This is a genomic window from Alteromonas aestuariivivens (genome assembly GCF_003367475.1).
GTDB lineage: Bacteria > Pseudomonadota > Gammaproteobacteria > Enterobacterales > Alteromonadaceae > Alteromonas > Alteromonas aestuariivivens.
Map to the genome: position 1 here is coordinate 288,358 of NZ_QRHA01000004.1, position 57,671 is coordinate 346,028.

General features: G+C 51.7%; 50 protein-coding genes and 1 pseudogene. 23 read left to right on the forward strand and 28 right to left on the reverse strand.

Annotated elements, in window-relative coordinates; genetic code table 11:
* The first annotated feature begins 129 nt into the window (after nucleotides 1-129).
* The 8 genes from DXV75_RS07350 to DXV75_RS07385 all read left to right on the forward strand — a co-directional run bounded on the left by DXV75_RS07350 (nucleotide 130) and on the right by DXV75_RS07385 (nucleotide 12,690).
* Nucleotides 130-1,704, forward strand: a complete 1,575-nt coding sequence (locus DXV75_RS07350; RefSeq protein ID WP_115592748.1) for a tryptophan halogenase family protein — start codon at nucleotides 130-132, stop codon at nucleotides 1,702-1,704.
* A gap of 12 nt (nucleotides 1,705-1,716) precedes the next feature.
* A complete protein-coding gene (locus DXV75_RS07355) occupies nucleotides 1,717-2,430 on the forward strand; it encodes a SapC family protein (RefSeq protein WP_115592749.1) in 714 nt (237 codons plus the stop codon).
* A 13-nt stretch (nucleotides 2,431-2,443) separates the two neighbouring features.
* Nucleotides 2,444-3,445 carry a cupin-like domain-containing protein gene (locus DXV75_RS07360; protein WP_115592750.1) on the forward strand — a complete coding sequence of 334 codons (1,002 nt, stop codon included), beginning with the start codon at nucleotides 2,444-2,446 and terminating at the stop codon, nucleotides 3,443-3,445.
* Nucleotides 3,446-3,468: 23 nt separating this feature from the next.
* Nucleotides 3,469-4,944, forward strand: coding sequence for a tryptophan halogenase family protein (locus DXV75_RS07365; protein ID WP_115592751.1), 1,476 nt, complete (start codon nucleotides 3,469-3,471; stop codon nucleotides 4,942-4,944).
* Nucleotides 4,945-5,100: 156 nt separating this feature from the next.
* The gene (locus DXV75_RS07370) at nucleotides 5,101-8,637 is read left to right on the forward strand and encodes a PKD domain-containing protein (RefSeq protein WP_115592752.1); all 3,537 of its coding nucleotides are present in this window, start codon (nucleotides 5,101-5,103) and stop codon (nucleotides 8,635-8,637) included.
* A 308-nt stretch (nucleotides 8,638-8,945) separates the two neighbouring features.
* Nucleotides 8,946-10,289 (forward strand): GH1 family beta-glucosidase, encoded by a 1,344-nt coding sequence (locus tag DXV75_RS07375; protein ID WP_115592753.1) that lies wholly within the window; start codon nucleotides 8,946-8,948, stop codon nucleotides 10,287-10,289.
* 17 nt (nucleotides 10,290-10,306) lie between these two features.
* Nucleotides 10,307-11,635 carry a glycoside-pentoside-hexuronide (GPH):cation symporter gene (locus tag DXV75_RS07380; RefSeq protein ID WP_115592754.1) on the forward strand — a complete coding sequence of 443 codons (1,329 nt, stop codon included), beginning with the start codon at nucleotides 10,307-10,309 and terminating at the stop codon, nucleotides 11,633-11,635.
* A 56-nt stretch (nucleotides 11,636-11,691) separates the two neighbouring features.
* A complete protein-coding gene (locus DXV75_RS07385) occupies nucleotides 11,692-12,690 on the forward strand; it encodes a LacI family DNA-binding transcriptional regulator (RefSeq protein WP_115592812.1) in 999 nt (332 codons plus the stop codon).
* Between the two features lie 49 nt (nucleotides 12,691-12,739).
* Here DXV75_RS07385 and DXV75_RS07390 read toward each other — a convergent pair whose 3' ends face one another.
* From DXV75_RS07390 to DXV75_RS07400, 3 genes are all read right to left on the reverse strand, one after another.
* Nucleotides 12,740-14,071, reverse strand: a complete 1,332-nt coding sequence (locus tag DXV75_RS07390; protein ID WP_115592755.1) for an ABC transporter permease — start codon at nucleotides 14,069-14,071, stop codon at nucleotides 12,740-12,742.
* Nucleotides 14,068-14,808 (reverse strand): ABC transporter ATP-binding protein, encoded by a 741-nt coding sequence (locus tag DXV75_RS07395; protein WP_115592756.1) that lies wholly within the window; start codon nucleotides 14,806-14,808, stop codon nucleotides 14,068-14,070. The genes DXV75_RS07390 and DXV75_RS07395 overlap by 4 nt, the downstream gene beginning before the upstream one ends.
* A 122-nt stretch (nucleotides 14,809-14,930) precedes the next feature.
* Nucleotides 14,931-15,218: a YebG family protein gene (locus DXV75_RS07400; RefSeq protein WP_115592757.1), complete on the reverse strand. Its 288-nt coding sequence runs from the start codon at nucleotides 15,216-15,218 to the stop codon at nucleotides 14,931-14,933.
* A 129-nt stretch (nucleotides 15,219-15,347) separates the two neighbouring features.
* On the opposite strand from DXV75_RS07400, the gene DXV75_RS07405 reads away from it, so the two are divergent.
* A complete protein-coding gene (locus DXV75_RS07405; RefSeq protein ID WP_115592758.1) occupies nucleotides 15,348-15,791 on the forward strand; it encodes a DUF3859 domain-containing protein in 444 nt (147 codons plus the stop codon).
* A gap of 4 nt (nucleotides 15,792-15,795) precedes the next feature.
* Here DXV75_RS07405 and DXV75_RS07410 read toward each other — a convergent pair whose 3' ends face one another.
* The 3 genes from DXV75_RS07410 to DXV75_RS07420 form a co-directional block, all read right to left on the reverse strand.
* The gene (locus DXV75_RS07410; RefSeq protein WP_115592759.1) at nucleotides 15,796-16,800 is read right to left on the reverse strand and encodes a LacI family DNA-binding transcriptional regulator; all 1,005 of its coding nucleotides are present in this window, start codon (nucleotides 16,798-16,800) and stop codon (nucleotides 15,796-15,798) included.
* A 61-nt stretch (nucleotides 16,801-16,861) separates the two neighbouring features.
* On the reverse strand, nucleotides 16,862-18,391 hold the full coding sequence (locus tag DXV75_RS07415; protein WP_115592813.1) for an MFS transporter: 1,530 nt from the start codon (nucleotides 18,389-18,391) through the stop codon (nucleotides 16,862-16,864).
* Between the two features lie 121 nt (nucleotides 18,392-18,512).
* The gene (locus tag DXV75_RS07420; protein WP_115592760.1) at nucleotides 18,513-19,850 is read right to left on the reverse strand and encodes a GH1 family beta-glucosidase; all 1,338 of its coding nucleotides are present in this window, start codon (nucleotides 19,848-19,850) and stop codon (nucleotides 18,513-18,515) included.
* 327 nt (nucleotides 19,851-20,177) lie between these two features.
* On the opposite strand from DXV75_RS07420, the gene DXV75_RS07425 reads away from it, so the two are divergent.
* Together DXV75_RS07425 and DXV75_RS07430 are read left to right on the forward strand one after the other, a co-directional pair.
* Nucleotides 20,178-20,807, forward strand: a complete 630-nt coding sequence (locus tag DXV75_RS07425; RefSeq protein ID WP_147291808.1) for a hypothetical protein — start codon at nucleotides 20,178-20,180, stop codon at nucleotides 20,805-20,807.
* Nucleotides 20,804-21,541 (forward strand): SapC family protein, encoded by a 738-nt coding sequence (locus DXV75_RS07430; protein ID WP_115592762.1) that lies wholly within the window; start codon nucleotides 20,804-20,806, stop codon nucleotides 21,539-21,541. The genes DXV75_RS07425 and DXV75_RS07430 overlap by 4 nt, the downstream gene beginning before the upstream one ends.
* Before the next feature lie 13 nt (nucleotides 21,542-21,554).
* Here the strand turns inward: DXV75_RS07430 and DXV75_RS07435 are convergent, their stop codons facing one another.
* Nucleotides 21,555-22,052, reverse strand: a complete 498-nt coding sequence (locus DXV75_RS07435) for an Lrp/AsnC family transcriptional regulator (RefSeq protein ID WP_115592763.1) — start codon at nucleotides 22,050-22,052, stop codon at nucleotides 21,555-21,557.
* Between the two features lie 154 nt (nucleotides 22,053-22,206).
* On the opposite strand from DXV75_RS07435, the gene DXV75_RS07440 reads away from it, so the two are divergent.
* The 3 genes from DXV75_RS07440 to DXV75_RS07450 are packed head-to-tail and all read left to right on the forward strand — an operon-like array spanning nucleotide 22,207 to nucleotide 26,160.
* Nucleotides 22,207-23,493, forward strand: coding sequence for a purine-cytosine permease family protein (locus tag DXV75_RS07440; protein ID WP_115592764.1), 1,287 nt, complete (start codon nucleotides 22,207-22,209; stop codon nucleotides 23,491-23,493).
* 10 nt (nucleotides 23,494-23,503) lie between these two features.
* Nucleotides 23,504-25,078 carry a hydantoinase/oxoprolinase N-terminal domain-containing protein gene (locus DXV75_RS07445; protein ID WP_115592765.1) on the forward strand — a complete coding sequence of 525 codons (1,575 nt, stop codon included), beginning with the start codon at nucleotides 23,504-23,506 and terminating at the stop codon, nucleotides 25,076-25,078.
* The gene (locus tag DXV75_RS07450; protein ID WP_115592766.1) at nucleotides 25,075-26,160 is read left to right on the forward strand and encodes an S-methyl thiohydantoin desulfurase family protein; all 1,086 of its coding nucleotides are present in this window, start codon (nucleotides 25,075-25,077) and stop codon (nucleotides 26,158-26,160) included. Before DXV75_RS07445 ends, DXV75_RS07450 begins: the two co-directional genes overlap by 4 nt.
* A gap of 18 nt (nucleotides 26,161-26,178) precedes the next feature.
* Here DXV75_RS07450 and DXV75_RS07455 read toward each other — a convergent pair whose 3' ends face one another.
* From DXV75_RS07455 to DXV75_RS07465, 3 genes are read right to left on the reverse strand one after another with little or no spacing between them, the layout of a single operon-like run.
* The gene (locus DXV75_RS07455) at nucleotides 26,179-27,153 is read right to left on the reverse strand and encodes a nucleoside hydrolase (protein WP_115592767.1); all 975 of its coding nucleotides are present in this window, start codon (nucleotides 27,151-27,153) and stop codon (nucleotides 26,179-26,181) included.
* 34 nt (nucleotides 27,154-27,187) lie between these two features.
* Nucleotides 27,188-27,913, reverse strand: a complete 726-nt coding sequence (locus DXV75_RS07460) for a sulfotransferase-like domain-containing protein (protein ID WP_115592768.1) — start codon at nucleotides 27,911-27,913, stop codon at nucleotides 27,188-27,190.
* Nucleotides 27,913-28,890, reverse strand: a complete 978-nt coding sequence (locus DXV75_RS07465; RefSeq protein WP_245953143.1) for a D-amino acid aminotransferase — start codon at nucleotides 28,888-28,890, stop codon at nucleotides 27,913-27,915. Before DXV75_RS07465 ends, DXV75_RS07460 begins: the two co-directional genes overlap by 1 nt.
* A gap of 59 nt (nucleotides 28,891-28,949) precedes the next feature.
* Here DXV75_RS07465 and DXV75_RS07470 point away from each other — a divergent pair, with 59 nt between their 5' ends.
* From DXV75_RS07470 to DXV75_RS07480, 3 genes are read left to right on the forward strand one after another with little or no spacing between them, the layout of a single operon-like run.
* Nucleotides 28,950-30,653, forward strand: a complete 1,704-nt coding sequence (locus DXV75_RS07470) for an amidohydrolase (protein ID WP_115592769.1) — start codon at nucleotides 28,950-28,952, stop codon at nucleotides 30,651-30,653.
* 22 nt (nucleotides 30,654-30,675) lie between these two features.
* Entirely contained in the window at nucleotides 30,676-31,293 is a 618-nt protein-coding gene (locus tag DXV75_RS07475; RefSeq protein WP_115592770.1) for an FMN-binding negative transcriptional regulator, read from the forward strand.
* Nucleotides 31,290-31,982, forward strand: coding sequence for an aspartate/glutamate racemase family protein (locus DXV75_RS07480; RefSeq protein WP_115592771.1), 693 nt, complete (start codon nucleotides 31,290-31,292; stop codon nucleotides 31,980-31,982). Before DXV75_RS07475 ends, DXV75_RS07480 begins: the two co-directional genes overlap by 4 nt.
* Before the next feature lie 106 nt (nucleotides 31,983-32,088).
* Here DXV75_RS07480 and DXV75_RS07485 read toward each other — a convergent pair.
* The 4 genes and pseudogenes from DXV75_RS07485 to DXV75_RS07495 all read right to left on the reverse strand — a co-directional run.
* Nucleotides 32,089-32,739, reverse strand: a pseudogene (locus DXV75_RS07485) (MipA/OmpV family protein); the annotation flags it as partial.
* A 12-nt stretch (nucleotides 32,740-32,751) separates the two neighbouring features.
* Nucleotides 32,752-32,913: a hypothetical protein gene (locus tag DXV75_RS17220; RefSeq protein ID WP_245953145.1), complete on the reverse strand. Its 162-nt coding sequence runs from the start codon at nucleotides 32,911-32,913 to the stop codon at nucleotides 32,752-32,754.
* Between the two features lie 365 nt (nucleotides 32,914-33,278).
* Entirely contained in the window at nucleotides 33,279-33,587 is a 309-nt protein-coding gene (locus DXV75_RS07490) for a hypothetical protein (RefSeq protein WP_115592772.1), read from the reverse strand.
* The gene (locus DXV75_RS07495; protein WP_115592773.1) at nucleotides 33,587-34,135 is read right to left on the reverse strand and encodes a YaeQ family protein; all 549 of its coding nucleotides are present in this window, start codon (nucleotides 34,133-34,135) and stop codon (nucleotides 33,587-33,589) included. Before DXV75_RS07495 ends, DXV75_RS07490 begins: the two co-directional genes overlap by 1 nt.
* Nucleotides 34,136-34,580: 445 nt before the next feature.
* On the opposite strand from DXV75_RS07495, the gene DXV75_RS07505 reads away from it, so the two are divergent.
* Complete coding sequence (locus DXV75_RS07505) at nucleotides 34,581-36,140, forward strand: methyl-accepting chemotaxis protein (RefSeq protein ID WP_115592775.1); 1,560 nt, start codon at nucleotides 34,581-34,583, stop codon at nucleotides 36,138-36,140.
* A 22-nt stretch (nucleotides 36,141-36,162) separates the two neighbouring features.
* Here DXV75_RS07505 and DXV75_RS07510 read toward each other — a convergent pair whose 3' ends face one another.
* Complete coding sequence (locus tag DXV75_RS07510; RefSeq protein ID WP_115592776.1) at nucleotides 36,163-37,425, reverse strand: hypothetical protein; 1,263 nt, start codon at nucleotides 37,423-37,425, stop codon at nucleotides 36,163-36,165.
* A 264-nt stretch (nucleotides 37,426-37,689) separates the two neighbouring features.
* On the opposite strand from DXV75_RS07510, the gene ylqF reads away from it, so the two are divergent.
* The gene (gene ylqF, locus DXV75_RS07515; protein ID WP_115592815.1) at nucleotides 37,690-38,694 is read left to right on the forward strand and encodes a ribosome biogenesis GTPase YlqF; all 1,005 of its coding nucleotides are present in this window, start codon (nucleotides 37,690-37,692) and stop codon (nucleotides 38,692-38,694) included.
* 49 nt (nucleotides 38,695-38,743) lie between these two features.
* Here ylqF and DXV75_RS07520 read toward each other — a convergent pair whose 3' ends face one another.
* A complete protein-coding gene (locus tag DXV75_RS07520; RefSeq protein ID WP_115592777.1) occupies nucleotides 38,744-40,378 on the reverse strand; it encodes an NAD(P)/FAD-dependent oxidoreductase in 1,635 nt (544 codons plus the stop codon).
* A gap of 175 nt (nucleotides 40,379-40,553) precedes the next feature.
* Here DXV75_RS07520 and fdxA point away from each other — a divergent pair, with 175 nt between their 5' ends.
* Nucleotides 40,554-40,877, forward strand: a complete 324-nt coding sequence (gene fdxA / locus DXV75_RS07525; protein WP_115592778.1) for a ferredoxin FdxA — start codon at nucleotides 40,554-40,556, stop codon at nucleotides 40,875-40,877.
* Between the two features lie 15 nt (nucleotides 40,878-40,892).
* On the opposite strand, the gene rlmE is transcribed toward fdxA, so the two are convergent.
* A complete protein-coding gene (rlmE, locus tag DXV75_RS07530) occupies nucleotides 40,893-41,513 on the reverse strand; it encodes a 23S rRNA (uridine(2552)-2'-O)-methyltransferase RlmE (protein WP_115592816.1) in 621 nt (206 codons plus the stop codon).
* Between the two features lie 183 nt (nucleotides 41,514-41,696).
* Here rlmE and DXV75_RS07535 point away from each other — a divergent pair, with 183 nt between their 5' ends.
* Both DXV75_RS07535 and DXV75_RS07540 read left to right on the forward strand, forming a co-directional pair.
* Entirely contained in the window at nucleotides 41,697-42,440 is a 744-nt protein-coding gene (locus DXV75_RS07535; protein WP_115592817.1) for a TrmH family RNA methyltransferase, read from the forward strand.
* Between the two features lie 254 nt (nucleotides 42,441-42,694).
* The gene (locus DXV75_RS07540; RefSeq protein WP_115592779.1) at nucleotides 42,695-44,380 is read left to right on the forward strand and encodes an integrin alpha; all 1,686 of its coding nucleotides are present in this window, start codon (nucleotides 42,695-42,697) and stop codon (nucleotides 44,378-44,380) included.
* 116 nt (nucleotides 44,381-44,496) lie between these two features.
* Here DXV75_RS07540 and DXV75_RS07545 read toward each other — a convergent pair whose 3' ends face one another.
* The 8 genes from DXV75_RS07545 to glmU form a co-directional block, all read right to left on the reverse strand.
* A complete protein-coding gene (locus tag DXV75_RS07545; RefSeq protein ID WP_245953146.1) occupies nucleotides 44,497-45,678 on the reverse strand; it encodes a DUF1501 domain-containing protein in 1,182 nt (393 codons plus the stop codon).
* A 2-nt stretch (nucleotides 45,679-45,680) separates the two neighbouring features.
* Nucleotides 45,681-47,045, reverse strand: coding sequence for a DUF1800 domain-containing protein (locus DXV75_RS07550; RefSeq protein WP_181898377.1), 1,365 nt, complete (start codon nucleotides 47,043-47,045; stop codon nucleotides 45,681-45,683).
* A 181-nt stretch (nucleotides 47,046-47,226) separates the two neighbouring features.
* Nucleotides 47,227-47,418: a helix-turn-helix transcriptional regulator gene (locus tag DXV75_RS07555; RefSeq protein ID WP_115592781.1), complete on the reverse strand. Its 192-nt coding sequence runs from the start codon at nucleotides 47,416-47,418 to the stop codon at nucleotides 47,227-47,229.
* Entirely contained in the window at nucleotides 47,415-47,795 is a 381-nt protein-coding gene (locus DXV75_RS07560; RefSeq protein WP_115592782.1) for a hypothetical protein, read from the reverse strand. The genes DXV75_RS07555 and DXV75_RS07560 overlap by 4 nt, the downstream gene beginning before the upstream one ends.
* A 187-nt stretch (nucleotides 47,796-47,982) precedes the next feature.
* Complete coding sequence (gene glmS, locus DXV75_RS07565; protein WP_115592783.1) at nucleotides 47,983-49,815, reverse strand: glutamine--fructose-6-phosphate transaminase (isomerizing); 1,833 nt, start codon at nucleotides 49,813-49,815, stop codon at nucleotides 47,983-47,985.
* A 2-nt stretch (nucleotides 49,816-49,817) separates the two neighbouring features.
* Nucleotides 49,818-50,588, reverse strand: a complete 771-nt coding sequence (locus DXV75_RS07570) for a DeoR/GlpR family DNA-binding transcription regulator (RefSeq protein ID WP_115592784.1) — start codon at nucleotides 50,586-50,588, stop codon at nucleotides 49,818-49,820.
* Nucleotides 50,589-50,663: 75 nt separating this feature from the next.
* Nucleotides 50,664-51,692, reverse strand: a complete 1,029-nt coding sequence (locus tag DXV75_RS07575) for a Gfo/Idh/MocA family oxidoreductase (protein WP_115592785.1) — start codon at nucleotides 51,690-51,692, stop codon at nucleotides 50,664-50,666.
* A 124-nt stretch (nucleotides 51,693-51,816) separates the two neighbouring features.
* On the reverse strand, nucleotides 51,817-53,178 hold the full coding sequence (gene glmU / locus DXV75_RS07580) for a bifunctional UDP-N-acetylglucosamine diphosphorylase/glucosamine-1-phosphate N-acetyltransferase GlmU (RefSeq protein ID WP_115592786.1): 1,362 nt from the start codon (nucleotides 53,176-53,178) through the stop codon (nucleotides 51,817-51,819).
* Nucleotides 53,179-53,388: 210 nt separating this feature from the next.
* Between glmU and DXV75_RS07585 the strand changes: the two genes are divergently transcribed.
* Nucleotides 53,389-54,810, forward strand: a complete 1,422-nt coding sequence (locus DXV75_RS07585) for a sensor domain-containing diguanylate cyclase (protein WP_115592819.1) — start codon at nucleotides 53,389-53,391, stop codon at nucleotides 54,808-54,810.
* Between the two features lie 23 nt (nucleotides 54,811-54,833).
* On the opposite strand, the gene DXV75_RS07590 is transcribed toward DXV75_RS07585, so the two are convergent.
* The 3 genes from DXV75_RS07590 to DXV75_RS07600 are packed head-to-tail and all read right to left on the reverse strand — an operon-like array spanning nucleotide 54,834 to nucleotide 57,603.
* Nucleotides 54,834-55,721 (reverse strand): DMT family transporter, encoded by an 888-nt coding sequence (locus DXV75_RS07590; protein ID WP_115592787.1) that lies wholly within the window; start codon nucleotides 55,719-55,721, stop codon nucleotides 54,834-54,836.
* On the reverse strand, nucleotides 55,722-56,207 hold the full coding sequence (locus DXV75_RS07595; protein WP_115592788.1) for a methylated-DNA--[protein]-cysteine S-methyltransferase: 486 nt from the start codon (nucleotides 56,205-56,207) through the stop codon (nucleotides 55,722-55,724).
* Nucleotides 56,179-57,603, reverse strand: a complete 1,425-nt coding sequence (locus DXV75_RS07600) for a DNA-3-methyladenine glycosylase 2 family protein (protein ID WP_115592789.1) — start codon at nucleotides 57,601-57,603, stop codon at nucleotides 56,179-56,181. Before DXV75_RS07600 ends, DXV75_RS07595 begins: the two co-directional genes overlap by 29 nt.
* Nucleotides 57,604-57,671 lie beyond the last annotated feature (68 nt).

Below are 57,671 nucleotides of genomic sequence, written 5' to 3' on the forward strand. Positions count from 1 at the left end.
TGGTGTTCGCCGCTGCCATGACCGGCAGCGGCGCTTTTTCCTTTGACACTATGAAATGCAAGCCATTTACACTAAATTAACAAAATCGAACCACACCGTAATCTCGCGCCTGAGTCTGGAGAAAACATAATGTCTGTAACTGCCGCTCAATCGGTTCGCTCTATCGTCATCCTCGGCGGAGGTGCCGCCGGGTGGCTCACTGCGGGTATTCTGGCGGCAGAGCACAACCTGCCTGATAACCCGAACCTTACGATTACCGTTGTGGAGTCTCCTGATATCAGCATACTGGGAGTAGGCGAGGGCACCTGGCCTACCATGCGCGACACGCTCAGAAAACTCGGGCTGAATGAAAAAACCTTTTTGAAGCGTTGTGATGCCAGCTTCAAGCAGGGCACTTGCTTCAACGGCTGGGTAAATGGTCAGCCCGGTGACCGGTACTATCACCCCTTCAGTTTGCCTGCCGGTTTTTTCGATACGGACCTGTTTGCCTGGTGGCAATTACACCGGCCTGCGCAGCCTTTCGCGGCGCTATTCAGCACCCAAACCCAATTATGCGAACAGCACAAAGCGCCGAAACAACCCCAAACACCCGATTTTGCCGCCGTGGCCAATTATGGCTACCACCTCGATGCAAATAAATTTGCCGAAATGTTGCGCGAGCATTGCCTGACCCAGCTGGGTGTCGGGCACATTCTGGACCACTGTGATGAGGTGCTCACGGACAACGAAGGCTACATTACTGCTTTATCAGGAAGACAACAGGGCCAAATTGCAGCGGATCTATTTGTGGACTGCAGCGGCTTTGCAGCCCGCCTTATCGGCCAGCACTATGGTGAAATACTGACACCCGTTGGCCACACTCTGATGAATGACACCGCCGTTGCTGTACAGGCTCCCTACAAGGATGAGCACACGCCCATTGCCTCGGCAACCCATTCCACCGCCGATGAAGCTGGCTGGATATGGGACATTGGTTTGCAGCACCGAAAAGGGGTAGGGTACGTTTTCAGCAGTGCATTCTGTAGCGAGCAAGAGGCTAAACAACGGCTACTTAATTACCTTGCCAACGATTCAAGCACCTCGCGTGTAAGCGAAGAACAAATCCGTACCATTCAGTTCACGCCCGGGTATCGAAAGCATCTCTGGGTTAAAAACTGCGTGGCAATTGGTACCTCCGCAGGATTCATAGAGCCGCTGGAGGCCTCTGCACTGGTCATGATCGAACTTTCAGCCACCATGCTAGCCAGACAACTTCCGTTAACCCAGCCTGCGATGCACGGTGCAGCGAGGCATTTCAACACGGTATTTTCCCAGCGCTGGCAGCGTATTGTAGACTTTTTAAAACTGCACTATGTCCTCAGCCAGCGGCGCGATACGCCTTACTGGCGGGCCATGACAGACCAGGCAGCGTGTTCGGAGCAGCTTGCCGACTGGCTGCAGCAGTGGGCTACCCGATCTCCGTCGCTAAGCGATTTCATGTTCAGTGAAGAAATTTTCCCCCATGCCAGCTATCTGTACATATTGTGCGGCATGGGGTTTCCGTCCGATATCGATCCCATGCGGTATACACCTTACAAAATGGCGGATGTCAGCAAAATTATCGAAAAAAATCAGCAGCTGACACGTCAGCACCTGCAGGGTCTGCCGGCCAACCGTGAGTTGCTGCAGTCGACCTTCGGGCTCATTGTCAATCACGCCAGTTAATCAGGAGTCAGAATGGCCAAACATGCTTTACTCAATAATGTCGAGCACAAGGATCTGAAAATCGCCACGCACCACAGTGAATCGTTTGGCGACAACATGATGTGTGTGCCCCTGTTTCCCGTTGAAGTACGTCATGCCCAGGCGCATTACCCGATACTGTTTGTGCGCGACGGAGAAGGTCAGTTTCAGATGGTAGCCCTGCTGGGTTTTGAACAGCACGAAAATCTATTTTTGCGCGACCAGCAATGGCAGGCTGCGTATAAGCCCCTGCTAATTGAGAAAGGCCCCTTTTTGATTGGCCGCAACCCTCAGGCAGGCAATGCTACACTGTCCATCCACATAGATTTGGATGATCCCCGGGTGAATACGGAACAGGGAGAAGCCCTTTTCCTGCCCCATGGTGGAAACAGTGACTACATTGAAAACATTGCCAATGTACTCAGTACCATACATCAGAGCCAAAGCGAACTGCGCCAGTTCATCAGCGTGCTGGAGCGACTGGAGCTGATTGAGTCCTTCGTGGTGGACATTGAGCTTGACGGCCAGGGTACCCATCGCCTGTCTGGATTTTTCACCCTCAACGAAGACAAAATCAAGGCACTGGACGCCGAGACGCTCGGGCGCCTGCATCAGGATGGCTACCTGGAACTGGTGTATATGATTGTAGCTTCGATGTCACAACTGCGGGCGCTGGTTGAACGCAAGAAGGCCCGTATGGCGGTTTGAGCTGAACGAGAGTATGCCTCAGTTTCCTGAAATCAAACCGGATACACCAGCTGGGTTAACCCAGCTTCTGGAATCCTGGACAACGCCCACCTTCCTTCCGCAACTTGTGGGTGAGTGGCCGCTGGTCAAAGCCGCTCGCCAGTCCGATCAGGCGTTGGTTGACTATTTGCTGGGGTTTGATAAGGGCATCAGCGTGGACTGCCTGAGATTACCGCATGCCGAACAGGGCCGGGTGTTTTACAATTCAACCTTCGATGGCTTCAATTTTGAACGCCAAAGGCTGCCGTTTCAAACGGCCTTGCAGCAATTGCTGACCTTAAGGCAGACACCCGAACCCGAATCCCTGTATGTAGGCAGCACAAGCGTAGAGCGCTGTTTGCCGGGAATGCTTCAGCAAAACCCCATGCCACTGGATGCCCTGAATCCGCTTGCCACTCTATGGATTGGCAATAAAAGCCGGATTGCGGCGCATTATGATATGCCCGACAACCTGATCTGCGTGACCGCAGGCAAACGTAAAGTCACCTTGTTTCCACCGGATCAGGTCGAAAACCTGTACGTTGGTCCGTTGCATTTCACCCCAGCCGGGCAGGCCATCAGCCTGGTTGATTTGGCCAACCCTGACTTCGAGCAGTTTCCCCGATTCAGACTGGCTCTGGAAGCCGCCATGGTTTTCGAGCTGACGCCGGGTGACGCCTTGTATATCCCCTCTATGTGGTGGCATCACATTGAAGGGCAGGAGAGCATCAACATGCTGGTCAATTACTGGTGGCAGTCTCAAACCCCGGTAACAGGGAGAGCGGAAAACGCCCTTTATCATACCCTGCTGGCCTTGGGCGGGCTGCCGGATGAACAAAGGCAGGCCTGGAAAGCCCTTTTTGATCACTATGTTTTCGGGCAGGACCCGGAGCGTTTTGCACACATACCACCATCGCAGCGCGGCCCGTTGGAGGCCCCCGATGAAGCAACGTTAAGACAATTTAAAGCCATGCTTGCCAACAGTCTGCGACAGTAATGGCAACAGGTCAGGAGCAACACATGCAAGAACAGCACAAACAAAAAGTGGTGATTGCGGGAGGTGGTACCGCTGGCTGGATGGCCGCCGCCGCACTGGCCAGAACCATCGGCAAAACCCTGGACATCACGTTAATTGAGAGCAGTGATATTGGCACCGTTGGGGTTGGCGAGGCAACCATTCCCACGCTGGTGTTTTTTCACAAACTGCTCAAGGTCAGTGAACAGGAGTTCATGGCCGCCACCCACGCCACTTTCAAGCTCGGTATTCAATTTGAAAACTGGCGCGATGTGGGTGAGGACTATCTGCATGCATTCGGAGTTACCGGCAAAGACTGCTGGGCCGCAGGGTTTCAGCACTTTTGGCTCAAAGGGCTTGAAAAGGGTTTTAGCCAGGGTTTTGGCGATTACTGTCTGGAACGGGTGGCCGCCGAAGCCGGGAAATTCGCCCACCTGCCCAACAATGGCCTGAACTACGCCTACCACATTGACGCCAGCAAATACGCCCAATTTCTCAGGCAACTTTCAGAAAAAGAAGGCGTGAAGCGCATTGACGCCAAAATCCAGCACGTAAACACCCGTGCGAAAGACGGCTTCATTGACCACCTGGTGCTGGACAACGGTGAAAAGATAGCCGGCGATATGTTTCTCGATTGCACCGGGTTTCGCGGCCTGCTGATAGAGCAGGCCCTGCACACCGGCTATGAAGACTGGTCTCACTGGTTACCCTGCGACAGTGCGGTGGCGGTACAAACCGAAGCCACCGGCAGCCCGGCCCCTTTTACCCGCAGCATAGCCCACGAATCCGGCTGGCAATGGCGCATACCATTGCAGCACCGGGTCGGAAACGGCCTGGTGTACTGCAGCCGCTACCTCAAAGATGAAGACGCTGTCACCCGCCTGCTCGACAGAATTGATGGGCAACCACTCAATGACCCCAAGGTGATTCACTTCAGAACCGGGCGCCGGCTTAAACAGTGGAACAAAAACTGTGTGGCACTCGGCCTCGCCAGTGGCTTTCTCGAACCTCTTGAATCCACCAGCATACATTTAATTCAGCAGGGAATTGTGCGCCTGCTGAGAATGTTCCCCGGCCGTGAAATTCAGCAGACCGATATCGACGAGTACAATCGCCAGAGTGATTTTGACATTGAACACATTCGCGACTTCATCATTTTGCATTACCACGTGACACAACGGGATGATTCCCCCTTCTGGCGCCACTGCCGCCAGATGCAGGTACCGAAATCACTGGCACACCGAATCGAACTGTTCCGCCAAACCGGCCGGGTATTCCGCGAAGGCAGCGAACTGTTCGACGATTCCTGGCAGCAGGTGATGATTGGCCAGGGGTTGATGCCCAAAACCTACCACCCGATCGTGGATGCCATGTCAGACCAGGAACTGCAACAGTTCCTCAGCCAGATCCTGAACAACATCCGGCGTACCGTAGAGCGACTCCCCAGCCACGAGCAATACCTGAGGCAATATTGCAGTTGACGTAAACACTTGAGAGTTATTTTACTAAGATCAGGTTTATTCTCACCCCTAAAAAATAACGACAATATTAGGTATGCGATTCTTTAGCTTGACGATCAACTCAATGGTGGCAAGATAAACCTCCGCAAGGATGTCTAGTAGTGGTGTGGTGTAAAAATGAGCATTTGGGTAAAGCAGTTATTTTTAGTGATAGTAGCCCTGTTTGCAGTTTCCTGTGGCGGTGGTAATGTTGGTGAAAGTAGCCTAGGTAATACGGACAAGGACAAGGAAAATTCTGAAGATTTACCAACTTCATATCTTTTCAAACTCTATAATGGGAAAAAGAATCAAGCTACTGTAAGTCACACCAATTCACACGATATGGCCTTTCATATCACTACAATATCTGATTTGGCAGTGGCATTGGTGTACAGCAATGAATTACCCTACGCACGCTTTGACTCGGTACTCGAAAGTGATCAGCCCATCCCTAGTGAAGATTGTGAATCTGGTGAGATAGTCACTGGAGAAGTAACTGAAGACACAATTTCATTTGAGTTCGTTCAGTGCACATCAGGCAACTATGCACTCAATGGAAAGGGCTCATTAAAAGCTCTGAATTTCAACGATATAGGAGAAATTTCCGTTGGCGTACTCCAGTTTGATGATTTAACTGTAAGTAATAGCCGGAATAATTATCGGTTTAAAGGAGATATCCTAATTGCATTTGGGCCTGAAACCGTAAACGAAGCCAACTTTGAAGCTCTGATTGAAAATATAGACACAGGGGAGCAGTACTACATTGACTTCCTCAAATTGGAATTAGGATTACCATCGCAAAACGGAGAATTTAGCGCGACAGGGAAAATTTTCCTTTCTCAGTACGGATACGTGCTACTCGACACTGTCCAAAAAGCAACCGAAGCTAAAAATTTAACCATTTCTGTATCGGGTTCCAACACGCTTGTCGTAGAAAATTCTCATGAAAATAAACTAGGAATTGCATTATTTTCAAACACATCATCAATAACCAGTGCCCGCACATATGTACCCTATACAGCAATAATAAATAAAGAGTATCTGAATCAAAAAAACACCGCCCCAACCGCACATGTATTAAATTCAAATAACCTCATAGACAAAAATCAAGAATTAACTCTTGATGCTTCTCAGAGCAAAGACACCGATGGCGACATACTCCATTTCGACTGGAAGGTACTCTCTCAGCCTGAAGGGGCAAAAGTAACTTTTTCTAATCACGGCTTTGTTAACAGCAGCACATATTTCGACACCGCTGGAGATTACCGCCTAAGTTTGACTGTCAGTGACGGGGAATTGACTTCAGTTCCAGTTTATGCGGATGTCCACGTCCGCCAAAATCCACCAAAAGCGCATTTTAAGGAAGGATCCCAGCAAATTGAATTTGGAACCCCAATGGAAAATGTGGTGACAATTGAGAGCCCTGTTGATGATGGCCCCTTTGAGATTAGTATTAACAGTGGCCCCGTGAGCATGATGATAAACGAAGTTGGCCTACTTTCCTGGAATGGCAAAGTTCCAAGATTCGGATACGATATGGACATTAACTACAGTGTGAAAGTCAAAAACCGAGATCACGAAATAATTGTAAAAAACACATTAACGCTGATTGATTCTAAAACGGATGCGCTGTTTAACATTGATACATTACCCAATGAGGTTATTGGAGTTTTTGATTGGAATGATGATCAGGAGTTAGATCTTTTGGTAAGGCGCGGAGACAAATTTCACATTTTGTCTTCACAAACTCAAGAAGTGCTCTGGGAACAAAATCTGCCTAACTCAACAATCAGCCATGGAGTTTATAAAAATAATACTGAAACACTCTATTTTATTGACAGATCTAAGTTAGACGTTTATTCCATTAAAAAAAATCAATCAGAATTTACCCATATCGCAACTCTGGACGAATGGAAGCGGGATAGCTTTGGAACTTTCATGTTTGAAATTGACCATCAACCCAAGCACGGAGTTTTCAATATTTTCACTGACAAATTTAAATATGATGCGATAAATAAAATCCGTACTCCATACCCTGATTCTGCCATTAAGTTTGGTGACTTTAACGAAGATGGCACACCAGATATAGTTAGTTTTTCCGGTATTTACAATGGCGACACAATGGAACCACTAGATACAATGGAGCTAATATCAGAGGCAAATATATTAAACTCTAGAGATTTAAACATATTCAATGCTGATCAATATTCTGATGATGAAATTATATTCATTGATTTTAACTACGCTACGGATAATCCAGGTTATAGGATAAGAATATTGGACTTAACTCCAAATGGATTAACTCAAGTCCACATTCAGCCAATTAATATATCCAGTGATACATTTTCATATGTAATCAGCGAGGATGGTTCTGATTTATATATACTTGAAAACCAGAACCAAATCTCTATTTACAAAAGATATGGAAATCAAAATTTCCAATATATCTCCACACAAGAGATCGAAGACTTCAATTATATTAAACCTGTTAGCACTTCTTACTCGAAGAGTTCGTGTTGGTTGGTTCGCAGCTTTGATCAAAAGCTAATTTTAGAATGTAGAAGCTACTTAGTTGATCAGCCGGATCAATATGTTACTAACTATTCACTACTCGACTTAACCCTCGATAAATTGGTTTTGGACACTATTATTGATACAACTGACTATTCTACGAGTGATTTAGGGAGCCCTTTAAGAATCTCAGAGAACCAATTCGCATTTGGGCAAAAAAATGGGGTGATGGAAATTTACGAGGATAATTCAATCACGAAGAAATCAGCCCATCCATTAGCAATTGCAGAAGGCATTGAATTTTACAATATAAGCTACGAAGCAGGGGTTTATTATAGTTGGGAAGAGAGAAATAGACGCTTAATAAAAACCGCTATCGATAGTGGAGTAACTATAGAAAATAACCAACTCGGTGATTTCGAATACAAGTTTTTTGATATCGGAAACGATAGTTATGTTTTATTGCTTTCGGGAAAGACAGTAACTATCCTTATTAAAGAGAACTTACAGGAAGTATCGAGTTTTACTTTTTATAATCTGGACTACAGGCCTGATCTCCTTCAAGTAGCCACTTTCGCACAAGGCCAAGAAAACTTTGTTGTTTTCTGGATTGGAGTAAATCTTGTTTTTTTGAAGCAGGATGGTAACCAATTTATTTTGTTTAGAAACAAGGAACTACCAAACGCAGAAAAGCTTGCTGATAGGCACGATTATGAAGGTTTAATGGGAGTACTTAGTAACGATAAGGAAACCAAAGTTCATTTGCTACAAGAAAGCACAAGTAGTAATCCCAGCACCTTTGATTGGGTTGGCTATGACTTTAATGCAGACTCTTTTCAAACCTCACATACAGATACTAGGTTCGACGTAGCCCATACCTATTGTGTATCAACTGATGAAATGCAATCCAGACTGGTGGCATATATGGTCACTAAAGAGATAGCTATTGAGAAAGTTGAAGAGACTGGTTGGACTCCTGAGCAGGCTAAAGTTGTAGCGATAGATATGAGTAGTGGTGAACTAGTTTGGGCCTCAAAGCAACTGAAGTATGATAGGAGGTTTGGTTCTTCAAGGGGATCTGTGGGGTGCAATCAATTGCCCGAGGAGTTACAACTGGTGTTCTCAACTAGCAGAAACTTATATAAAACAGGTCAGGGCAATTGATGGAAAAATCTGTGGGGAATGGTCAGGATCCAAATAGAGAAATATCGCTTTAAAATTCTGGACAAGAGCTGACATCAAACTTGCCCATCTTCAATTATGGGCCTTTTTAATCACAATTATTTGTCCAATACTTCCTGTTAACTCACATCCATCCTTAAACCCATCAGCACATAACTAAAAATAACCCCACTGAGGTGCATTTTAAAATGAAAGCGCTTACAATCATGAATAATTGGAGGTCTGCACACTGGGGCAGAGCCAATCCGTTACCTTCTGCCTTTGCACCAAACCATTGAGGATACGGCCTTGTGACAAAACTGTTTACTCTGCCACAAACCCTGTTTGCTGACCCGGATTTCACCATTGGTGTAGCCACCTCATCCTTTCAGATTGAGGGCGGTGCTGACACACGGGAACCTTGCATCTGGGACAGCTTTTGCCAGCAGCCAGGAAAAATACTCGACGGCAGCAACGGCTTGGTTGCCTGCGACCATGTTCACCGCTGGGCAGAAGATATTGAAATGATTGCTTCACTGAATGTGGATGCCTATCGTTTTTCCATTTCCTGGCCACGAATCATCAAAGCCGATGGTAGCGTCAATCAGCAGGGCCTGGATTTCTATCTCAACATACTCGTGGCACTTAAGGCTCGCGGCATCAAGGCCTATGTAACACTTTATCACTGGGATTTGCCTCAATACCTGGAGGATGAGGGCGGCTGGCTAAACCGCCAGACAGCGTACGCATTTGCATACTTTGCCGAAGTGGTTGTAAGAGCGTTTGGCGATTTGGTGTATTCCTGGGCAACCCTCAACGAACCTTTTTGCAGTGCCTATCTCGGGTATGAAGTTGGCATCCATGCGCCAGGCAAAGTGGGCAAACAGTTCGGTAAAAAGGCCATTCACCACCTTTTACTCGCCCACGGGCTGGGCATGCAGAAGCTTAGGGAATTTGCACCCCAGGCACAGTCAGGGATCGTACTCAATTTTACGCCTTTCTATCCGGCTTCCAATTCATCCAAAGATCTGGCCGCGACCCAATTGGCGCACGATCATTTCAACGACTGGTACATCCGCCCCCTGCTCAAAGGCGAATACCCTGCCCTGATTGACTTACTGCCTGAGAACCACAGGCCACATATTGAAGACGGTGACATGGATATCATCGCCCAGAGCATTGACTTCCTGGGGGTGAACTACTACACCCGGGCCATTGTGACAGACGACGGCAGCGACGACCCACTCCAGCTCCCTCCTGCGCCCGATTGCGAAACCACCGCTATGGGTTGGGAAGTGTTCCCCCAGGGGCTAACGGACCTGTTGCTCCAACTGCATCGCGATTATGCGCTTCCTCCCATTATCATTACTGAAAACGGGCTGGCCAGTGATGATGAAATGCATAATGGTGAAGCGGTCGACACCCAGCGCATTCGGTATTTGCAAACCCATATGGATGCGGTAGCCAGCGCTGCACAGCAAGGCGTTAAAATAACCGGCTATTTTGTCTGGAGCCTGATGGACAACTTTGAATGGGCATTAGGCTATGCGAAACGCTTTGGTATCGTGTATGTTGATTACAGCACACAGCAGCGAACATTAAAGTCCAGTGCCAAGGCACTGGCTGAGATGTTAGCCAATCGAAAACCATTGTAACGACAGCGGGTAGCAGGATGCTGAGCAAATCTGAAAAAGTTGCATACGGGCTGGGCGATACCGCCAGTAATTTTATCTTTCAGACCGTAATGCTGTTTCTGACCTTTTACTACACCGACATCGTCGGGCTGGCTCCCGCTGCCGTTGGCAGCATGTTCCTGATTGTCAGAGTGTTTGATGCGGTCACCGACCCGCTGATGGGCGCACTGGCCGATCGCACCCGCACCCGTTGGGGTTCTTACCGGCCTTATCTGCTCTGGCTGGCGCTGCCTTTCGCGATTTGCAGCGTATTGGCGTTCACCTCACCAGAGCTTACTGAGCAGGGCCGCTACCTGTATGCATTTGCGACCTACGCCCTGCTTATGCTGATGTACACCGCCATAAACATACCCTACTCCGCACTGGGCGGCGTAATGAGTAACGACCCCAACGAAAGGGTGTCAATTCAGTCCTATCGCTTTGTATTTGCCATGTTTGGTGGCTTATTGGTCACCTCTTTTACACTGCCGCTGGTTGACTGGTTTGGAAACGGCAACCAGGCATTAGGCTATCAGCGCACTATGATGGCCATGAGTCTGGTCGGCATGATACTGTTTTTGCTCTGTTTTGCCGGTACCCGCGAACGCCTCAAGCCTGCCAGCGACATCAGCCTGGGCCTGAAAGGGCAACTCAAATCTCTGTGGGACAATGACCAGTGCAGAGTTTTATGCGCAGTCGCTGTGGTTCTGCTCACCGGAATGGTACTGCGCAATACGCTGGCGATTTATTACGTTAAATATGTTCTGCAGCGCCCGGACGATGTCACCCTGTTTGTAACTACCGGCATGGTTGGCAATATTATTGGTTGCGCACTCGCCGCCCCCATAGCCCGCCGATTGTGCAAAGTCAGGGTATACACATCACTGCAAGTGATCAGCGCAGCGATCTGTTTGACCAATTATCTGCTTCCCGCCGATGCCTGGTTTGCATCACTGGCACTGCATTTCCTGTGGGGGTTGTTTCTGCAGATGGCCACTCCACTGCTGTGGGCGAAAATTGCCGATGTTGTGGATTACGGAGAAGCAAAAACCGGCGTGCGTATGGCCGGCGTCACCTATTCAACGGTGGTATTTTTCATCAAGGTCGGGCTGGCTCTGGGCGGTGCCACGGCAGGCTGGCTGTTAGCCTTTTACGGTTACGAGGCTAACACCTACAGCGCCAATGTCGCCAAAGGCATCACGCTGTCTTTCTGTGTATACCCTGCTGTCGCATCAATAATCGTTGCCCTTCTGATGCACTGGTATAGACTAGACGGTCGCACTTTACAGACGATTCAGAAACAGTTGGCCTCGCTCAGGCAGAGCTAGGGCCATTGCACCGGATGTTTGAAAAAGCCACCGATGTGCAAAAGGAAAACAGCAATATGGTCACAATCAAGCAAGTCAGTGAGCGGGCAGGGGTCTCTTCCGCAACCGTATCGCGGGTCATCAATAATGCTGACAGCGTCAAAGAAAACACCCGAAAACTTGTAATGGATGCCATGGCCGACCTCGGCTATCGGCACAATGTACTGGCCGCATCCCTGGCATCCAACAAAACCAACACCGTGGGGTACGTGGTTCCTGAGTTGCATGGCTCTTTTTTCGGCAGCATGATGGCTGGCTCCGAACAGGTATTGCGTAAAGCGAACAAACACATGTTCGTTGCCACCGGTCACTCAGACGAATCGACTGAAAAGAAGGAAATTGAAGCGCTGCTGAGCAGACGCTGCGACGCGCTTATCCTGCACGTAGAAGCGGTAAGCGACGACTACCTGATTAACCTTGCCAGACAGGATGTCCCCCTGGTAGTAGTAAACCGTTATATTGAGGAAATCGGTGAACATTGCATCAGCCTCGATAATATTCGTGGCGGTTATCTGGCTACCCGCCACCTGATTGAACTCGGCCATACCTCCATCGCATACGTGGCAGGAGCCATGTTCAAAGCGGACAGTGTCAACCGGCTGGAAGGGCATAAACAGGCACTTGCTGAAGCTGGACTACAGTACAACGAATCGCTGACCGTTGAAGGTAACTTCCAGGCCAAATCGGGTGAAGATGCCATCCGGGAACTGGCCCGTCGCGACTGCTACTATACTGCGGTTGCCTGCGCCAACGATGAGATGGCCTGCGGTGCCATCAATGCACTCGCTACCATGGGCAGAAGCGTTCCCAGAGACGTCTCGGTAATTGGTTACGATAATATTGATTTTGCCAGCTATCTGACTCCAGGGCTAACCACCATTAATTACCCGGTACGCGACATTGGCACCATGGCGGCCCGATGGATCCTAAACCACGCTTACGGCGATCACAAAATGACCATGTCCCATGTGCTGGAGCCACATCTGGTGGTTAGAGGAACCACCAAACGCAACTGAATGGGTTGCTGTGGTTACAGGGAGCGACAACCCACCGACAAAATCAGCACTAGCGTTGTGTAAGCCCGCTGTGCAATGCCTGGCGATACGCGGCTAAAGCCGGGATAAGACTGCATAGCCAGGTCGCCGCCATAACAATGGTGACAACACTCAGCACCGGTGTCTGGAACAATGATGCGGTAACAAACAGGCCATATTCCTGGCTTAGAAAGTCTTCACCCAATTTCATCATCAGGGTTACAACCAGCATGGCAAGCATGCAGCCCAATGCACTCACCAGTAACGCCTCCGCCTGAATAAGCCACAAAATCACTCCCGGGCCAGCACCTATGGTTCTGAGAATCGCAATCTCCTGGCGTCGCTCCCGCATGGAAGCCAGTAGCATGGTCACCAGCCCCAACAACGATGCAACCAATATCAACCCGGATATCACCAACAGAAGTCGCTCGAAATTCCCCATCAGTTGCCACAGCTCCGCCAAGGCCACACCGGGCAAAATCGCCAGCAAGGCTTCCGGCTGGTACTGGTTTATCTGGTGCTGCAGTTGGAGTGCAGCGACACGGTTGTTCAAACCCAACATTACGGCTGTAACCTGCTTGGGCGAAGCTTCCGGCTCCCATTCTATACCTGTGGCTTCTGCTTCAGCATGGGCCCGGTCGCCGTCATCGTCGTGATGTTCGTGATCATGTTCCGCTGCAGTTTTGGCTTGGCTATCTGAAGGCTTACGCATACTTAAACTGGGTACTGGGGCATCGTGGGCCTGTTCCAGCCCCTGCAGAGTGACGTAAATTGCCTGATCGACCGGAGTACCGGTCTTGGCTAGTATGCCGCTTACCACAAACGGATGGCTGCGGTGCTGATGAAAGCTTACTGAAGCCAACCCATGCGAAAGAAACAAGGTATCTCCCAGGGTATAACCCAGTCGCTGAGCGGCATCTGCCCCAAGAACAGCAGCAAACGGCTGATCAAATCCCTGCCCCTTGTGCCATTCCAGCGACTGCCGGTTGCCGTACTGGAAATAACGAAAATAGTCGTTGGTGGTGCCAACCACCCGAATACCCTCGTGGGTATCACCCAGAGACAGAGGTATTGCCCATTTTACGTTCGGGTTTTGCAGCAGTACTTCAACACTTTGCCAGCTTATTCCGCCTGCAGGGTTTCCTAACCGAAACACTGTGGAAAGCAACAGATTTAACTGCCCGGTCGGCGCACCTGCAATCAAATCAACTCCGGAGACTGTGCGGGTAAAGCTGTCTTTCACCTGGTTGCGAATCAACTCAACAGACAACAGCATGCTGACACTGATAATAATCGAGAGCAGTGTCAACGCTACTGACCCCCGGCGATTGATGAGGCTGGAAATTGCTATGTGTCCAATCACATTAATCCCTCGGAAGCACGGTTGATGGACTGTATGGATGACCTGTGGGAGAAGTACTCCGCCAGTGCAATGTCATGACTGACAAATACCAGAGTGCAGTCACGTGCAGAACTGAGCAACAGCTGCATAAAGGTATCTTTGGCGGCCGCATCCAGAGCCGACGTAGGTTCATCAACAATCAGAATTTCCGGGCGGTTGATCATCGCCCGGGCAATGGCAACCCGCTGTTGTTGCCCTACGCTCAGTGTATCCGCCCGTTGATTCTGTAATTTGGAAGGCAAGCGCAGCTGCTCAAACAATTCCAAAATGTGGGGTTTTACCGAACTATCGAGCTTACCGGCAAAATGCGCCGCCGCTTCTATATTTTTGCTTACCGAAAGATACGGGATTAAATTGAACTGCTGAAACACTACTCCGATGTGCCGTGCGCGTATTCTGTCTCTGCGTGCAGACGACAGAGAGGAAAACTCCTGACCAAGAATGCGGATAGTACCTGATGAAGGTTGCAGAGTTCCTGCAATCAGGTTTAGCAATGTGCTTTTTCCTGTTCCGGAAGGCCCGTCAATAAAAAGCTGCTGCCCCTTCGCCACACGCCAGCAGGGCACATCAACCACCGTTGATGAATCTGCCGGATACTGAAATGATACATCACTCAATTCAATTGCAGAGTGAGGTAATTCATGACCTTCAGCTTTTTGGGTTATCGGGCTGGTGTATTCAGAAACGGAGTCGGGCATCTATGGTTTGGTCTTGCTCTGCAAACTTATTGTGACTGTTATAACAGTTCCCAAACGGTTCTTTCAATGCTGCCCGACCACATTGACAGCCTGTTGAACGGTTTACCCCACCTGCCCGGTGGTTATCCGTTTGCCTGCAGCCGCACAACTTCAGCGGCGTCTTCTTCCAGTACGCTATCCAGTGCAGCTCCTTTCAACAACTTCTGAATCACATCCTTGTTCTTCGCCAGCAATATGGAAAGTTCTTCCGCTTGGTCAGCCTCGAGCTTAATACCCTTGGCCTGAATGTAACCAGCAAGGTTGTCCGCCGCCTCCAGCATTTTGTCGTATTGATCAGCCGCTTTCTTATCTGTGGTCACTAATTTTTCCACCCCATTATGCGTTACAACGTACTGTGTAATAATTGCCATATTTGTGCTCTTATCTGGTGAATGTGGTTATAACGTAGCAAAGAATACTGTATAAATAAACAGGTATTTTTAACTTTGGTGAAATAGCCGCATTTCCGGTTGCTACTGCCAGGCAGAAAAGGGGGGAAGATGGCAAAACATAAACCCATCGTCGAGTTGGTCAGCTATGGTATCTATACAAAATGGGATGCAGACAACAAGTCCCTGCCCAAAATCCGGGAGTTTACTACCCAAATACCGGCTCAGCTGGACATTGAATTCGGGTTTGTGGTCAACATCAAGCGGGCCAAAAATGCACGTATGCGCTACTGCATTTATCACCCCGGCATCCCCGATGAGTCAGGCCAGCCCATGGCGCCGTTCGACGGGCTCGAGTACGTACGCAGCAACGACTGGGATTTCTATCTGGGTGATACCCTGTGGGAGCCACTGAACAATAAACTTGGCAACTGGCGAATGACCCTGGAACTTGACGGTAACGTCGTTGCCGACAAAACGTTCTGCGTTGAAGCTGAGCTACCTTACGAAGGCGCCCAGTTTTGGGCCCGCAGAAAATTCAGGGCCCCGTTTTAGGCCACTATTTCTGTACCCATGGGATCGCGGAATCCCGTTCGACCAGTTCGGGAATAAAGGTGTTCTGCACCACAACCTTTTGCCGATAGACCCGCTGCAATACCGCGCTGGCTGCCATCTCCCCCATCTGATAAATGGGGTTTTTGATGGTAGTCAGCTTGGGAAACAGGTGATGGGCAAACAGCACGTTGTCAAAGCCTATGATGGAAAGATCCTCAGGCAGAGAAAGCCCCGCCTCCCGGGCCGCACTGATGGCACCGGACGCCATCCAGTCATTGGCACAAACCAGCGCCGTAAAATTCGCGGTTTTCCTGCTTAACCACTTAAATCCGTTGACTCCCTCTACCTCGGTGTAATCCCCCTCATACACCAGCGAGGCCTTAAACGGCAACCCCACTTCCTTGAGTGCCCGCTTATGGCCTTCCAACCGCTTAACCGCATCCTGCTTGTTTCCCGGGCCGGCAATACAGGCAATTTGTGTGTGACCGAGATCAATCAGATGCCGGGTAGCAAGGTAGCCGCCCATCTCGTTGTCCAGTGTAATGCAGTGGCTTTCCAGCCCTTCCACAACCCGGTTAACCAGTGCGATGGGTATACGATCCTGGTTTATCTGCCTCAGTTGATCATCACTCAGTGCTTCTACGTGCATGATCAGTGCATCACAGTTTCGACTGATCAAAAACTCCAGGCCGTCCAGTTCCTGCTCCGGGTTGTTATGGCCAACCGTAATGATCACGTGCTTGTTGGCCGCGCGAAGTGTGGCCTCGACGGCCTGCATCATCTCACCAAAAAACGGAGTATCCAGCTCCGAAATCAGTAACCCCACACTGTCTGAACGGCTCGAAGCCAGAGAGCGAGCCACCGAGTTTGGCCGGTAGTTCAACTTGCGCATGGCCTGTTCAACTTTCTCCCGCAGTTCCGGATTCACTGTTTTTCGGCCATTGATGACACGGGATACCGTGGAAAGTGAAACACCCGCCAGTTCTGCAACCTGATAAATGGTAGCCATAAATAACCTCTTCGTCACTGAACCGCCGGGCTGGGACGTCCAGTCTGCATATATCCTGTGTTTACAACGCCACGTTTTGACGTCGACGTGTAATTAATTCTTCGGTCATACGAATTTGTTGCTGCTCCGATATTGGGTACAACATCATCAGTCCGGCCCCCAAAAAGCCAAATATTGCCGGAATAAAACTCATCAGCAGTATCATTCCCGGCTTAGCCTGAGCCACCGAAGCCGGGTCCAGACCGTTGTACCCATAGTAAGCCAGCACCATAAGCACCAAAGCCCCTGCAAAACCGCTGCCTGCCTTCTGCACAAATGTTCCCGCAGAATAAACCAGGCCGGTAGCCCGCCGGCCGTTTTTCCATTCGGAATAGTCCGCCGCGTCCCCCAGCATGGAAAAGAACAAAGTTGGCATCATGGCAGCGAACCACTCTGCTGCGCAGCCAAGTACAAACACAGCAGCAAGATTATCGGCTGGCACCCAGTAAAATCCGCAGGTTAGCACACTCGACATAACCAGCGACAACACAAACAGACCGCGACGGCCAAACCGATCGGCCAAATACCGGGTACAGAGTGCGCCAAACACCGACACTACCAGCAAAGCAATAAAATATTCACCGGCGAGCACGGCATCGCCAACCAGGTATTTAAAGTAGTAAGCGACAACACCGTATTTTATGCCGTTGAACATCATGGTCAGAAACCCCATTGCCAGCAGGATCAACCAGGGCTTGTTGGTAATGAGATCAACCACATCCTGCTTGGTTTTTGAAAGTTCACTGCTGGGAGTATGGAGCCACTTTCGTACATAGCCGTAACCCATCAGGCATATAAGCCCCAATATCAAAGCGGTATAAACATTGCGATAATAAATGAAAGCCGAAATTGCGGTTAACGGCAGCAGTATGTAGGGTAACTGGCGCAGTAAATCCCGCAGCGCATGGCCCCGGCTATTTTGGGCTACCGGCACAATGCGCTCTTTGGTACTGAACACCGTAATAAGCATAAAAACCATCAGTAGTGCAGCGAACAGCATCATACTGTTCTGATACCCTTTGGCCGAATCACCCTGGCCGAAGTAAGCCACCAGTGAAGGTAAAAAACCCATTACCAGTAATCCGCCCAAAAAAGCACCTGCAAACCGGAATCCGGACAGACTGGTGCGCTCCCGGTCATTCTCCGTCATCACTCCCATAAGGGCAGAGTAAGGCACATTGTTTGCCGTGTAGGCCAGAATCAAACCTATGTAAGTCACGTAAGCGTACACAAGGTTACCGGTTGGCCCTAGCCTGGGGGTAGAAAAACACAACACCATAAACAGCGCGAGAAATGGGGTGGAAAACAGGATCCAGGGCCTGAACCTGCCCCAGCGAGTAGTGGTTCGATCGGCGATCATGCCCATGATGATGTCTGTCACACCATCCGAAAGACGAACAATCAGAAACAGTAACGCCGTCGCCGAAGCCGCAAGGCCCACCGTGTCCGTGTAGAAAACTGCAAGATAGGCCAGGGCACCACGCCAAACCAGGTTGGCCGCAGCATCTCCCATGGCGTACCCCAGCTTCTCGCGTATCGGTAATGTATTCACTGCAGTGGCTTCCTTTTCAAACTCTACCGGGTACGCGACGTCCATCGTGCGATAGCAGAGCTGGCCAGTGTCAGGCAGCCAACTCCGGGCGGTTTGGATGAAACCACCGGATACACGTAAACTACACGCGACTGCTAAGCAGGGCCTGGTAGGCTTTGCCACTGTGTTTGATGATTCTTTGCTGGGACGCGTAATCTACGTACACCAGCCCAAAACGTTTTGAAAAGCCTTCGGCCCACTCAAAATTGTCCAACAAACTCCAGGCAAAATAGCCTTGTACATCCACGCCTTGCGCCATTGCTGCCTCAAGTGCGAGCAGATGTTGTTCAAAGTAAGCGGTTCTTTGGCTGTCGTCAATTTCTCCTTGCTCAAAACATTCTTCCACCGCTGCACCATTTTCGGTGATGTACACAGGAGGAAGACGATAGCGCAGGTTCAGCGTGAGCAATAAATCCGTCAGTGCCTCAGGGTAAATCTCCCAGCCAATGTCGGTTTGCGGAAAGCGGTGTTCATGTTCGGTGTAAAATTCGCCCGGCGACAAGGGCGCAGAGTAAGTCAGCCGTGTATAAAAGTTGATACCGAGAAAGTCCAGCGGCTGACAAATAATATCCATATCTCCTGCCAGAACATCCGGTCGCTCCGACGGGGGCAGTTGTCGGTAAATTTCCGGATAGCAGCCTTCCATAACCGGCATCAGATACCATTGATTGATGTATTGATCTGCCTTTTCAGCAGCTTCAATATCATCCTGGCTTTCAGTAGCAGAATAACAGGGGGTGAAATTCAGCACGATCCCATTGAGGGTATCGGGGCTTAGTCGCTGCAACGTCTGCATACCCAGCCCATGGGCCAGCAGGATATGATGTGCAGCCTGGCGACCGTTACGACGCCCGGTTTTTCCCGGCGCATGCACACCCAGTTCATACCCCAGATGCGCACTGCAAAAAGGTTCGTTAAACGTGGCGTAGGAATAGACCTTGCCTCTAAATGCAAGGCAAACGGCTTCCACATAACGCTGATACTGATAGGCTGTCTCACGATTCAGCCAGCCCCCGGCATCCTCAAGGTGCTGAGGCAAGTCCCAGTGATACAGGGTAACGAAAGGTTTTATGCCCAATTGATTCAGAGCATTAAGCAGTCTCACATAGAATGCCATGCCCTGTTCGTTAATTTCACCATTCTGATGCATGACCCGAGGCCAGGAAACCGAAAACCGGTAAGCGTCCACCCTAAGGGTGGTAAGCAGAGTTAAATCCTGCTGCCACAATCGCACGTGGTCGCAGGCGATATCGCCATTACTGCCATCGGAAATGTTGCCCGGTTGACGACAAAACGTATCCCAGATACAGGGCAAACGAGTATCGGCACTACCCTCTATCTGAAACGAGGCAGTTGCAACGCCATACAAAAAGCGCTTTTTTCTCAACGGTGATTCGGGGCCTAGTTCAATCTGTTTCATAGCTTAAGTTCTGCTGTTCCCTCAATTCGGCGAATGCCCCGGAGCCAAACGCATCAATCAACGGTACCTCCGTGGAACATTGTTTATAGCATGCGCACCTTTAATATAGAAAGCGCTTTCCATTTATGAATTATCACTTCATGGGCAAAAAATTAAATTTGCTGAATATTTCACCATAAAAATCAAGAAAACCATGCTTAATACTCCAAAACCGGTTATAAAAAACCCAGATGTAAAAAAAATGTGAGCAAATTTATTGACCAATCCGATTTATTGGAATACATTTTTGAGAAAGCGGTTTCTCAAAACACTGCCAAAAGGATCGGTATGCGCACCAACCATTTACATACTGAAAGGATGCAAGGTGAACAGGCTCGTTACAGCCCGGAACCGGTCTATCTGCACACTGAAGTAAACAAAAAAGTCCATTATACACGGCGCCAGCACGAAGGTTTTGATAGCTGGGTCGACCAGAACTGGTTGCCAAGTCTGCGTGCCATTAATGACGATACGCTTATGAAGGAACAGGAACTGTTCACCAGCCCCGCTCTCGAACAGGCGCTCAACTGGCAATGTGAATCCCTGGTGGCTGAGCAGGCCCACACCAATCCGGGTAATCTGTTTTCAAGCTGGCGCAAGCCCGGCTGTTCCCCAGACAATCCATCAGACAGTCGACCAGAAGGGTTCGAGGTTGTTAAAAGCGATTCAGGGGTTCATCTCATTTGCCGCAATACTGATCGGTTGAAAGGTACACCTTCACACACCCAAAAGTGCGCAATGGTGCCTCCGCATCCCGTTACGCTTGCGTTGTATGGCAACAATCCGCATTGTCTGCCCGAGCTTAATCTGGAACCGGATACAAGCCCGTTCATCGTGCTGCCTGAAATTCCCACAAATCCGCAGCCTGAGTACAGGCGCAGTAAACGCCGTGCGCAACTGAGTGAAATGACGGTATGAGCCAGATTGAAACACTGAGCCCCTTAACCCACAGAACGATGGGCGTAAGAACCGAATACTACCCTCAGCTTGGGTACAACGCGGGCGCGGTTATGGTATTGCCCAATGAATTGAATCAGATTCAAAAAGATTACCCAATTGTGTTTCGCAAACATCACGAAACCCATCGCCTGTTTCCTGTGGCGTTGCTGGGGTTTGAAGAACAGGAAAACCTGTTTATTGACGAATACGGTAAATGGGATGCTCCATACATTCCTATGGTGATGCGCAAAGGGCCATTTTTAATAGGCTTTCGTGCCAATGACTCCACTTGCAAACCCGTTGTACTTATCGACAAAGACGACCCGAGAGTGCTCCGCGACGGTGCCACCCGCCTGTTTATCGGCAGTGGCAGACCCAGCGAATATCTTGAAGAAATAAGTGAATTGCTGGTAAATGTGCACCTGGGTGCCGAGATGCTTGCGCCCATGATGACAGCTTTCGAACAATCCGGTTTACTGGAGCCACTGCAGTTTGAAATAGAATTCATTGACGGGAGGCAAATCGTTTTCAGTGGTGCTTTTACGATATCGGAAGCACGGTTGCGCCTGCTGTCACCCGCTGTGCTAGAGGAACTGGCCCGCCACGATTACCTCTCTAAAGCGGTTTGTGTTGCCAATTCCACCAGCAACCTCAGTAAACTGGTGGATCGCAAGAATAACCGCCTGCTCAGTCAGTCCAATCGAAGCCGCTGAACCCTGACTGGCCTTAATCAATCCATTTTAGCTTTTCAATAGGGTAGCCCAGGTACCATTTGGTGCGTTCAAGAATGGGCCTCACCTCTACCCGGGTAATACCCAATTCCTCACGGGCGGCCAGTTCATCACAGGTATTGCGCAACGTGGCAATATCGGGAAAGCAGCTGAAAGAGACGTAATCGCTGCCACCGCTGACTCTTAAGCAGTCCATAAACTCCGGGATGTCCTGAATGGCGGATTCAAAAGCCTGCTTGAACCTGCCCGTATTGCTTTGCAGATAAAACTCCACATAGGCCAGCACATGTTCGCAAATGCGATCCAGATCCATCTCGGTATGAAAATTAAAAAAGTAACCGGCTTCCTGCAGCGCCTTCTTACGCTGAAAGCAGGCACTGGGTGACAGTCCAACACGGTCTGCCAGTTCCTGATTTGAGATATCCGCCTGCTTATGGATGATGGCCAGGATCTTCTTGTTAAAGTCATCCAGCCTGAGGGTTTTCTTGGTCACAGCGTCACCGTTAACGGATTTGAGCGAAAGGAAATTTTGATCAGGGACTCTAAACAAAAAGCGCCTTTTTGAAAAGCATGGCAGTTCAGTGAGATATTTCTGACGAGTTTACTTACACTGGAGCCATTCATTATTTTGATACCAGAGCCGTTCATTGGAATCTTCTCATCACAATTCATCCACCCCGGTTGAACCATCCCAACTGGTGTCCTGGCCCAGAGTGGCGGCGGTTTCCGCCATGGTCAGCTTTTCTATTCCCACCTTTGTAACCGGCATTGAACTGTACAATGACATGTCCTTGTATGAAGGCTTAATGGCTGTGATTGTGGGCGCCATTCTGCTCACCGTGGTGGGCGGCCTGGTAGGTACAATAGGCGCAGCTACCCGGCTGAATTCCTATCAGCTGGCGCAAACCGTGTTCGGCCACCGTGGTGCTTCCGTGCTCAATCTGGCCTTTGCATTGTCACTGATTGGCTGGTTCGGGGTTAATCTGGACCTGTTCTCAGCCTCTGTTAACAAGGTGGCACTGGCCACACTGGGGCAGGAATTCGCTCCTGTTCTGATAGAAGCCATTGCCGGCACCGGTATGACCATTACTACGCTGTACGGTTTCAGCGCCATCAATCGGCTGGCCGCTTATCTGGTCCCCGTCATGATTGCTATCACCGCCTGGATAGCGTTCGCCTCTTCACAACAACTCAGCATTTCTGAGTGGCTGTCGGTCAGCAAATCCGCCCATCTGTCGTTCAGTGATGGCGTCAGTGTGATTGTCGGCGTCATCATTATCGGCGCCATCATTATGCCGGACATTACCCGCTTCAGCCGCCAACTCAGCGGCGGTGTGCACACAGCATTCTGGTCTTATGGGGTGGTACAAACGCTGGTACTCCTGATTGCCGCTTTCAGTGCTGCGGCCTTTGCTACCGATGACATTCTCGAAGTTCTGCTCGCTCTGGGCATTGGCTCTGCGGTGCTGGCTGTGGTCATCGCCGGAAGTTGGATCCTCAATGCGCTGAATATTTACAGTGCCCAACTGGCGATTTCGGAGAGTTTTTCACTACGTTCTGAGCGTACCGTCACGCTCGTGCTGGGTGTACTCGGCATGGTGGCAGCGTTTGTCAATGTGCTCGATTACTTCATTACTTTTCTTTCGGTACTGACCGCCATATTCATTCCGGTTGGCGGCATTATCGCCTGTGATTACTACCTTATAAATAAAAGTAAGTATTCACATACCGAAATTAAAAAACAGATTCATTGGCCCGCCCTGGTGGCCTGGCTGGCGGGCGCAGGTCTTGCGGTGGCGACCCAGTTTTTTGCCCTGCCCAGTGTCACCCAGGTGGCAGCGCTGGACGCCATGTTGCTGACCGCCGCAGTGTATTTTTTGCTGTGCCGAGCAAGTGCACGCCACCAGGCAGCCGCTCTTCAAGTTAAACCCTAGGAAGTATCACATGCGAATTGGAATTGATGTTGGGGGAACCCACACTGACGCCGTTTTGCTGGATGGCGATTGTATTCTTGCCACCCATAAGTCTCTTACCACTGCCGATGTCGAATCCGGCATCATGGCTGCGTTGTCGGCGTTACTGCAAACCTCAAAGGTCGATAAGAGCCAAATCCAGTCGATTATGATCGGTACAACCCAGTTCACCAATGCCGTGGTGGAGCGCAAAGAACTGGCTGAAGTGGCGATCATTCGGATAGCCTTACCCTCAGGCAATGGCTTTCCACCCCTGTCAGACTGGCCCGACGACATTGCCGATGCAGTGGGGCGGCACATCTATCTGTGCCACGGTGGCTATCTGTACGACGGTCATCCGCTGGCGCCACTGAACGACAGCGAAATAGATGACATCATTACCGATATTCGCGCCAAAGGCCTGACCAATGTTGCCATTGCGTCTGCTTTTTCGTCTATGAACCCTGAGCCCGAACATTATGTGGCGGCCAAACTGCAAGCCGCCATTCCCGGCGTGAATCTGACCCTTTCCCACCGAATTGGCAGCCTGGGGTTACTGGAACGGGAGAACGCCGCCATTCTCAACACCGCATTACTGCCCTTCGCTCAACGGGTGGTGGAAGCATTTCATTCGGCGCTCAGAGAGCATGGCTTTGGTTGCCCCATGTTCATCAGCCAGAATGACGGCACACTGATGAGCGCTGATTTCGTCAAACAATACCCGGCTTTAACGTTCGCCTCAGGGCCAACCAATTCGCTGCGCGGTGCTTACAAGCTAACCGGATTACAGGATGCCATCGTGGTTGACATTGGCGGCACCACCTCAGACATCGGCGTGCTGCAAAACGGTTTCCCCCGCGAATCCAACCTGGTGGTATCCGTGGGCGGAGTACGCACCAATTTCCGCATGCCAGATATTCAGGCGGTCGGCCTGGGTGGCGGCAGCCTGGTCAGCGAAGACGGCAACAGGGTTGGCCCACAGTCTGTCGGCCACCGTTTGGTGCAGGAAGGGCTGGTATTTGGTGGTAGCACCCTGACCGCTACCGACATTGTTGTGGCCGCCGGGCTAGCCGGGGTCGGCGACCCCACTCTGGTTTCGCACCTGAGCCCTGCTCTGATTGAAAACGCAAGAGCCTCCATGCAGACATTGATTGATCAGAACATCGACATGATGAAACCGAATGCCGAACCGGTACCGGTCATTCTGGTTGGCGGTGGTGCCATCCTCATCCAGGACGGCTTGCAAGCGGCGTCTACCCTGGTTCGGCCGGAACATGCCGGCGTGGCTAACGCCATCGGCGCAGCCATTGCCCAGGTTGGCGGCGAGGCAGAAGCCCTCAAATCCTATAGCAGCAATGGCCGACAGCAAGCCATCGATGACGTCACCGGCGAAGCCAGACAAAGGGCAATAGCGGCCGGTGCCGATGCCGCCACCATTCGGGTGGCCGACATTGAAGAGACCGAAGTACCTTACATGGAACAGGGCGTCTACCGGTTAAGAGTGAAAGTTATCGGCGAAGTGGCCACCCTGCCGGGCAGCCAATCGCTTAGGGAGCAACGTGCATGAACAAGATCTATGAACACCAACTGGAAGACCTGAGTTTGGGTTCGGTATTTTTGGCCACTGGCGGTGGCGGTGACCCTTACCTGCCGATGCTTCTGACCCGCCAGGTACTCAAGGAGTTTGGCCCGGTTACGCTCATTAAGGTGGACGACATAGACGATAACGCCCACGTTGTGCCAGTAGGCGCCGTCGGAGCTCCCACGGTGAGCCTGGAGCTTTTGCCTTCCATTGAAGAAGCTTCCGCCACACTGGCCGCCTACGAACAGGCGACCGGAAACCAGGTGGATGTAGTCGCTTCTTTTGAAGTCGGCGGGGGTAATTCTTTGCTGCCCATTATGGCAGCAGCAGCCAAGGGTGTGCCGGTCATTGACGGCGATGGGATGGGCCGGGCGCTACCGGAAGCGCAAATGATGACTTACGCCATTGCCGGTGCCAAACCCACCCCGGCGGTAGCACGGGACTACGCCGGCAACACGGCGAGGTTTGATACCGCAGACACCAGCACCTATGAGCGCCACATTCGCAGCTTTGCGATGGCAGCCGGAGGCATGATCACGGCGGCTGAACACCCCATGACTGGTGCATTCATCAAAAAGGCCATCATTCCCGGTACCCTGAGCTTTGCCATCAGGCTCGGAGAAACCCTGCGCAAACACCGTGGCAATGCAGAAAACCTGCTACCTCATTTGCAGGATACCTTTGCCAATTCGGTTTACGGCACCTGCCGCCTGCTGTACACCGGCAAAGTCACCGACAAGGCCACCAGCATTATTGGCGGGTACGATGTGGGTAGCGTCACCATCAATGCGTTTGATCATCAACAGGTGGCCATGCAGATCGCAATCAAAAACGAATATCTGATCGCCCGCATTGGCGATGAGGTTGTGGCCACGGTGCCGGATTTGATTGTGCTGTGTGATTACGAAACCGGTACGCCCATCAACGCAGAAAGACTGAAATACGGCCAGCGCGTGGCTGTGTTTGCCGTGGGTTGCCCGCAGTTTTACCGCAGCGAGGCGGCCCTGAAGGCCGTTTCACCGCGGGCATTTGGTTTTGATTTGGATTATCTGCCGCTGCAAGCCTGATCAATCGGCGGGTGACGGTCAGTGGGGCTGAGACAACAACCGCTCGGTCATCCACTCGTAGAAACCCGCCTTATCCTGCCACTGCATGGCCACCTGGATCACCGAACCCGCCGGATCACGCCGGGTAAAACCCTCATCATCCACGGAAATGGCCATGGTCTCGGTGGGCAGCAGCGGATGCTCGGGCAACGCCAGATACACCGCAACCGAATCGTACAGAATCGATGTGTGCCTGTCGGTGTAATCCACTTTGGTGAAAGTCACCAAATCGGCCCAAATTTCAAAATTGGTAAAAATGGCCTGCAACTGGGCATCTTCACTGGCTTTCAGGCGGGCAAACAAGGGGCCTTCGATCACAATGTCACCGCAGGTATCCAACGGAGTTATGGTAAAGCCCTGCCAGGGTGCCTGCAGAGCGGCCCGAAAGGCCGGCACATTATTTTGCACGTTGTATTCGGCCGAAGGTGCATCGTCGTAGCCCTTGTCAATGCTGCCATGCATACCCACCAGTTTGACCTTGCCCGCAATATCCGGTGCGCGCTCAAGGGCAGCCTGAATGTTATGCATTGGCCCGGCGACAATAATGGTGACGGTTTCAGCAGAAGAGCGCACGACGTCAATCAGTTTGCCAACCCCATCTTCAGCGATCTCGCCCGGATAATCAGCCAACTGATACCCTTCCACCCAGGGCTTTTGGAATTCCGCACTGCCCTCACTGGCAATACCAATGCCTACTGGTACGTCGCTTCGCCCTGCCAGCTCCAAAAACTTGGCCGCCACTTTGGCTCGGTAAACCGGCTCTTCCGTCGCGGTGGTCACCAGTTTCAAGTCCAGCTCCGGACTTTTCAGGATCAGGGAAAGCGCCCAGGTGTCGTCGATGTCGCTGCCAATATCGGTATCGAAAATTACCGGCACCGCGGCCTGGGATGCAAAGGCAAACATACCCAGTATGAACGCGACCTTACGCCAGCCTAAAGAAAATAAGCAAAACATGATAAATACACTCTCAACTCAATCAGTGGGGAAATCAGAAAGCCAGCTTGTGCTGCGCCAAAGCCTCATAGTGAGGCAGGGCTTGCTGACAAACCCGGGCCAGCGCCGGGGGCAATTCAGGTAAAGGCTTCGGCTGTGTGGCAGCGAGCCCGGTACTGGCCCACACCCGGTTGTACCAGTGTGGTGCCCAGACTCCATCAGCGGCGTTGCCGCCTGCCGGCCAGCTCAGCATGCTCGCATCAAACGGCAGCCCAATGGCCTGACACAGAGCGCGCAACCCGCGCTCCGGGGCTGCCAGAATGTCGTCGCTGTCAATCACTACCGGTGCTTTACCATGCAGAGCACGCACACGCTCAAACAGCCGGGTTTGCTGTGTTACACCAATATCTTCGAGGCTGGGATTCTGGCGTTTTTCGTCATAGCTGGCCAGCACCCGCGCCGGGTGGCGCAACAAAAACACATTGGTTAATTGTTCCAGCCAGCCCAAGGGGAAATCGGCCATCATATGATGGGCCATCTGCTTTTGGTAAAACACCGGTTTATCCTGTGGAACAGGCCCGATGCAGGTGTCGATAACCGCTTGTGGGTCGCTGGGCTGCGAAGCCATGATCGCTTCCTGCATGGGGTGCACTTCCTGGCTGGCGGCCAGAAACGCAGCGTAAAACGGCTCGTCGATAACAGCGCAGTCCGGGCGTGCGGCAAACGCGTACATCATTGCCGTTGACAGGTTTCTGGGCCCCGACCACATGGCGATACGCATCAGCTTCCCTCCTTAACCAGCTGATAATAGGCCTCGCGAATACGGCGGGTCACCGGCCCCGGGTATTCTTCGCCAATCTGGCGGCCATCAATGTGCGACACCGGGGTCTGTGCGCCGAATGTCCCGGTCAGAAACGCTTCATCGGCACCGTAAGTATCCACCAGCGAATAATTACGCTGATGCACCGGAATGCGCAGGCGCTCACAAACCTGGATCACTTTCTGGCGGGTAATGCCATTCATGCAGTAGTCGCCGGTTGAGGTCCACACTTCCCCTTTGCGAACAATAAAAAAATTGCAGGCGTTGGTAGTATTCACAAAACCGTTCACGTCCAGCATCAGGGCCTCGTCTGCACCGGCCTTTTCTGCCGCTATGCAGGCCAGAATGCAGTTGAGTTTGGAATGACTGTTGAGTTTTGGGTCCTGGGTCATGGGCAGGCCACGTAAATGGGGTACGGTAGCCAGTTTGATTGGCCGGGCAATCGCAGGCTTTGAATGCTCGCAAATGATCACCAGGGTCGGGCCTGACACCGACAGCGCCGGATGCTGAAACGGCTTTTTCTTCACCCCCCGGGTGAACATCAGCCTGGCGTGTACATCGGTGTGCATGTCGTTGGCAACACGGGTGGCTTCCAGTGCGGCAACCACCTGCTCCCGGGTCATGCCCAGATCCATATCAACGGCTTTGGAGGCCTCGAACAAGCGGTCCATGTGCTCATCGAGAAAGGCCCATTTACCGTTGTACAGCCGCAGCCCTTCCCAGATGCCGTCTCCGAGCATAAAGCCACTGTCGTACACCGAAACTTTAGCCTCATGGCGCGGCACAATCTCGCCGTTCACATAAATGAGAATATGCTCATTGCGGCTATCTTCGGCGGCGGTGTGGGTAGATACCTCTTCCATCATTGCTCTGTTTTCTCTTAATTTTTTGACCATTCTGGCAGGACCGGAAGCGGCAGGCAACAAGGCATTTTTCATCTCAGCTGCTATAACTTACTCCACGAAGACTCAATAACGTTGCGACCAACAGGGGCCCTATGGACAGATTAAACCTCTCTCACATATTTATTTTCTTAATCATTGCAGTCGCCCTCACTGCCTGTTCCTCCCATACAGCCGACAGGGTGTTTTACAATGGCCCTATTTTGACCATGGACGATTCTCAGCCACAGGCCGAAGCCATTGCCATTAAAGACGGTATCATTATTGCCGTTGGTACTGAGGCCAGTGTGATGAAAACCGCCGGCTCGCAAACCCAACGCGTGGATTTGCAGGGCAAACCCTTGTTACCCGGCTTCGTAGACTCCCACGGCCATGCGTGGATGATTGGCCTGCAGGCCATGTCGGCGAACTTGTTGCCGGCACCGGACGGGGGCGGTAATAACATGCCATCACTGCTGCGATTGCTGTCGCAATGGGCCGCCTCAGAACCTGAACTACTAAAACAGACAGGCTGGATAGTCGGTTTCGGGTATGACAATTCCCAATTGGACGAGCAGCGCCATCCAACACGTCATGACCTAGATGACGTGAGTACCGAACTTCCGGTGATCATCATTCACCAGTCCGGCCACCTTGGTGTCGGCAACTCCAGGGCGCTTGAGCTGGCTGGCATCAACGCTCAGACTCCCAACCCTAAAGGTGGCGTATTTCAGCGCGAACCCGATGGCCAAACTCCCAGCGGAGTCGCTGAAGAGTATGCATTTTTTCAGTTACTGGCTGCCTTCAACCAATCTCTCAACGACACCACTGCCGATTTGTTTGCTGAACAGGGGGCCCGCTTACTGGCATCCTACGGTTACACCACCGGTCAGGAAGGCAGAGCGGCCCAATCCACCCTGAACTCGATTCAGCGGGTAGCCGATGCGGGCAAACTGCCAATTGATCTGGTGGCTTACCCGGATATTCTTGAGGTCGACGACATTGCGCCCAACCAGGAGTATCGCAACCGGTTTCGAATTGGCGGAGCCAAACTGACCATTGATGGATCCCCTCAGGGCAAAACCGCCTGGCTTACCAAACCCTATTACCGAGTGCCGGAAGGCCTGCCTGATGATTACGCCGGCTACCCTGCTATCACAGAGCAACAGGCATTGGACGCCGTTGAAAAGGCCTTTGCCAACCACTGGCAAATTCTCGTGCATGCCAATGGCGATGCGGCAATGGATTTGATGATTAAAGCGGTTGCCGCAGCCCGCAAACGCCACCCGGAAACAAACAATCGCCCGGTACTGATTCATGGCCAGACCCTGCGCCACGACCAGGTTGGCTGGCTCAAATCGCTGGCGATATTCCCGTCGCTGTTTCCCATGCACACCTTTTACTGGGGCGATTATCACCGCGATTCGGTGCTGGGCCCGGAGCGGGCAGAAAATATTTCCCCAACCGGCTGGGTGCTCGAACAGGGCATGATATTCGGCACCCACCACGATGCGCCTGTTGCCCTCCCAGATTCAATGAGAGTACTGTCAGCAACGGTCACACGCCGCTCCCGAAGCGGTGCCATCATTGGCGAACAACATAAGGTTCCGGTTATCACAGCACTGAAAGCTATGACCCTGTGGCCCGCCTGGCAACATTTTGAAGAGACCCGCAAAGGCTCTTTGGAGGTCGGCAAGCTTGCCGATCTGGTGGTATTGTCTGACAACCCGCTAACCGCTGAGCAGGAGCAACTGGCGAATCTGAAAGTTTTGCAAACCTTCAAAGAAGGTGAGTTAATCTATCAACGGGACAAGCCCTGACCACAGAACACACGGACGTGCCATGTATATACCTGAACACACTAAAATTGAGCCCCTCGCCAGGCTTCACGAGTTTATGCAGTCCTTTAGCTTCGCGACGCTGGTTTCTCCTGGTCTGACAGCCACCCACCTGCCCTTATTACTGAAGCCGGAAGAAGGTAAGCATGGCATACTTTACGGGCATTTTGCCCGGGCCAACCCCCACTGGAAGCACATTGAGGGCCAGAGCACGCTGGTAATATTTAACGGCCCACACAGTTATATTTCACCTTCCTGGTACCACAAGCACCCGGCGGTACCTACCTGGAACTACGCCGCTGTTCACGCCTACGGAACGGTTTCATTGCTGAATGATGAGGAAACCGCAGCAATGCTTGAGCACAGCATGAGTCACTACGATCCGGAGCTGCTTCACCAACCGGAGATCGTCAGTCAACAGCTGCGGGAGCGGCTGCTAGCGGCTATAGTGGGTTTTTCCATCACGCTTACCCATGTGGAAGGCGTGCAAAAACTTGGGCAGCATCGCAGCCAGCGCGATCAACAAAGCGTATTTGAGGCATTAGGTCAGTCAAAAAACCCGATGGACCGGGCACTCGCTGAATACATGGAGCAACAATCATTAGGAACCGGAAAGCTTTGAAAACCATCGGCATTATTGGCGGTATGAGCTGGGAAAGCACCCAAACCTATTACCGAATGATCAATCAGGGCATCAAAGCCGCGCTAGGCGGCAGTCACAGTGCGCAGATTGCAATGGTCAGTGTTGATTTTGCGCCAATTGAACAACTGCAGCATGTGGGTGACTGGGCTGGCACCGCACAGATATTGATTGAGGCAGCCAGACAGGTTGAGGCAGCCGGTGCTGACTGTCTGCTCATTGCCACCAACACCATGCATAAGGTTGCAGAGGAGGTGCAGGCGGCGGTTGATATTCCGTTACTGCACATTGCGGACGCCACCGGCAAAGCCATCAAAGCGCTTGATGCCGAATCGGTTGGTCTGCTCGGTACCGCTTTCACTATGGAACAACCGTTTTACAAAGATCACCTCAGCCAGGACTACGGCCTTCGCGTTTTAATTCCCAAAGAGGCCGACCGCGCTCTGGTACACCAGATTATTTACCAGCAACTGTGCCAGGGGCGCATTGAAGACCACTCCCGCCAGACATACCTGCGCATTATTGACCACATGGCGGAACAGGGTGCTGAAGCAGTAATTTTGGGCTGTACCGAGATTGGCTTATTGGTGCAGCAGCATCACACACAGGTAAAACTGCTCGACACCAGCGCTCTGCATGCACAAATGGCCATCGAATTTGCACTGGCGTAAGCCGATGTTTGCAGGCGAAGTGTGAATCATAATTATGCCGAATGGGGAGCGGGTTGAGCCTGACCTGCCTGATGCTTCAAGCAGGATAGCTCGATTAGAATTGAGGTTAGAAGATGTAAATAAACCCGATACCTACTTCGCTTTCGTAATTACTACGGGCAATTGGACTTTTCCTAACGTCACTGCTGAAGTATTCAAAAAGCGCTTTTCCATAGATCTGCCAATTATCATTTAAATTGTGCCGGTAACGATAATCAATGCCAAACGAACGCAATCCACCACTCAAAGAGGTCATTTCCAAGCCTGATGCTGCCGATTGCATTGCGTCGATTCCAAAGCCTTTGTTTGCGTAGTCACTGTCATGAAAAACGGCGACGAGATTAACTTCAGAGCCCGAGCCATCTGTTTGGGTCCCAAAGCGCCGGCCCACTCCAAACAAACCTAAATTTCCATCTTCACTCGCCACGACACGGCTAACAAGCCAATAACGCCAATCGGGAGTAAATGAACGACGGGCCTGAAACACCAACTCGAAACCTTCTTCCTGGTCTCCTAACCCATCCAATCGGCTATCATCTGAGTCACTTTCTTCACGCCCCTCATCAAAGCCTAACAATACCTCCAACAGCCACATGTTATTTGGGAGGCCGCGCCAGCCAAGCGCTTCTCCAGCAAAATAGAAGATATTGTCACCTTTGCGCCATTGCACTGCTCCAGCGGGCTGAAGTTCAAGCCCGAATTCGTCTGAACCTTCATACGCCGTTTCATATTAAACGCCCTCTCCCAGCCCAAAACTCCAGCCATCGTTACCCTTAGTGAAGTCATCCAGTGAAGGCAAAGGAACCAATGCTTTTTTATCATCTAGAGCTACTGCTGAAGGCGATGCCAGTCCGTAAATACAGAACAGCCAAAAAGGTAAAATCTTCTTCATATATTTCATCCTCTCGATATTCGTTCTGGTGTCTGCTTGGCAGATCCAATTTTTGTTGAGAGATTAACCAGCAATGGCAGTATGCTCGCACTGTTGCCGCAGATAAGTTTAGCAGTAGGGCCTGTGACACGCTCAAGGGCATCTATCAGTTGCAGTTTACGAATGAAGATTAAAACGAGATCAGTGTCTGCTGTTCGCGCATTGAAGACTTGGGCCAGGTTTGAAGGAAAGTGGCAGAAGGGCCCCAACTGACTGAATTTTTAAACAAGAATAAGGCTTATTGGGCAAACCCTCCAACCGCTGACATAAACGGCATGTGACTCAAGAATCCGCGGCCACCCGGTCAGGAATGCAACAAGCACCGTTCAACCTTCAGGTCCCTCAAGAGTAAACACTAAATGCCTGCGCATATCTTTTAACACAACACCTTTTTTGAGCAATGCGGCACTTAACCGTTTTTGCCATTTCTTTATTTCGGGTTTGGCAGCGGACAACGTTGCTTCATTTTCAAATTGAAAACGCAACAACAGTGAGCCAGGGAATTGGTGATATTGCACGTCGAACCAGCATTGCACCATGCCGTGAAGTTCTTCTCGACCCTGTTCTTCAATTTGATTGCAGACACCAAACACCAACGCTTGCTGCTTAAGCTGCACGGCAGAGAGCTTCTTCATTACTGGCGCTTTTCTATTGCAACTTCAACACTTTCGGCAATATCCGCACCTTCAATGGTTAGCCACATTTGCCCATCCTGAATAGTTACCTGAATTTGCATGGAACGCTGAACGGCATTGGCCAACTTGGTGGCCAGTCCCTCAGGCAACGTAAACACCGACAGATTTTTTTTGGATTGTAACTTGGTTTGCTCCTTTCTCCACCACGCATCAAAGCTGTTGTCGGCGTAGGAATAAATCATCATCTCCTGGCTTTGGTTGCAGCCCTTTTTGATACGTTGCTCAGAAGGTTGGCCCAGTTCAATCCAAAGTTCAATTTCATCACTGAAGCTTTTTTGCCACAGGTCTGGCACGTCATCATCCGACAAGCCTTTCGTGAACTGCAATCGCTCATGTGCATTCGCGATAAATGCAATAATGCGCAGCATCATGCGTTCATCGTTTTCAGAAGGATGACGAGCTATCGTCAGATTGTGGTCGTTGTAGTAGTTGCGGTCCATATCGGTAATCGATATGTCAGCTTTAAAAATGGTCGCTTTGAGTGCCATGGTGATCCTGGGTAATAGACGATGCCGTATGACATTTGGCATTTGCAAAAGCTCGTCTAGCTGCATTGAAGACTATATTATCAGTTATTGTTGCCCTCCGTCCGCGACAGTCATCAAAATGCGGCGTGTAATCATCCCGATTGAATACTTCTGCCAACTTTTCAAATTCAAAACTCTCTGCAAAACCACAACCGCCTTACAACTTATTTACACTTTCTTCCATTTAGCCTGCGGGATATACTTTTGGCGCTGGCTGCCTGGCTACAGTTACCATGTGCAGCCTGAAAACTCTCACGGTAACGGGCCCATTTCAGCCAAGCCTATGAGTTAAAAAATAAAAATCTGCTGCACGGCAGACACTGAGGACAAATAACAACAAAATTATTCAAGTGTGCTGTATTTTTAACCGATAGCTAAAAAGTGCGCACCCCGTGGAGGAATTGTCATGACCATTACCGCTTTAAAACCGCCGCCGTACACAGGCACTCTGCAATCTTCATCTCAGCCCAGGGTGGTATCCGGAACCGCATCGGAAGACGTTGTGTTGTCCAGCGATGCCAGCATGGGGATCCATAACTTATTGCCAAGTTCCGAGCGCTTTTTCGGGCTGTCTGCTAAAGATCGTAACCTGCCCTCTGTTCTTTCTCTGATTGATTCCTGCATCCCTGGGGCAGTGGTCAATGAGATAAAAACCGTCGTGGCAACAGAAACCCCCTGGCGGGGCATCATTGCGTTTCGCACCCCCAGGGGCACTCAATGGAAAGACACCTTCGTGCGCCCCGTATACCGCCAGAACAAGGTAGTGGGAACCCAATGGCTGCTGAGCACACCCGAGCACGAACTGATTGAAAAAGCCCAGCGTGTTTATGCCAGCAACACATCGTCCTCATCCATTATGCCATGGGTTGCCGGTGTCGCTGTGCTGGCCACCCTGGCCTGCATGGCGTGGCTCACCTCAGATATCGCTGCGGTAGTACTTGGGGCGCTAGCCATAACTGTGGGGTATTGGTCGGGCAACCACCTGTCCGTAAAAAAGAACAAACTACTGGGCAGACTGGATGCCGAGCATTTTCCGTTGCAGCGCAAAGTGTTTGCAGATTCGCCTGCCACCGAACTGCTGGACTACGAAGTTGCCTTGAAACAAGGGGCGCTGAACGCCGCCATGTCGAGGGTTAACGCAGGTACAGATGACCTTTCAGAAGCCCTCAATGCCACCAAAGCCAATGCGGAACAACTGGCCAGTGCCGCTGAACAGATGTCCGCTTCGGCAGAGCAGGTATCTGCAGCCTCACACCAGATGACCGAAGCCATGGATGAAATCAGTTCTTCCGCCGAGGCTACCGCCGCAAGCTGCAAGGAAGCCCGGGTGAAGGTACGCAAATCGTCGGAAATGGTAGAAGAAGCCTCAGGCAGCATAGAATCGCTGGCGAAGTACATTCAGCACAGTGCCGAAGCCACCCGCTCACTGGTAGAAAAAAGTGAGGCTGCACGCCAGTTCAGCCAGAAGATTGACAAAATTGCCGAGCAGACCAACCTGTTGGCCCTGAACGCCGCCATTGAAGCAGCCCGGGCTGGGGAAAGTGGCCGCGGTTTCTCAGTGGTTGCCGATGAAGTGCGGGCGCTGTCGCAGAGCACCCAGGAAGCGGTGGATGAAATCGAAGAAACCATTTCCTCAATAGCCCAGTCGATTAAGGAATGGCAGCAGGAAATGCAGCAACAGGTGGAAACCGCTGAACGCTGCGCCCGTTATGCAGATCGGTCACGCAACGAAATGAACGACATCCAAAAAGAGGTGCTTTCAATTTCCGAGCAAATGGACCAGGTGGCCACCGCGTCAACGGAAACCACGCAGGCTCTGGCTGAAGTGAACAAGGCCATTCAGGAAAGCAAAACCGTTACCCGCGAGATCAGTGAGCTGTCTGCCGATACGTTTGAAAACGTTAACGGTGTCGGGCACCGCCTCCGGGAGTTCCGCTCCATTTCTTCAGCATTGCTCGACGATTGATTCAGCATACAACATCGTGCGGCTAGGGCTGCACGGTGTTCTTTTTGGCCAGTAACTCCAGCATCGCACCATCAAGTAATTGCTGCATTTTTTGCCCTGAACGCAACACCGATTCATCGCTGGCCCCGGGGTAAGAGGCCTGCGCCGCCACGGTAAATGAAACAGTGTGAGTTTTCAGTGGCAGGCAAACCTGCGCCAGCATCACATTTTCACCTGTACCACGGGTTTCGGAAGGGCCCCAGCCAATCTTTTGATGGATACGCCACTTCCCTCCAGTGACAGCATTCAGCGCCTTTTCGGCCTGTTCTGAATTCAATTCAGGCTGCAGAGTAAGAGCCCGGGCAATCGCCATACCCAGCTGCAGGCTGATGCCGCGCATCATGCCCGCCGTGGGTAAGTTGGCGTCGGTGTGGCCGTGCCCGGTAAACAGCACATCAATGTCACCTGCCTGCAAAAACGGGTGGCGGGTTTGTGGGTCTGCCTGATGCATCGCCAGGCGCTTTAACCACTCAGCCATGGCCAGGGTCGTCATGGTTTTGTTGCCGGTCAGGCCACAATTGTCACAGCGGTAGGGCAGATAACCCGGGTCATCGCCATTCGCTGCAAATATCTGATAGGGCGAGCCTTGCTCATCAGCTGAAGCACGCCATACTGCAGGTTCAGGGGAAAGCAGACTGGTTTCGTAGGCGCCTCGAAACATCACATGGCCATCGGCTAAATTGAGCCAGTCTTTGTGGAACAGGCGGGTCAGGAAATCCCGCCCGGCCATGTTGGCAAAGTAGCTGGCAATGGCATTGGAGTCTCCGTCTGCCGTTCCGTGGGGAGCGTAACTGTGGATGCTGGTGATGAGATCAGCAATGTTGTACTGGCCAAGGTAACCATTGCCGCCAACCTTGTGCTGCTGTCGCAGCGCCGCCATGGCAGCGGTGTAGGCAAATACCTTGGAGGAACTCCAGGGTTCAAAATGGTCTCTTTCTGTGCCATTGGAAAGGTAACGATAGGCCGGCGTTGCGCTGGAGGTATCCGTATCAATGACCAGCACTTTCCCCAGTTCAGCAGGGCCGGAGAAAAACTGCCAGTCGTGACTGATGCGCTTTTCCCAGCCAGCCTGCTGGTAATTAACCTCACTGGATTTGCGATAATCGCCGTTGGTACTGCCTTTTATGTTGCTGCATGCAGGCGATAATTCTGACATCTCTGCCGGTACCCAGAGCGGAGCATTCATGCGCTGGTTAATTATCTCCAGACTGTTGTCTGACTCCTGTGCCACTGCAGTTCCTGCCATACACCCCATGATCACCCACCTGCCTAACCGATTTGCCTTACCCAACCAATTCACCCGTAATCTCGCTTCAAAGTTTGTTCAGCACCAATCTATTGAACTCGCCGCGAGATTGCAAAGCATTGCGTAACCAATTCAAAATCATAGTTTTTTTAACCATTGCAAGGCAACCTTTTACTACAGTGTCAAACGGAGCCTGATCAGAAGCCCGAATAATCGTCGTAAATGCAGTACACTATGCGTAATTGTGAATTTGAGGACGTGAGAGTGGCCGTACACTGGTTTCCCGGGCATATGCACAAAGCCCTGAAAGAAATAAAGGAAGCAATGGGGCAGATTGATATTCTGATTGAGGTGCTGGACGCCCGCATACCCTATTCAAGTGAGAACCCGGAAATTGCAAGGGTCCGTGGTGACACCCCCTGCCTTAAAATTCTCAACAAATACGACCTCGCAGACCCAGAGGTTACGGCCACCTGGCAGGCCCATCTGGAAGCCGAGCGGGGGGTGAAAACTCTTACCACTTCCAACGATAACCCCGCCAACAGCAAGCAAATCATTGAACTGATACGCAGCGTTTGCGCCCACAAAGACGTGCCGGGCAAGTCCATCAAGGCCATGATCACCGGCATCCCCAACGTGGGCAAATCGACGCTGATAAACCTGCTGGCGGACCGCATCATTGCCAAAACCGGTAACGAACCGGCGGTTACAAAAAGCCAGCAGCGCATTAACCTGGGCGGTGGCGTGGTGCTATTCGACACCCCGGGAGTGTTGTGGCCAAAGGTGGAAAACCCCAATTCCAGTTACCGTCTGGCGGCGTCCGGGGCAGTAAAAAATACTGCCATGGAATACGACGACGTAGGCTTTTTTGCCGCCGACTATCTGATAAAAGCCTACCCGGAGCTAATGAAGGAACGCTTCAAACTCGAAGAACTACCCAATACCGAAGTGGAATTTCTTGAAGCTGCGGCGAAAAAGCGCGGCGCAATAATGGCTGGCGGGCGAGTGAACCTGCACAAAATCTGCGAAGTGCTACTGACCGAGTTGCAATCAGGCAAGCTTGGCCGTATTACGCTGGAAACCCCGCCAATGATAGAGCAGGAAAAACTGGCAATGGCCGAAGAAGCGGCCAGAAAAGCCGCCGCCAAGGAAAAACGCAAACAGAAATTCAAGCAGGGCTCATTGACCCCGGACAAAAAAGATCGCAAGGAAAAACGCACTGAAAAGCGCGAAGCACAAAGCCAGCGCATGAAAAAGCGCCGCAGCTAAGAGGTGTGCTGATAAGCAAAAGCGCAGTGAAAACTGCGCTTTTTACCGCTCATCTTCGATTTAACTGCTCTTCCCCGACTGCCGCCAACGCTGCGGCTTCAGCCACACGAATACCATCGATGCCGGCTGACCAGATGCCGCCGGCGTACCCCGCGCCTTCACCCGCCGGGTACAACCCTCTGACGTTAATGCTCTGGTAGTCTTCGCCACGCTTAATGCAGACCGGTGACGAAGTGCGGGTTTCCACTCCGGTCAGCATGCCATCCGGCTTGGCAAAGCCTTTGATTTGACGGTCAAACGCCGGAATGGCTTCGCGGATGGCTTCAGTCACAAACTCCGGCACTACCTTGCTCAAGTCTGTCAGGGTAATGCCCGGTGTGTAGGAGGGTTTGACGTCACCCAATTCAGCGCTGGGTTTACCGCTGAGAAAATCACCAATCAGCTGCGCAGGAGCATGATAGTTTTCTCCGCCCGCTTTGAACGCAAGCGCCTCCAAACGGCGCTGCAGTTCAATGCCCGCCAGCGGGTGGCCGGGGTAATCCTGTTCAGGGGTAATGCCTACCACAATCGCGCTGTTGGCGTTACGTTCGTGGCGTGAGTACTGGCTCATGCCGTTGGTCACCACCCGGTTTGGCTCCGATGCTGCGGCCACCACGGTCCCCCCCGGGCACATACAGAAACTGTACACCGAACGGCCGTTTTTGCAGTGGTGCACCAGCTTGTAGTCGGCCGCACCAAGAATAGGGTGGCCAGCGTTGTCACCAAAGCGACATTTATCGATCATGCTCTGTTCGTGCTCAATGCGAAAGCCAACCGAAAACGGCTTGGCTTCCATGTAAACACCCTGCTCGTACAGCGCTTCAAAGGTATCCCGGGCACTGTGGCCCACCGCCAACACCACCTGCTCGCAAGGTAAGTATTCGCCATCAGCCAGGTAGAGGCCTTTAATACGCTGGCCCTGTTCATCGGTTTCCAGGTCGAGCTTTTCAACCCGGGTGCTGAAACGGATTTCGCCACCCAGATCGAGAATTTTCTGGCGCATTTTTTCCACCATGCTGACCAGCTTGAACGTGCCAATGTGCGGTTTGCTGACGTACATGATTTCTTCCGGTGCGCCAGCCGCCACAAATTCATGCAGCACCTTGCGCCCGTAATGTTTGCGATCTTTCACCTGACTGTAGAGTTTACCGTCGGAAAACGTACCCGCACCGCCCTCGCCAAACTGAACGTTGGACTCGGGGTTCAGAGGCTGCTTGCGCCAGAAACCGAAGGTATCCTTGGTGCGCTCCCGCACTGCTTTGCCACGCTCAAGCACAATGGGCTTAAAGCCCATCTCGGCCAGGATCAGCGCCGCAAACAGGCCACACGGGCCTAACCCTACTACCACCGGCCGATGGGCAAGATTCTCCGGTGCCTGGGCCACGTACTTGTAGCGCATGTCAGGAGTAAGGCGCACACTCTGATCGCTGACAAAGCGCTTGAGCAGGACATCCTGATTGGCGACTTCAACGTCGAGGGTATAAATAAGCTGAATGTCTTTGTTGTTACGCGCGTCGTACCCCCGCTTGAACAGGTGGTAAGAAACAAGCTCACCGTCAGGAATATTGAGTTTGTTGAGAATCGCCAGTTTGAGCGCCTGCTCTTCGTGGTTCAGGGGTAATTTGATATCGGTTAAACGCAGCATATTGCAAAGACTCTGTGATGTGCCGGGCGGCCTCTCCGCCAGGGCCCGCTAATTTTAATGCACTTGGTGAGGTTTCGGTAGGTAAATTGGCCCTTCCGTGTAATCAGACTTGAGTTTTAAAGCGGCTTCTCTACACTTGTCACCCATCCGCTGAGACCTGATTACCCGAACACCAATGACCTTCGTAGTGACCGACAATTGCATTAAATGCAAATACACCGATTGCGTGGCCGTGTGCCCGGTAGACGCTTTTTTTGAAGGGCCGAATTTTCTGGTGATTGACCCGGCCATCTGCATCGACTGTGCGCTGTGTATGCCCGAGTGCCCGGCGGACGCCATTTTTCAGGATACTGAACTGCCGCCGGATCAGAGCGAATATCTGCAGATTAATGCCGAACTGAGTCAGCAATGGCCAAACATTAATGAAGTTATACCCGCGCCGGCAGACGCAGATGACTGGAATGGTGTGCCGAACAAGCTGCCGCTACTGGAGCGCTGAACAAACGCTCAGGAATTAGCCCTTAAAGCCTTTACCCACCACATACACCTCGCGGGAACGGGGGCGGGAGGCCGCAGGTTTGCGAATGATCACCTTATTGAACGAGCTGCGCACGTCTTTGACGTATTCGTCGTAGCCAACGCCCTGGAACACCTTGGCGCAGAAATTCCCCCCCGGTTTAAGTACGTTACGCGCCATATCCAGCGCCAGTTCCACCAGATAGATGGACGCATATTGATCGGTGGTGTTCACGCCACTGAGATTCGGCGCCATATCGGAAATGACCAGATCCACCTGATCGCCATTGAGGGTCTCCAGGATCTGGTTGTACACCGCTTCGTCGGTGAAATCGCCCTGAATAAAATCAACGCCGATGATGCTGTCCATTGGCAATATGTCCGAAGCAATTACCCGCCCGGAATCCCCCACTGCCGGTGCCACTATCTGCGACCAGCCACCCGGCGCAGAGCCTAAGTCCATTACCACTTTGCCCGGCCCGAACAGTTTGTCTTTTTCGTTGATTTCAAGCAGCTTGTAGCTGGCACGGGAACGATAGCCGTCCATTTGTGCCTTTTTCACGTACGGGTCGTTAACGTGTTCGTCCATCCATTTTTTGCTGGTTTTCGATCGAGCCATAACGTGAGTCTGCTTAATGTTGCCGCGGGGACAGGTATTGTAATCTTGCGCGCTGGTTTTGCAAATTTGCCGCGCTGCAATTGGCAAGGTTTCTGCCAGTGCAGGCTTTTCAACTGACTTGATTCAGCCAACAAGCTACACTATGTGCGTATTGCTGCTGCCTGGGGCCCGAAAACATCTTTTATGAAACTCGACGACGTTAAAAAACTGCACCACAAGAAGTATCGCGCCCAGTTCGGTTTTTACCTGGTGGAAGGCGAGCATCTGATCCTGGAGTTGCAAAAAGCCATGCAGAGCCGCCCCGAGCTCAAGCGCATCAGATTGTACATTACTGAGGAATATCAGGCGTGGGCGCAGACCCTGAGCGACGGTTTCATTCCTACTTTGGTCAGCAAGAAAAAAATGGCCCAGCTGAGCGACACCAAAACCCCACAGGGAATCGTAGCCTGTGTGCCGTTACCCAACATCGCCACGTATCCTGCGCCTAAAAAACAGGGCGAACGCTGCATTTACCTGCACGAAGTACAGGACCCGGGTAATTTGGGCACCATCCTCAGAACCCTGGCCTGGTTCGGCAACTTTCGCCTGTTACTGAGCCCGAACAGCGTCGACCCCTTCAACCCCAAGGTAGTACGCGCCAGTATGGGCGCCATCTTCCACCTGCCGATAGAACTGGACGCAAGCCTGGACACTCTGCAACAGCGCTTTGAACGCTTCGCCTACCTCGACTTGCAGGGCAACAATGTAAAAGGTGCAGAATTCCGTGACTATCAGTGTTACCTTTTCGGCAACGAAGCCCGCGGCGTACCGCATGAAGCCCTGACCGCTTTTAAGGCCGAGCCGTTTACCATTCACGGCAGTGGCACCATCGAATCGCTCAACCTCGCCAGCGCCGTAAGCATGTGCGCGTATCAGCTTTCTGATTAGTTAAATAAGGCTTCTGCTCAGCCGCTGAATTACAAACCTTACTCCCTTCGCGATCATCATGCCAAAGACAAACATTCTGCAATGATAAGTTCGGAAATTTTTCCAATTGTAAACTAAAGTTTAAATTATGGCCGTCAGGCCCCGCTTCTCAATACCTCTTGCTAAAACCTTTTTAAACGCATCGTGAACGTGTTCACTGTTTGGTTTGCATTCAAAACTAGCCTGAATTAACAATCAATCGCGGAGAAAACCCAATGAAATTATCTTCGATTTGGACCAAAGGACTGATCATAGTCTGGGTCCCAATATTTGGCATAAACCCCTTATTCAGTGCGGCACAAGTATTGGATTTTGAAGATGTCTATGTTCCCTCATTACCCAATGGTTACGCTTACATATACTCATACCAAGGCTTTGAATGGTCCGGAGATTCCGGCAGGTACAGCTGGGTCGTGAGCAGCGAAAATGGCGATTGGTTTTCTGGCGATCAGGCGCACTCCGGAGAAAACTTTGTCTGGAATAACGGAGGCCGGGACCTTTCACTCCGTTTAATGCCCAGCCCTTTAGCGCAGCGCTTTGATGTGAGTCACCTTTGGATGCGATCTCCAGGCTACACTGTTCATGTTCGAATGAATGGTTACGTTGATGGCACTGTTATATACACCAAAAGCCTTTACCTGAATGATACCTATCAACGCGTCGACCTTGATTTTATCGGCATCGATTACTGGGAGCTTACTGATAACTATTATGGGGTTTTGATTGATGACATGAGCCTCAATGTCTCAGCGTTTAATCCCCAAGCCCCCCTCTATACATTGGAAAATCCCAGAAACGACACCCGTTCAATCAACTCGTTCGGCTACAACGCAGTGGCAGATATTGGCGATATCAATAACGACGGAGTTTCCGACCTGCTTGTTGGCGCCTTCACACAAAATGCGAAATATCGATACCAGCAGGGCATTGCATTTCTTTTCTCAGGTTCAGACGGCAGCCTGATCAAAACCATTCACTCGCCAGTTCGAGCCCACTTTGGCCAATTTGGCTACACTGTCGCAGGAGTTGGTGATCTTAATGGCGACTCTATACCTGATTACGCAGTTGGGGCACCTGGCCTTGGCATTGTTTTTGTGTTTTCTGGTGCAACCCACAACTTACTTTATCAGCTTGAGAGCAGCACTGGGCGGTTTGGTTTCTCATTGGCCCGTATCAGCGATGTCAACGCTGACGGGATATCAGATATTGTTGTGGGAGAACTCGGACAAATCCGCAATAACGGGTATGGAAAGGCTTACGTATACTCTGGTGCATCAGGAGCGTTGATCCATGAGATCGATGACCCGGAGCCGGTAGATGACAAGTTTGGCTTTCGGGTTACGGAAATTGGCGATGTCAACCGAGACAGTGTTCCCGACTTCGTTGTAGGAGCGTGGAACCGAGAATTTTCGAGTTCAGCATTTGTGTTCTCCGGCAAAGATGGGGCGCTGCTTTTTGCTATTGACGATCCAAGCCCATTGCATCTGGGGTCATTTGGGACAGGCTTAACCGGCGTAGGGGATGTTAATGGAGACCATATTCCTGACTTAGCGATTGGCGATGCCTCAGACAATGATAGAGACGGCAGCGTCTTTATTTTTTCAGGTTTAAACGGAGCGCTACTGTATGCCCTAAGCAATCCCTACCAGACAGCAGAGGGGCGATTTGGCCAGCGGGTGAAAAGCCTGCGGGATCTTAATGGTGATTCGATAATGGACCTGGCTGTAGCGGCGGGCAATAACAAAACTTATGTTATATCCGGTTTGAATGGCACCCTGATAGCAGTCTTGGATGGTGGCGAGACCTTTACAGCCATAGCCGACATCAATGGCGATGGCTGGGATGAACTAGCCACCACTACCATTAACGACAAGGTATTGGTTTATAGTGGTAATTTCTGACCATACCTTGTCAGGATGCAGAAAAGGTCACCCAATATACTGCTCACAGCACAGCTATGTTTGGCGAAATGCCAAATGATAAACAGACACTTGCGTTGCCTTAGTTCCTGCCCGCTTTAACTGGCGATCAAGGACTGAGGCAACACTTTAGCCTGCGGGAAAACGTTGCGCAGTTCCGGCTGTGCCAGTTGCCAGTGCTGATGTAAGACCGTTGCGATCCAGTCAAAACTGTTTGAGGTGGGCATCAAATCCCGCTGCTCATACAACTGTTCCGGCGCAAGCCCCGGCCACTGGCCCAACACCTGCCCACCACGCACCGCACCACCAGCCAGCAACAAGGCACTGGCGGTACCATGATCGGTGCCCTGAGTGCCATTTTCTTTGGCCGTACGCCCAAATTCGGTTGCAACAATAATCACGGTATTTTGCCATTCCTTGCCCAACCCCTTTTGCAGTGCCAGCAACCCCTGATCCAGCTCACTCAACCCCCGGTTCAGGCGATTGGCCTGTTGGTTATGGGTATCCCAGCCGCCGACTTCCAGCATGGCACAATCCAGTTTGGGATCTTCGAGCATTAACCTGGCGCACGCCCCGGCCAAATCTTCAAAACGGCCACGGCGTTTTGGCGCCTCCTCACTGCTGACTAATCCTCTCACCTGCATGCCTTTTTCCAGCGCTTCGTGCATTGCCGGGTTACCCTCGTACAAGGCGCTTAAACGCTCATAAAAGTCCTGTTCGGCATTGTCCAGGCCAGAAGGGTACCAGCTGTTAACCTGACTGGCGCTTCGCAGGCTCATTGGTTTGGCTCTGGATACGGCCAGTGCCGACGCCTGTCTGGCGGCCACCGCTCTGCCGAGCCAACCGCTGTCTTCATCGGTTTTCGGCAGACCACTTTCAAGATAATCCTGGCCATCAAAATGCGACCGTGATGGATAGCCGGAACCCACCGCAACAACAGGTAGCAGGGCTTTGTCCTGATACATCTGATACAGGTTTTTCAATGCAGGGTGCAGTGAAAAGGCCTTATTCAGCGGCAACAGCGGTTGGTTAAACGATTGCGACAGAGTTGGGCGCAGTTGCTGATAATGAGGGTCCTGGGTCGGGATGACGGTATGCAGGGAATCCAGTGCACCGCGCAGCAAAACCCAGACAATTTTGCGTTTACCCGGGCTGGCAGATCCAGCCACGGCATAACCTGTGGGAAACGACAGCGCGGCCATGCCCAGCAGGGTATTCCTGAGAAACTGGCGACGGTTCAATGGGCCAGGCCCTGGGTATTTTGAATTCATTTCAGGCATGCTTACCTCCACTGGAATTCAGGGCTCATTAACAGCAGGGCCAATCCCTGCTCCCGGCTTTCTGCGCGCAAGACACTTTGATAGGTGCTCTGGCTGAGGCTGCCAGCGAACGCATCCTGCATCAGAGCCTCGGTATTGATACGCTTGAAACGCGCCGCAACAAGATTGGCCCAGTCTGCGCGCGTCATCAGTGCCGTGGGGCTCAACCAGGTTTGATTTTCATCACTGAATCCGGCGGGTGAACCCGCGCTAAAAGGTTGCTGACCGAGATCAGTCAGGATCCCGGTCAGATTCTTTCTACCGTAAATATTATCGGCACTGAGTAATCTTACGGTCGAAATCAGAAACTCTCTTGGGGTCTTGAATTTGGTTCGGGCAGGCAATTGCCACAGTTCATCAGAGCTCAACAGGGCGCTCATCACAGTGTGCAAATTACCCTGGCTGGTTAGCCAGCTTTGGGTGAGGGTGTTTAGCAGCTCAGGATAAGCTAGTTCACCAACAAAATGATGGATTAACTTTTTGCAGATAAACTCGGCAGTTTTGGGGTGACCGGCGAGGTCTTTCAACATATGCTCAGCCTGCTGCACGCCTTTTTGCGTGTAGCGTTGCCCAAGCAGCGTGCGCGCTCCGGGCTCATGGCCTACGGCACGAAATACAAAGCCGTTTTCCTCTGCATTCAGCGATTTTTGCACGCTCCAGCCGGTCAGTGCTTTGGCTAATTCGATTACGTCCTGCTGGCTGTAGCCACCATCCACCCCCAGGGTGTGCAGTTCCAGAATTTCTCGGGCCAGATTCTCATTTAACCCCTTACCCTTGTTCTTCCCTAACCGGGAGTTTTCGCCAAACGAATTTTCATTGTTCAGATAGATAAGCATGGCCGGATGCTGGCTGACAGCCAGCAACATATCCGCAAAATTGCCAAGCAGATTGGGGGCGATAGCCTCTCTTTCCAGCGTTGATGCCAGCCCCGCCATAACCCGCCCCTGCGCAGATACACTGAAGTGATTGGAGAAAAAGTCCAACAGGCGAAAAACGATACTTTGCTCACTGTTGATGGCGGCCCTGAGCGTATCTTCAGATAGCACGCGCAGAGTTTTTCTGGCCTGCGAGGCTATTTTTTCATCCAGCGGTTGCCCATCTTTCTTGGCTTGTTTGTTGGCCTGGTTGTAATGCGTAACATCGGCCAATACCTGCTTGGAACCCGGCAATTCACTAGAAAAGATTGGCGTTGTCAGGCAATCAATACACCATTGTTTGGGGTCAGATGCGGCCAGCTGCAGTTCGCCTGGCTTGCCTCCGTATCCCAGATGGTTAACGGCAATGCAGGCCGCACTTAAAGGCTTCGCAGAGGTACCCGATCTGCTCATATGCCAATCCATTGTTTTCAGTTTTGGATATTTTCACTGTACTCGGCCATTCGGACCCGGCCAATCGGATTTACAATTTATTTACAATGACATCAAACCAAAAGCCCTATGCATGCTACGATCTCAAAGTCTCTTTCACACTTTGCTTTGTGCCTGAACACATAAAAAATATCTGGCAACCTCATCGGTCGCTAAATATCTCTTCAATTTGCAATTGAAATAATCGAGCAAACTTAAACGCCAGCGGCAGAGATGGGTCGTACTTCCCGGTTTCAATGGCGTTGATAGTTTGCCGGGACACTTCCAGGGCTGATGCCAAGTCAGCCTGGGTCCAGTCTCGCTCTGCACGCAATACTTTCAAACGATTATTCATTGGTACCGCCTGCTGCCAATTAACACTAACACCACATAGCATACGGCCATAACCATCACGAGAATACTAATTTGAGCGGGACCATCAATTAATCGCAGGTTGTCAGCCATGTCATAACCAATACCGGCCACTAAACCAACGCCTAGGGTGCCCGTCATGGCATCCAGTTGAATTTTGCGCTGAAGCTCGTCAAGGTTTTGTAAATAGGCGCGATTAACCAGAATGAGTTTAACTCCGCTGCCGACATAAACCAGCATCACCCAAACGGTAATGACCGGATGATAGTCCCACCAATATTGGGCCCCAAAAGTAACCAGCGCAACGCAGACTAACCAAACGCCCGTCCAAATTGCCAATCGTAATGTCATTGCATTCATAATGCCCCCAAATGAAAAGCAAGATTGTCATTAAGTAAAACACACTTTACAAAAATAATCTTAAGTTTCTTTCGGCAGAAGTCAAGTTTATTTGACATTGCGAGCATAAAAAACGGCCACTATTTGTGACCGTTACTTTTACGAATATTCTATCAATAGCGAAGTTATGAATTCGCTGTTCGAGTATTTATTCCACCGTTACCGATTTGGCCAGGTTGCGCGGCTGGTCCACGTCGGTACCCTTGATCAGAGCCACGTAGTAGGACAGCAACTGCAACGGGATGGTGTAAATAATGGGGGCGATGGGGCCCTCGCAATGAGGCACATTGATCACCCGCATGGTCTCATCGCTGGCAAAATGGGCGTCTTTGTCGGCGAACACGTACATGATACCGCCACGGGCACGCACTTCTTCCACGTTCGATTTGAGCTTTTCCAGCAATTCGTTATTTGGGGCCACCACAATCACCGGCATTTCTTCGTCAATGAGTGCCAGCGGGCCATGCTTGAGTTCCCCCGACGCGTACGCCTCGGCGTGAATATAAGAGATCTCTTTGAGTTTCAGCGCCCCTTCCATAGCTATTGGGTACTGATCGCCACGGCCCAAAAACAGGCTGTGATGCTTGTCGGCAAATTCTTCCGCCAAATCCTCTATGCCCTGGGTTATGGCCAGCGTTTCTTCCAGCTTGGCCGGAAGGCTGTTAAGCGCAGCTACAATCGCCTGGGTTTGTTCTGCTTCCATGCCGTTACACTCGCCCAATGCCAGGGTAAGCATCAAAAACGCGGTAAGCTGAGTGGTAAACGCCTTGGTAGAAGCCACACCAATTTCGGCACCGGCCCGGGTCATAAACGCCAGGTCCGATTCACGCACCAGCGATGAACCGGGAACGTTGCAAATGGTCAGGCTGGCCATGTATCCCAATTCTTTCGCCAGCCTCAGCGCCGCCAGCGTATCAGCAGTTTCGCCAGACTGGGAAATGGTGACAAGCAGGCTGTTGTCGTGCACTACCGATTTGCGATAGCGAAACTCAGAGGCAATCTCTACGTTACAGGATACATTGGCAAACTGCTCCAGCCAGTAACGGGCGGTCATTCCAGCGTGGTAGCTGGTTCCACAGGCGATAATCTGCACATGCTGGACCTTCGCGAATATCTCCTGTGCCCCTTCGCCAAAGATGCCCGGCAATACACCGTGTTCACCCAGACGGTTCTGTAACGCATTGCGCACAACCGTAGGCTGCTCATGAATTTCCTTGAGCATATAGTGACGGTAGCCGCCTTTGTCGCCAGCATCGTGTTCGATGTTGGATTCAATCACTTCGCGTTCAACCGGATTGCCGTTGACGTCAAAAATTTTCACCGTACGGCGGGTAATCTCTGCCACATCGCCTTCTTCCAGGAAAATAAACCGTCGGGTTACCGGCAACAGCGCCATCTGATCAGAAGCGATGAAGTTTTCCCCCAATCCCAGGCCAATCACCAGCGGGCTGCCACTGCGGGCTACCACTACCCGGGTAGGGTCTTCTTTGTCCATGATCACCGTACCGTAAGCGCCGTGGAACTGGGCTACCGCACTTTGCACTGCCTCCAGCAGGCTGCCACCTTTCTGCAGTTCAGCGTGCACGGTATGGGCAATGGTTTCGGTGTCGGTGTCGCTGGTGAAGGTATAGCCCTGTGCAGCCAGCTTTTCTTTCAGACTCAGGTAATTTTCAATAATGCCATTGTGCACAACCGCGATGCGGTCGCTGGAAAAATGCGGGTGGGCATTGGCTTCGGTTACGCCGCCGTGGGTTGCCCAACGGGTATGGGCAATACCGGTCGAACCCAGCGCGGGTTTGTCACCAATGGCATCCACCAGCTCTTGCACTTTACCGGTACGGCGAATTCGGGTCAGGGTACCATCGGGTTGCAGCAGCGCCACACCGGCAGAGTCGTACCCCCTGTATTCCAGGCGTTTCAGGCCTTCCAGCAAAATCTCCACCACATTACGTTCGGCTACCGCGCCTACAATCCCGCACATGTTTATTCTCCGTCTGATGCTGCCTGCATCACAGTCACGCCCTGTTGCTCAATGTGGTGTCTGTGTTCAGCACTTAAGTTGTGATCGGTAACCAGAATATCGATTGCCGACCAGGGTAATTCAAGATTTGGCATCTTTTGATGCAGTTTGGCGGACTCAGCCATCACCACGACACGCGCTGCAGCCCGTGCCATGGCTTGGGAGAGCCCGGTTAATTCGTTCAGTGTGGTGGTGCCGCGCTGGATGTCCAACCCGGAAGCCCCCACAAAGGCCCAGTCAAAGCTGTAGGCCTCAATCATTTTTTCAGCCATTTTGCCCTGGAACGACTGTGAAGTCGGGTCCCAGGTGCCACCGGTCATAAGCACCGTTGGTTCGTTTTCGGCTGCCGTCAGCGCCTGCGCCGCCCCCAGGGCATTAGTCATTACCACCAGTTTTTGGTGGTTTGTAAGGTAAGGCAACAATGCGGTGGTGGTACTGCCACAGTCGAGCACCAGATGATGACCGTTCTGAACCAGTGAAGCGGCCAGCCGGCCAATGGCCTGTTTTTGCGATGAAAGTCTGGGAGTGGGGCGATTGTCAGAGAAAGGAATGGGCGCTGCACCACCAAATTCACGCACCAAACGCCCCTGCTGGGCCAGTTGGGCCAGATCCTTGCGAATGGTCACCGCCGAAGTACCAAAATGTTCAACCAGGAATTCAACCGGCACATGGCCGTTCTCGTTAACCCAGGCTACGATGGCATCGCGACGTTGTTGCGTATTGCGCTTTTGCATCTCAAAACTTAAAAATTACAAAACGAAAGAAATATAACGACATTAACTTACTAATAGCAAGTTAATTTGAAACATTCAGGCAGAAAAACGCAACGTACGGCCCAATGACGATGACTCACCCGCCAGTTCCAGAACCCGTATAACGTCCACTACCGTAGCCGCATCGGCGGGCAACGGGCCATCTGACAGCAGCGCGCCAGCCAACTGTTGATAGAACGTCAGATATTCGCCTTTTTGCGTTGGCACTGGGTCACAGCCCTGTTGCGTACACAGCAAACCCTGTTCGCTTTCGTCATCATGGGCCCATTTTGGATCCGAAAAGCTCATGTGCGATTTAAGCTGCTGTTCCTGTGGGTCGAGGCCGTACTTTCGGTAATTACCTTCAATGCCCTGAACATCAAAACGAAGTGTATTACCAGCCTGAAACGGAGAACTTCCCAACACCGCAATGAAATCGGAGTAGAACAGGGTCATTTCGAAGCTGTCATCGCTTTGGCCACGATCACGCAGGATCAGGGTATGAGCGCAAATTCTTTCCGGCAACCCAAACAATTGCAGGCATTGGTCCACCAGATGCGGGCCCAGGTCCCAGAATATACCACTACCAGGGCCGGCATTTTCCCGCCAGCGGTCTCTCGGTAGCGGTCGAAAGCGGTCAAACCGGCTTTCGAAACGTTTCAGGCGCCCCAGACGGCCGTGATCCAGCAAAGCTTTAACCGTCAGAAAATCACCATCGAAGCGCCGATTCTGGTAAACACACAGCTTCCTGCCAACCTGCTGGGCCAGCTTAGTCAGAAACAGCGCATCCCCGCTTGAGAGTGTAAATGGCTTTTCCACCAGCACATGGCAACCAGCCTCCAGGCATTGGCGCGCCTGCGAATAGTGCATGACATTGGGCGTGGTGATCACCACCAAATCGGGCTTAAGCTGTGTCAGTGCCACGCCTAAGTCCTGCCAGACCGGGCAGTTGGGTGCCGCCAGCTGAACCTTGTCTTCATCGGAAGACACCACACCGGCCAGTGAGAGCTCCTGCGAATGCTGAATAAAAGGCAGGTGGAAGGTAGTTGCTGCGTAACCGAACCCAACAATGAGGGTTTTGATCATAATGCCTCCGCAAAAATCGGCGGTATGAATGGTTGGCGGGTGCGCAGGCACCCAGCCGGGAGATTAGAAGCTGAAGAGTGGTGCAGGCGGGTTTACAGCAACCCTCAACAGCGCTTAGAAGAGTTTAGTCTTTTTTGGTCGGTCTGGGCCAATTGGGAATAACTCGCTGCTTGCTGCGGGCAATGGCCAAAGCGTTGTCATCAACTCGAGAGGTGATCACTGACCCAGCCCCAACGGTGGCACCGGCTCCTATTTCGACCGGGGCTACCAGCGCAGAATTGGAGCCGATAAAGGCATTTTCACCAATGCGGGTTTTGGATTTATTCACACCATCGTAATTGCAGGTAATTGTGCCGGCACCAATGTTGGCATTGGCACCAATTTCCGCGTCACCCAGGTAAGTCAGGTGGTTGGCCTTCGCCCCCTCACCCAGCACGGCTTTCTTCATCTCAACGAAATTGCCCACCTTGGACTTCTGTTCCATCACCGCACCAGGGCGAAGGCGCGCGAACGGGCCCACTGTACAGTGCTCACCCACTTTGGCCTGTTCGATGATGGAGTTAGCTTCAATCACCGCGTTGTCTGCTATTTCGCAGTCAATCAAAACGCAATTTGGCCCAATCGAAACCCCGTTGCCCAGCTTCACTTTGCCCTGAATGACCGCATTCACATCAATAAACACATCTTCACCGGTTGTAAGCTCACCTCGAAGATCGAAGCGGGCCGGGTCGGCCAGAGTGGCCCCACCAAGCATCGCCGCTTCGGCCTGGCGACGCTGAAGCGCACGTTCCAGATTTGCCAGCTGAACCCGGTTGTTGACCCCCTCCACTTCAACCGCAGAGTCCGGATGCGCAGCACGGATGGTTTTTCCCTCGGTCGCTGCCATCGCTATCACGTCGGTGAGGTAATACTCGCCCTGCGCATTGTCATTACTGAGTGCCCCCAGCCAGCGCTTTAAATCTGCGCCTTTCATGATCATCATACCGGTGTTGATTTCACGAATGGCTCGCTGCGCCTGGGTTGCATCTTTATGCTCAACAATGGCGGTAATGTTTTCGCCTTCGCGGATGATACGGCCCATGCCGGTTGGGTCGTCCAGCTCTACCGTCAACAAGGCCAGATCGCAGTGGGCTTTTACGTCAACCAGGCGCTCCAGAGTTTCCTGCTGAATAAGTGGCGCGTCGCCGACCAGAATCAGCACATCTTCGTCATCTTTCAGATAAGGGGCAGCCTGCTGCACGGCGTGGCCGGTACCAAGCTGTTCTTCCTGCAGACACCAGTTCAGCGATGTACCGTGCAAAGTGGCTTGCAGCTGTTCGCGCCCATGACCATACACCAAGTGAATCTGGCTGGCCGCCATGGCCTCAACCGTATTTATAATTCGCTGCGCCATTGGTACACCACCGACTTTGTGCAGTACTTTTGGCAAGGCAGATTTCATGCGGGTGCCTTTACCGGCGGCTAAGATGACAACTGAAAACGTCATGTCGGGTCCCTGCTTTAATGCGTTTAAAAGGAGTTTGGTGGCATAGTGTAACCAAGGTCAGAGGACAAGTCAGCGGGCCAGTCGGATTAATTAAAAAAGATCCCCCTGTGCCAAACTCAAACGCTAGCGGTTGGGTAAGTGAGCAGGTATACTCTTTTGCACTGGAAAGAAAAAATTTTAAAATTCAATGCCAAGGAGCGTGCACATTTCGTGAATGTCTTTCGGACCCTTCACAGAAGTTTCCTCATATTATTTGCTGTCGTTGTCATTGCAATCGTTACTCTGGTGCATTTTAGTATTTCCAAGATTGTTGCTGAACAAAGCCGTGCACAACAGCAATCCCTTTCTCCGGCGATCGCTCTTATTGTTGAGCAATTGCTAAAGCCGCTGCATACCTCTGAGGCACTGGGAAAGTCAAAGGAACTGGTTGAATTGATGGACAATGAAAACATCGATGAGACTGAGGTATTCAGCACTCTGGCCAGGCTCAACCGGGAATTCAACCTGTATTTTTTCATTGCCAGCGAGAAAAGCCGCACCCAGTACAATTCAGATGGCAGCCAGATTGAACTCAATCCACAACAAGTCAACTGGTACTTCAAATACCGGGACACTGATGCCAACACCATTGCCGACATTGGCAAATGGGAAGACACCCACTTTTACATCGACATTAAAATTTACAACGAAAACAACGAATTTCTGGGCTTTTTTGGCATAGGTAAAAGCCTGCAAAGCTTCCTGAGCGTTTTCGATTCCTACAAACAGCAGTACGGGTACGATTTTATCTTTGTTGACGAGGCAGGCGACATCATGCTGTCTTCCGAAGCCAATCTGCTGGCAGATTATTCTGATTTTACCAATCTGTCGGAACTGCCCTGGTTTGCCAGCCTGCCAGAAGAAGTGAAGAATCAACGGGCTCTGAACAACCGCCTGATCACCATCAATCAGCAGGATTATCTGGTGGCCGAAGTTAAACTCAGCCAGTTCAAGTGGACAGTTTTTCTGTTAACCCCGCTCGACCAGCGCCAGGCCGACATTTCCCGGGCATTCATATTCAGCGTGGTAACATTGCTGGTTGTGGTGTTTGGTTTGTTCCTGCTGATCTACAACCTGCTGTATTATTTCCGTCGCGACATGCAACCGGAAGTGATTGTGCGGGTGGCCAACCGGCTGCCGGACAGAAACAACCTCGCCAGACATTACGAAGAACTGCTTTGTGAGTATCAGTCGTTGAGCGTCATTCTGGTGGACATTGACAACTTTTCGACCATCAACGATACCTACGGCCGCAACGTAGGGGATGAAGTACTCGACAGCATTTCTTCGTATCTGGCGAGCAATTTGCGTGAGAAGGACCTATTAGGCCGGTGGAGCAGCGAAGAATTTATCATTCTTTTGCCTGACACCGGCCCCCATGAGGCGTTCGACATTGCTCAAAACCTGCGACATGGATTCGGCAGCCTGCCTGCGTTAAAAAGCCAGCCCCATTTGCAGCTGACCGGGTCATTTGGAGTTTCTTTCACTGCCAGCCCAAGGCCAATGAACGAAGTCACTGCGCACGCCGAAGATGCCCTTTACCAGGCTCGTCGGGATGGGTGCAATCTGGTTAGGCTCCAATTGATTGAGTGACGACAGCCGCTCAGTTGAAACCGCTAAACCGCGCTAGGCCGGTTTCGCCGTAAACGCCCCACCACACCCGTGGTGAGGGCCACCCCAAGCAAGATCAACCCGCCACCAAAGATCGCTGTCAGCGATAATCGCTCACCCAGGAATATCAACCCCCAGAGAATACCAAACAGCGGAACCAGGTAAGCGACTGTGATAGCTTTGGCGGGCCCAAGATTGGCGATCAAATTGAAATACAGAATGTACGCTATGCCGGTTCCGGCCACCGCCAGTGCAATGGCATTCAACCAGGCTGCCGACGAGGGCTGAACGGTCGGCCATGTCGCCAGGGCCACCGGAGCCAGAACAACAGACGCCATCAACTGACTTCCTGTCGCCACCGCGATTGGCTTCACGCCCTGCAGATACCGTTTCATCATACTCGCCGCAAGGCCATAGCAGGCAGTCGCCAGCAATGCGGTTAATATGGGAAGAAAACTGACTTCACCGCTGCCCACCTTTTGTTGGCTGATAAGTGCCACACCGATAAAACCAATCACCAGCCCCACAACTGCGCTGCGAGTGAGTTTGTCTCTCAACCACAAATAGGCCACCACAGCACCAAACATGGGAGCAGTGCCATTCAAAATGGCGTTAACCCCCGCCTCCAGATGCAGTGAACTGTAATTGAACAGCGAGAATGGCAAAGCGGTATTTACCAGTCCAATTAACGCTATGGCCAGCCAGTTGTTGCGAAAATCAGGCCATGCCCTGGCGGCAAACAGGAACGGCAGCAGCACCAGACAGGCCAATACCGTGCGCACTTCCACCAGCGCATAAATGCCGAACTCAGGGGCAGCAACACGCATAAACAGAAATGAGCCCCCCCAAATTGCGCCCAGTATCAGCAATGCACCTAAATCTCTAATCGGCATTCAGCTTATCGCTCCTTCCAGTTCAAGCAAAAATTGTTTTCGCGCCAATCCCCCGGCGTAACCGGTCAGAGTTCCGTTACTGCCGATCACCCGATGACAGGGCACAATAATAGCAATAGGGTTACGCCCGTTGGCCATACCTACCGCCCGAACGGCTGTGGGATTGTCAATGCAGTTGGCTATATCAGCGTAACTGGCGGTATGACCATATTGGATGCGGGTGAGTTGTTGCCACACACGCTCCTGAAAATCAGTGCCCTTTGCGGCAAGAGGGACATCAAAACTGTGCCTGGCACCGCTGAAATACTCCTGCAACTGCGTGCAAGTACGCTGAGTGATTGGGCTCTCGCAGCTGCGATCCGGCTGATGTTCCACGAATCGTACGGCAGTAACGCCGCGATCATCTGCAACTACTTCAAGCACGCCACACGGGCTGGTAAAAAACTGATTATACACGTTACTGCTCCTTAAAAGCGGCTTCTTCATCGGCGAGCCTCCACAACTGCAGGGTAAGGTAACTGCGCCAGGGCGCGGCGCAGTCTGGGGCTAAATCCAGGGCCGCTGCCTGCTTTTGCACTATCAAATCTCCGCCAAGATAGACATCGGGCTGGCTCCTGCCCCTTAACCGTATGTAGTTCAGTGTCCAGGGCCCAACGCCTGCAATTTGCAGTACAGTATTGTCGTCCGGCTCGCCGTCACCCTGTTGAGCGCAAATACGGGCATAATCCCGCAGCGCGTCTTTGCGCCTTTGCGGCATGCGCAGAAATATTAACTCGTCAGCGGCAACCCGCTCGGGCATAGGAAAAGCAACCCCATAAGCGGTGTTTTCTCCGAGTGTATTCACCAGTAAGTTCAGATGCGAGATGGCTGCTTTCACACTGACCTGCTGACCCAGAATAGCCCGACACCCCGCTTCAAACACGGACCATACTCCGGGAATGCGCAGACCCGCCAGGCGGCGCTCTGCTGCAATACCCGCCCGCGCCAGCGCCGCATCGATCACGCAGGGGTCCGCATCCAGATCCAGCACTCGCCTGACCCGCTCAAGTACAGCATGAGCAAAGCGAACATCATCAATACTGAGCTTGACCTTAAATTCATTGCGTTGCGGGCAATGCTCTATTGCCACATGCCCGGCCACCCCCTGTTCGATAAACGTACGCTGATATCCGCGCGCATTAAAACGCTCGCACGCCTCAATTTGCCGGCGTTCCCAAAAACGCCTCACCCAATCCCAGTCGTAGGGCGGGCGATAGCAAAATGCCAGACGAAACTCCGAGTCAACCTGCGCTTGCTCAGCGCCCAGCCCCTGTCTGCGGAGTTTAGACGGCGCCAGTTGCCAGTATTTTTGCATTAATACCTGCAACCTGCGGATAGAATCAAACCCACACACCTGTGCAATATCAGTTATTGGCATTGTGCTTTGCTGCAACAGAGTTTTGGCAAACAGCAACTGGTGAAAAACCTGAAATGCCTTGGGCGAAAGCCCCAGATGCCTGCGTAAAAGGCTGTGCAGGTAACGCTCACTGATCCCCAGCCGGTCCGCAACCCGATGTATTGGCTGGGGCGGCAACTCCGACAATAGTTTTTGCGCGCGTATTACAGTAGTGTTTACCCCCAGCCATGCGCTGGAGCCGGGTGCGCTGTCTGGTCTGCAGCGCAGGCAGGGTCGAAATCCTGCCTGCATTGCCTGCACCGCCATCGGAAAATATTCTACATTACGCTCTGTCGGCAATCGTGCAGGACAGACATTTCGACAAAATATGCCAGTGCTTTTAACGGCAACGAAAAACTGCCCGTCAAAGCGCCGATCCCGGCTTAAACGGGCCTCTCTGAAACAGGCCCGCTGCTGTTCCGATACTTGCACGGAAGTTGTTGCCACGTCTCTGCCCCTAGTGGTTATGGCTCGACCAGGGGGACAGTTTACTCTTTAATTGTGCTCTCTACGCG

What these genes read in the sequence shown, in the direction of transcription:
- DXV75_RS07560 (WP_115592782.1), bottom strand. Translation starts at nt 47,795, where the DNA reads ATGAATGCAATGACATTACGATTGGCAATTTGGACGGGCGTTTGGTTA.
- DXV75_RS07420 (WP_115592760.1), bottom strand. Translation starts at nt 19,850, where the DNA reads ATGAAACAGATTGAACTAGGCCCCGAATCACCGTTGAGAAAAAAGCGC.
- DXV75_RS07405 (WP_115592758.1), top strand. Translation starts at nt 15,348, where the DNA reads ATGGCAAAACATAAACCCATCGTCGAGTTGGTCAGCTATGGTATCTAT.
- DXV75_RS07555 (WP_115592781.1), bottom strand. Translation starts at nt 47,418, where the DNA reads ATGAATAATCGTTTGAAAGTATTGCGTGCAGAGCGAGACTGGACCCAG.
- DXV75_RS07570 (WP_115592784.1), bottom strand. Translation starts at nt 50,588, where the DNA reads ATGCAAAAGCGCAATACGCAACAACGTCGCGATGCCATCGTAGCCTGG.
- glmS (WP_115592783.1), bottom strand. Translation starts at nt 49,815, where the DNA reads ATGTGCGGGATTGTAGGCGCGGTAGCCGAACGTAATGTGGTGGAGATT.
- DXV75_RS07400 (WP_115592757.1), bottom strand. Translation starts at nt 15,218, where the DNA reads ATGGCAATTATTACACAGTACGTTGTAACGCATAATGGGGTGGAAAAA.
- DXV75_RS07465 (WP_245953143.1), bottom strand. Translation starts at nt 28,890, where the DNA reads ATGAAAAATGCCTTGTTGCCTGCCGCTTCCGGTCCTGCCAGAATGGTC.
- DXV75_RS07520 (WP_115592777.1), bottom strand. Translation starts at nt 40,378, where the DNA reads ATGCTGCGTTTAACCGATATCAAATTACCCCTGAACCACGAAGAGCAG.
- DXV75_RS07590 (WP_115592787.1), bottom strand. Translation starts at nt 55,721, where the DNA reads ATGCCGATTAGAGATTTAGGTGCATTGCTGATACTGGGCGCAATTTGG.
- DXV75_RS07445 (WP_115592765.1), top strand. Translation starts at nt 23,504, where the DNA reads ATGCGAATTGGAATTGATGTTGGGGGAACCCACACTGACGCCGTTTTG.
- DXV75_RS07475 (WP_115592770.1), top strand. Translation starts at nt 30,676, where the DNA reads ATGTATATACCTGAACACACTAAAATTGAGCCCCTCGCCAGGCTTCAC.
- DXV75_RS07380 (WP_115592754.1), top strand. Translation starts at nt 10,307, where the DNA reads ATGCTGAGCAAATCTGAAAAAGTTGCATACGGGCTGGGCGATACCGCC.
- DXV75_RS07410 (WP_115592759.1), bottom strand. Translation starts at nt 16,800, where the DNA reads ATGGCTACCATTTATCAGGTTGCAGAACTGGCGGGTGTTTCACTTTCC.
- DXV75_RS07360 (WP_115592750.1), top strand. Translation starts at nt 2,444, where the DNA reads ATGCCTCAGTTTCCTGAAATCAAACCGGATACACCAGCTGGGTTAACC.
- DXV75_RS07370 (WP_115592752.1), top strand. Translation starts at nt 5,101, where the DNA reads ATGAGCATTTGGGTAAAGCAGTTATTTTTAGTGATAGTAGCCCTGTTT.
- DXV75_RS17220 (WP_245953145.1), bottom strand. Translation starts at nt 32,913, where the DNA reads ATGAAGAAGATTTTACCTTTTTGGCTGTTCTGTATTTACGGACTGGCA.
- DXV75_RS07385 (WP_115592812.1), top strand. Translation starts at nt 11,692, where the DNA reads ATGGTCACAATCAAGCAAGTCAGTGAGCGGGCAGGGGTCTCTTCCGCA.
- DXV75_RS07460 (WP_115592768.1), bottom strand. Translation starts at nt 27,913, where the DNA reads ATGCGTATCGCCATGTGGTCGGGGCCCAGAAACCTGTCAACGGCAATG.
- DXV75_RS07355 (WP_115592749.1), top strand. Translation starts at nt 1,717, where the DNA reads ATGGCCAAACATGCTTTACTCAATAATGTCGAGCACAAGGATCTGAAA.
- DXV75_RS07450 (WP_115592766.1), top strand. Translation starts at nt 25,075, where the DNA reads ATGAACAAGATCTATGAACACCAACTGGAAGACCTGAGTTTGGGTTCG.
- DXV75_RS07495 (WP_115592773.1), bottom strand. Translation starts at nt 34,135, where the DNA reads ATGGCACTCAAAGCGACCATTTTTAAAGCTGACATATCGATTACCGAT.
- DXV75_RS07430 (WP_115592762.1), top strand. Translation starts at nt 20,804, where the DNA reads ATGAGCCAGATTGAAACACTGAGCCCCTTAACCCACAGAACGATGGGC.
- DXV75_RS07455 (WP_115592767.1), bottom strand. Translation starts at nt 27,153, where the DNA reads ATGTTTTGCTTATTTTCTTTAGGCTGGCGTAAGGTCGCGTTCATACTG.
- DXV75_RS07425 (WP_147291808.1), top strand. Translation starts at nt 20,178, where the DNA reads ATGCGCACCAACCATTTACATACTGAAAGGATGCAAGGTGAACAGGCT.
- DXV75_RS07490 (WP_115592772.1), bottom strand. Translation starts at nt 33,587, where the DNA reads ATGAAGAAGCTCTCTGCCGTGCAGCTTAAGCAGCAAGCGTTGGTGTTT.
- rlmE (WP_115592816.1), bottom strand. Translation starts at nt 41,513, where the DNA reads ATGGCTCGATCGAAAACCAGCAAAAAATGGATGGACGAACACGTTAAC.
- DXV75_RS07575 (WP_115592785.1), bottom strand. Translation starts at nt 51,692, where the DNA reads ATGATCAAAACCCTCATTGTTGGGTTCGGTTACGCAGCAACTACCTTC.
- DXV75_RS07540 (WP_115592779.1), top strand. Translation starts at nt 42,695, where the DNA reads ATGAAATTATCTTCGATTTGGACCAAAGGACTGATCATAGTCTGGGTC.
- DXV75_RS07505 (WP_115592775.1), top strand. Translation starts at nt 34,581, where the DNA reads ATGACCATTACCGCTTTAAAACCGCCGCCGTACACAGGCACTCTGCAA.
- fdxA (WP_115592778.1), top strand. Translation starts at nt 40,554, where the DNA reads ATGACCTTCGTAGTGACCGACAATTGCATTAAATGCAAATACACCGAT.
- DXV75_RS07510 (WP_115592776.1), bottom strand. Translation starts at nt 37,425, where the DNA reads ATGGCAGGAACTGCAGTGGCACAGGAGTCAGACAACAGTCTGGAGATA.
- DXV75_RS07350 (WP_115592748.1), top strand. Translation starts at nt 130, where the DNA reads ATGTCTGTAACTGCCGCTCAATCGGTTCGCTCTATCGTCATCCTCGGC.
- DXV75_RS07595 (WP_115592788.1), bottom strand. Translation starts at nt 56,207, where the DNA reads ATGAAGAAGCCGCTTTTAAGGAGCAGTAACGTGTATAATCAGTTTTTT.
- DXV75_RS07535 (WP_115592817.1), top strand. Translation starts at nt 41,697, where the DNA reads ATGAAACTCGACGACGTTAAAAAACTGCACCACAAGAAGTATCGCGCC.
- DXV75_RS07365 (WP_115592751.1), top strand. Translation starts at nt 3,469, where the DNA reads ATGCAAGAACAGCACAAACAAAAAGTGGTGATTGCGGGAGGTGGTACC.
- DXV75_RS07470 (WP_115592769.1), top strand. Translation starts at nt 28,950, where the DNA reads ATGGACAGATTAAACCTCTCTCACATATTTATTTTCTTAATCATTGCA.
- DXV75_RS07395 (WP_115592756.1), bottom strand. Translation starts at nt 14,808, where the DNA reads ATGCCCGACTCCGTTTCTGAATACACCAGCCCGATAACCCAAAAAGCT.
- DXV75_RS07550 (WP_181898377.1), bottom strand. Translation starts at nt 47,045, where the DNA reads ATGAGCAGATCGGGTACCTCTGCGAAGCCTTTAAGTGCGGCCTGCATT.
- glmU (WP_115592786.1), bottom strand. Translation starts at nt 53,178, where the DNA reads ATGACGTTTTCAGTTGTCATCTTAGCCGCCGGTAAAGGCACCCGCATG.
- DXV75_RS07545 (WP_245953146.1), bottom strand. Translation starts at nt 45,678, where the DNA reads ATGCCTGAAATGAATTCAAAATACCCAGGGCCTGGCCCATTGAACCGT.